Consider the following 57,671-nt stretch of genomic DNA (forward strand, 5'->3'; position numbering starts at 1 on the left):
CGGCGGCGGGCTCCCTCGTCGGCACGCACGGCGGGCTCCTGGACGCCGAGCTCGAGCGTGCGGACGTGGTCCTGCTGGGGCCGGGCCTCGACGAGCCCGACGGCACCCGGGCACTGCTGCGTGCGGTGGTCGCCGCGCTGCCGCCCACGACGCCCGTGGTCCTCGACGCCTTCGCCCTCGGCGTCCTGCCCAGCACCCCCGACGTGCGCGCCGCGCTCGCCGGGCGCCTCGCGCTGACGCCGAACGGCGCGGAGGCCGCACGCCTGCTGGGCAGCCGGGGCGAGGAGGACGACGCCACGGCGGCCGCCCGCGTGGCCGAGCGCTTCGGGGCGGTCGTCACGCTGCGCGGCCAGGTCGCCGCGCCCCCGGACGACGACGGCACGCACGAGGACGGCGACGGCCCGTCGGCGTCGGGCGCCTGGGCCTGCGCCAGCGGGTACTCCGGGCTGGGGACCTCGGGCAGCGGAGACGTGCTCGCCGGGGCGGTCGCCGGGCTCGTCGCGGGCGGCGCCACGTTGCCGCAGGCCACCGCCTGGGGCGTGTCCCTGCACGCGACGGCCGGTGACCGCCTCGCGGCGCGCGTCGGCCCGCTGGGCTACCTCGCCCGCGAGCTGCTCGACGAGCTGCCGCGCGTGCTCGTCGAGCTCACGGCTCGCTGAGGCCGGAGGGCGGCGCGACGACGGGGACACCCCCGCCCGGCGTCCGCAGCAGCGAGCCGGGTCCCCGCGCGGTGGGCACCGCGGCCACCCTCCGGCGGCGCGCCCGACGGCGGTCGAGCTCCTCCGCGACCTGGAGCAGCCGGACGGCGGCCGCCGCACGCTCGTCGTCGCACGCCGACTCGGTCCGGACGGTGACCGCCTGGGCGAACAGCACACGGAGACGGTCGTCGGTGACGAGCACGAGCTCGGTCATGGGGCTCTCCGGGCGGGGCCAGCCGGGCGGGTGCTTCACCCGGGCGGGCGACCAGGCTCCCACATCGACGCGGTCGTGTACACGGGCGCGTCGGCCGAGGACGTCGGCCGTGACGAGCCGGTCCGCCCGGCCGCGACCCGGGCCTCAGGCGGCCGGGCCGGCGGGACGGTGGGCGGCCGTCTGCTCGACGATGGACGCGGCGAGGTCGCGGACCTTCACGTTGCGCTGCTGGCTGAGCCGGGCCAGGAACGCGAAGGCCTCGTCCGGGGTGCCGCCACGCCGGGCCATGACGATGCCCTTGGCCTCGTCGATGACCGCGCGGGACCGCAGCGCCTCGTCGAGCTGCCCCGCCAGGTCCCGCAGGCGCTGCTTCTGCCGCACCTCGGCCAGCACGGCGCCCGCCGCCGCGGCGAGCAGCTCGGCGGTCTGCACCTCGGCCTCGCCGTACGCGGCCGTGCGCGTGGCGTAGCAGTTGATCGCCCCGGCCGGCTCGCCGTCGACCACCAGGGGCACGGCGACGACGGAGCGGGCGGCGGCGGCCCGCGCGCGAGCCGCCAGCCGCGGCCACCGGGGGTCGGCGCTGACATCCCCCGTGAGCACCGTCTCGTGCGACTCGGGGGCCGTCACGCACGGACCCTGTCCCGTCTGGACCTGGAGCCCGTCGAGCTCGTCCGCGACGGGGGACGTCGACGCCAGCGCCGTCGGAGCCGCGGCGGAGCCGAGCTCGACGCTCACCGCGTCCGTGCCCGGGAGGGCTCGCTCGACCACGGTCGCGACCCGCTGCAGCAGGGCACGCGGGTCCAGGTCCTGCGCCGGCAGCGCGCACATCTCGACGAAGCCCGCCGCCAGGAGCAGCGGCTCGGACCCCGCTCCACCGGCGCCGTCGACGGGCGACCCCGCCTCCGGGCCGGCGAGCAGCGTCCATGCGAGCTCGTCCTCGCCGCCGGCCCAGCCGTCCCCGGTCACGACCAGGTCGACCTCGACCGCGTCGGACCGCCGGGGCAGGAGGCGGACACGCCCGCGGGCCGTGCCCTCCCCTGCGCCCGGCAGCAGGCCGAGGACCGCACCCCGGTCGTCCTCGTGGACGAAGCCCACCAGCGGCTTGCGCAGGAGGTGCAGCAGGGCGATGCGCAGCAGGCGGGCGGCGGCGCTGTTCGCGGAGGTGACGACCCCGGCGCGGTCGGTGACCAGCATGGGCACGGGCAGGAGCCCGGCCAGCCACTGACGCTGGAGCCCGGACGCGCGACGCTCGGCGAGCAGCGCTGCGATCTGGTCCCGCTGGACCCGCGCCTCCTCGTCGGCGACCCGCAGCGCCGCGTGCGCGCTCTCCAGCTTCTCGAGCAGCGCGACGGGGTCGGCGTCGGCGGTCGTCAGACCCGTGAGGACCTCGTCCAGGGCGGTGGGCCCGCCCGGTGCCCAGGGGCGGCCCGCGCCCGGCCCGGGTCGTGGCGTCCGGCGACGGTCCGGGGTCGTGGTCACGGTGCCTCTTCTCGGCGTGGCCCCTCCGGACGAGGGGACCGGCCCCCAGCCTGGCACAGGCCGCCCGAGGGGCGGGGCGGGGTCCGGGCACGGCGACGCCCCCCGGCACCGGCGGTCCCGGGGGGCGTGCCGTGGCGTCAGCCCTTGTGCAGCACGTCCTTGATCGTGCTCGTCACCTTCTCCACGGCGTTCGGCACCGGCGAGGTGCCGTACAGGCGCGGGTCGGGGACGGTGGGCGGCGGCATGGGCACACCGGCCGGCGGCTCGGCGACGTACGTGAACTCGCCCTTGCCGTCCGGGGTGGGGCCGGACGCCCACGAGCCCTCGCCCGCCTGGGCGCCGTCGGAGAAGTTGATGTACTGGTAGGACACGTCGCGGTCCTCCTGCGCCAGGGGGAAGTTGCTCGGCACGGGCAGCAGCTCGTGGCCCTCCTCCTGCAGCTCGCGCGCCGCGGCCATCCACTGGTTCTGGTGCATGGTGTCGCGCGCGAGGAGGAACCCCAGCAGGTCCTTCACGCCGTGGTCGTCGGTCATGTGGTAGAGCCGGGCGACCTGGAGGCGGCCCTGCATCTCCGCGTTGGCGTTGGCCGTGAAGTCGGCCAGGAGGTTGCCGCTGGCGGTGATGTAGCTGCCCTGCCAGGGGTTGCCGTTGCTGTCCACGGGGCGCGCGCCGGCGCCCGCGACGATCGCGTGCTGCACGTCGGTGCCGCCGATGACCGCCGCGACGGTCGGGTCCTTCTGGATCGCGTCCTCCGTGAGCCCGACGGGCGCCTTCTCGAGCAGCTGGGCGATCATCGTCGCGAGGATCTCCACGTGCCCGAACTCCTCGGCACCGATGCCGTAGAGCAGGTCGCGGTACTTGCCCGGGATGTGGATGTTCCAGGCCTGGAACCCGTACTGCATGGCGACGGAGATCTCGCCGTACTGCCCGCCCAGGACCTCCTGGAGCTTGCGCGCGTAGACCGCGTCGGGCTTGTCGGGCTTGGCCTGGTGCTGGAGCTCCTGGCGGTGGAAGAACATGGCTCTCCTCTCCGGCGCGTCCGTCGGGCGCGTCGGTCAGCGGTGCGCAGGGGACGACGACCGGCCCGTGCGCGGCGGGTGCCGGCGGTCGACCGCGGCGGGACGGGCCCGTCCGGGTCGGGGGCACCCCGGCGCCGTCCGGCGGGCGGGTCGCGTCCGGCCGCAGGGCCGGAGGCACGGCCGCCCGTCCCGAGCGACGGGGGTGCGGTGCGTCGGGCGGCTCGCGCCCGGTTCGGGCCCGCCGGTCCCCGCTCGCTCGACGCCCGGCCGGGCTGACGTCTCGACGTTAGGTCGCCCTCACCGGCCCCGCCACCGGGACGCCGGCCCGGGGAGCGCGCTCCCACCCGGGCCCGCCGCGCGCCGCGCGGGCGCCTACCGCGACTGCTGCGGCCGCGCCCCCGTGGCGTACGCCATGTGGCCGCCGAGGTACGCCCCGCCGCCCGCCAGCCCCATGCCCGCGAGGCTGAGCGCCTTGCCCGTCCGCCGGTGGCCGCGCCGGCGCGCCCACCAGGAGGCGGTGAGGGCGACGAGCCCGACGCCGTTGAGAGTCGCGTGGACGGTGCCGACCCGGCGGAGGGCCAGGTCCCCCGCCGACCAGTCGGCCAGGCCCGTGATCATCGTCGGCACGGCCGCCGGCACCCCGAGGCCGAGGAGGCGGTCGGCCGCCGCCTCGGACCCCGGCCCCCCGGCGAGGTCGAGGACGAGGCTCGAGGACCACAGGCCGACGGGCGCGTCGGAGAGCACCGGGTGCAACGGGTGTCCCAGGGCGGCGCCGCGCAGCGTGCGCCACCGTCGGCGCCCTCCGACGAACGGCTGAGCCACGCGCTCGAGCACCGCGACCGCCGGGTCGAGGGCAGGCAGGTGCTCAAGGCCTTCGGTGAGGCGGCGGGCGGTCGAGCTGGCGTAGACGGAGCGCACGGTGGTCCCCCTGGGGTCGCGCCGGCGCCACTCGGCTCGACGCCCGGCCCCGTGCAGGATCGCAGCCCGGCACCACCCCGGCGACCGCAGCCGCGGGTGGGCCGGGCGCGCACCCGGGGCCGTCGACCCCGCGACCGCTGGCGGGGACACGCCGCCCGGCCGGGGTGCCGTCAGCCCGTCGCGCGCCGGTCCAGCCCGTCGCCGGCCGTCGCGTCGCCGGCGGCGTCCGCCGCCGCCAGGGCCTCGCGGACGGCGTCCGGCCCGCCGGCGACGACGAGGGAGCGGAGCACGCCCGCCGCGAGCGCCAGGTCCTGCCCCTCGGACTGCGCCCACGCCCGCAGCGCCGCCTCCGCCGCGTCCACGGGCAGGCCGGTCGCGGCGGCCACGACCCCCACGGCCTGGTCGACCGCCGCCGTCCCCGCGACCTCGTGCTCGATCGCCCGTCCTGCCGCGACCGACGCCACCCGCCGGGCGTGGTCGGTGAGGTCCACCAGGACGCCGACGAGCACCTCGTCGTCCTCCCCCTCGCGGTCGACGAGCAGCGCGACCACGCGGTCGCGGGCCCGCGCGTCCCGCAGGGTGTGCACCGACACGAAGGTCTCCAGCGGTGCGTCGAACGCGAGCAGCGTGGCCAGGCGCGAGCGGACGGCCGGCGCCGTGTGGTGCAGCAGCAGCTCCGTGGTCGGGACCACCTCGCCGGGGGCGAAGCCGTGCACGGCGAACATCCCGTCGGACCAGGTCCACCGGTCGTCGCGGCGCTGCAGCCGGAAGGTGCCCGCCCGGAGGGTGGGGACGGACGTCGTCGCAGGGTGGTCGAGCACGCGCGGCTCCCGGGTAGGCGGACGGGCGGAGCCGCGTCCTGACTCGACCGGGGAGGTTACCGCACCGGCGACGCGCCGTCGCGACCAGGCACGGGACGCTCGCGCCGCGCCCCCGCGGTCCTGCGCGCGGTCGGGCGCGGGTCGGGCGCGGGTCGGGCGCGGCCGGGCGGGCCCGCGCCCGATCCCCTACGGTGGTCGCGGGTCAAGCAGCGGCTCGAGGGATCGTGAAAGGCCCCCATTGACCGCGCAGCCCCTCCCGTCGTCGCCGACGTCGGCCCCCGTGCCGCACCCCGCGCCGTCCGAGGTCCCGGCCCCCACGCCGACGCCCGTCCCTGCCCCGCCGGCCGCCGGTGTGCCGGCGCCGGCCCCCTCGCCCGTCCCCGCGCCGGCCTCCCCGCCACCCGCCCCGGGCGACCACTGGCTGCAGCCCCTCGACGGTGCCGGCGGCGACCCCGCGACGGTCCACGCCGCGGCCGTGGCGCTCGCCGACCCCGACGAGCGGGAGGCGCTGCGGCGGTCGCTGCGCCGCAGCACCCGGGACGACGACGCGGTCGCGCACGTCGTGCGGTCGGCGGGCGCGGGCGGCCCGGACGCCACGGCCGGCTCGGGCGGCACGGGCGCGGACGGCGTCCACCTCCTCGTCGACCTGCCGGGCCGGTCCTGGCTCGTCGACCTCACGGGGGCGTACCAGGGGCTCGTCGCGCGCGAGGTCGAGGAGGCCGTGCGCGCGGCGGCGCTGCACCGCACGGACATCGAGCACGCGAAGGGGGTCGTCATGGCCGAGCTCGGCCTCGACGAGGGCGCCGCCTTCGCGCTCCTGCGCCGTATGTCCAACGAGAGCAACGTGAAGCTGCGCGACCTCGCCGTGCGCATCGCGGCGGCGGGCACGGCCGCACCGGGCCTGGAGCGGCTGCGGCGGACGGACGCGACCTAGGTCCCGGGGGCGGGGCGGCCGGCGGGCCGATCCTGGTGGTGGCACCGGGACCGGTGCCCGGGTCGGGCGGGAGCCGCGGCCCCGATCCCCCACAGGAGGCACCACCGTGAACGCCACCCCCACAGCCCGCCGTCCCCTCGTGCGCGTCGTCGCCGTCCTGGCGATGGTCGCCGGCCTCGTCCTCGTCGTCGGCGGGGCCGTCACCTGGGGCATGGTCTCGACGAAGCTCGCCGCGGAGAACATCACCGTCTCCGAGGACGCCGGGATGTTCGCGGGCCAGGCCGTCACCACGCCCTGGACCGCCTTCGCCGAGGCGGACATCATCAGCCACCACGCCCTCGAGGCCACCGGCGGCCTCACCTACGCCGAGCTCGACCGCGAGGACCCGCTGCGCGAGGTCGCCATGAACGGCTCGTTCCTGCGGGCGTCGCTCTTCACCTCGGTCGTCGCCTTCGGCGTCGCCGCCCTCGTCATGGGCCTGGGCGTCCTGTTCGGCCTCGTCGGTGCGGCGCTCCTCGTGCTCGACCGTCGCGACGGGCGCGTGACGCCGGCCGCCGCCCCCGCGGCGGGCGCCGTCCCCGCCCTGGCCTGAGACCGGGGGCCCCGCCCCCGCCCCGACGCCGGACCAGCACCACCCGCACCACCGGCCCCGGCCGGTCCCGCACCCCGCGTGCGAGGACCGGCCGGGGCCGTCGCGTCCGGGCGGGGCACCGGCGGGGTCACGGTCGCGGCGGGCCGTCCTCGTCGCGGCCGTCGTGCAGGTCCCCGCACTCGACGTCGGCGACGCCGTGCGACCCCAGCCAGGCGCGCCCGCCGGCGTCGCCCCGCACGGCGGCCGCCAGCGCCGCACGGTGGTCGCGGCCGACGACCACGGGGTGCCCCGGTCGCCCCCCGAACACCGCCCGGCGCAGGGTCGCCGGCCCCGGCCGCGGGTCGAGGAGCCGCCGCACCACGGCCACCGGCAGGTCCGGCACGTCGACGGGCACGACCACCGCGGCCAGGGCCCCGGACGGCACCGCCCTCAGCCCGCCGCGCAGCGACGCGGCGACCCCCTCGGACCATCCCGGCACGACGAGGGCCCGGACCCCGGCCAGGTCGGCGACGAGGTCCGCCGCCCCCGGGGCGGCGCCGAGCACGACGAGGACGGCGTCGCACCCGCCGTCCCGCAAGGTCGTCACCGCCCGGCGCAGCCACGACCCCCGCGCGTCGACCCGCAGGGCCTTGGGACCGCCGGCCCGCGCGCCGGCGCCCGCGGCCAGCACCACCCCGACGACGCGCGGGTCCGGCCCGGGGGCCGGCGTCGCCGAGGACGTCGGTGGCATCTGTGGCGTCGGTGGCGTCGGTGGCGTCAGTAGTGCACCCGGGCCGCGTGCTCGGCCCACGCGCGCATGGGGGCGTCCGCGTCGGCCAGCCGGTGCGCGACGACCGGCATGGGCCACGTGTCCCGCTCCCGGGCGAAGAGCTCGTAGAAGGCGCTGTCGTCGAAGCCGACGGCCGCGGCGTCGTGGCGGTCCGCCGCGTACACGACCCGGTCGACGCGGCTCCACAGGGTCGCCGCCAGGCACAGCGGGCACGGCTCGCACGAGGCGAAGACGGTGGCGCCGACGAGCGAGAAGGAGCCCAGGGCCCGGCAGGCGTCCCGGATGGCGACGACCTCCGCGTGGGCCGTCGGGTCGTGGTCCCGGGTGACCCGGTTCTGCCCCGTCCCGACCACGGCCCCGTCGAGGACCACCACGGCGCCGAACGGGCCGCCGCCGTCCGCGACGTTCTCCGTGGCCAGGCGCACCGCGTGGGCGAGGAAGGCCTCGTCGGACCCCGCTGGCGACCCCGTCACACGCGCCCCTCCCCGCTGCCCGGCACCCCGCGTGCCACGATGGGCGTCACCGTAACCGCCGGGTCCGCCCGGACGGGACCCGTCGTCGTCGACGCGTGCTGACGCGTGCGTCACACGCCGGAGGAGGACCGTGCTCGAGCTCGCCGACCGGCTGCTCGCCCGTCGTGCGGCCGGCCGGCGCCTGGCGGTGGCGACCGTGGTCGCCGTCGAGGGCAGCAGCCCGGGCGCGCTCGGCACCTCCCTCGCGCTCGACGACGCGGGCCAGGTCGTGGGCAGCATCGCGGGCGGCTGCGTCGAGGGCGCCGCGCTGGCGCTGTGCGAGGCGGTGCTGGCGGGCGGCGCCCCCGAGGGGCCCGAGGCGTTCGGCGTGGCCGACGAGGACGCCCTCGCCGCCGGGCTGCCCTGCGGCGGCACCCTGCTCGTGCACGCCCGGCCCCTCGTCGGGGCGGACCTCCCCGCGCTGCGGGCCGCGGCCGCCGGGGACCCGGCGTGGACGGTGTCGCGGCTCGGACCGGTCGACCCCGCCGACCGCGCCGCCCTCGACGCCGCCGTGGCCGCCCGCGCCGCCACGGGCGTCCCGGGGACCGTCCGGGTGACCTGCGACGGCCGCACGGCCGAGGCGTTCGTGGAGGTCCGCGCCCCGCGGCCGCGCCTCGTGCTCTACGGGGCGCTCGAGCTGTCCGCGGCGCTCGCGGCGCTCGCCGGGCCGCTCGGCTGGCACGTGACGGTGTGCGACCCCCGGCCCGTGCTGGCCACGGCGGAGCGGCTGCCCGGGGCGGACGCCGTCGTCGTCGACTGGCCGCCGCGCCACCTCGCCGCGCAGGCGCTCGGCCCCCGGGACGCCGTGTGCGTCCTCGCGCACGACGACCGGTTCGAGACGGAGCTGCTGCTGCGCGCCCTGCGCTCGGGGCCCGGCTTCGTCGGCGCCGTGGGCTCCCGCCGGACCCACGCGCGGCGGGTGGCGGCCCTGCGCGCGGCGGGCGCGACGGCCGAGGAGGTCGCCCGGCTGCACTCGCCCCTGGGCCTCGACCTCGGCGCGGCGACGCCCGCCGAGACCGCGCTGTCGGTCGCCGCGGGCCTGCTCGCGGCGCGCACGGGCGCGACCGGCCTGCCCCTGCGCGACCTCGACGGCCCCCTCCACCGGCGGCCGGCCGACGGGTCCCTCAGCTCGCCGGCGCCGGTGCCCCCTCCTGGACCAGCCGCCACAGCCGGTCGGCCGTGAGCGGCAGGGCGTGGGGGCGCACGCCGAGCGCGTCCCGCACGGCGTTGGCCACGGCGGGCGCCACGGGGTTGTAGGGCGCCTCCGACATCGACTTGGCGCCGAGCGGGCCGAGCTCGTCGTGGGTGTCGGCGAACAGCACCTGCGTGGGCGGCACGTCCGCGAGCTGCGGCACGTGGTAGTGCCGGAACGACCGGGTGAGCACCCGCCCCTCGTCGTCGAGCCGGACCTCCTCCCACAGCGCGCTGCCCAGGGCCTGGGCGACGCCGCCCTCGACCTGGCCCCGCAGCTGCTCGGGGTTGAGCACCGTGCCCGCGTCCACCGCCTGCACGCTGCGCAGCACCCGCAGCTCCCCCGTGCCGCGGTCCACCGCCACCCGGACCGCGTGCACGTTGAAGGCCACGGACCGCGGCGTGCCGTCGTGGCTCGCCTCGGCCTCCACGCGCGCGCCCGAGGCGGCGATGTCGACGAGCGGCACCACGCCGCCCGGCACGACGACGGCGTCCCGCGTCAGGTGCCCCGGGGTCGCCGCCGCCGTCGGGTCGTCCTGCGGGTGGCCGGTCAGCGTCGTCGCGGCGCTCAGCAGCCGGTCGCGCAGCGCGAGCGCCGCCCGGTGCACCGCGAGCCCCGCGACCACCGTCCCCGCGGAGCCGAACGCGCCGGTGTCGTAGCCGACGACGTCCGTGTCGGACTGCTCGACGACGACCCGCTCCGGCACCGTGCCGAGCGCCTGCGCGACGAGCTGCGTGTGCACGGTGGTGGTGCCGTTGCCGAACTCCGCCGTCCCCACCCGCACGCCGTAGCGGCCGTCGGGCAGGAGACGCACGTGCGCCTGGGCGTGGTGCCCCCGCGGGGCCACCGTGGCGATCATCGCCAGGGCCATGCCCTCGCCGACCGCCCACCCGGCCGGGGCCGGCGCGTCGGCCGTGCGGTCCGCCAGCGCCGCCTCCGCCAGGTCGAGGCACTGGTCCAGGCCGTAGCCGTGGATGTCGAGGTCCCCGGCCTCGTCGGGGTCGGTGAGGAGCAGGCGGTCGCCGGGTACGACGACGTTGCGGCGCCGCACCTCCCACGGCGACAGGCCCGCGACGCGGGCGAGCTCGTCGAGCGCGCCCTCCACGGCGAGCACGACCTGCCCCAGGCCGTAGCCGCGGAAGGCGCCCGCGGGCAGCGTGTTCGTGTAGACGGCCTCGGCGTCCACCCGCTTGCTCGGGCAGCGGTAGACGGTGAGGGACTCGTTGACGCCGTGGAACATGACGCCGGGCCCGTGGTTGCCGTAGGCGCCGGTGTCGGACAGGACGTCCACCCGCAGGGCGGTGAGCACGCCGTCCGCGTCGGCGCCCACCTCGACCTCGACCCGCATGGGGTGCCGGGTCGGCGCCACGGTGAGCTCGTCCTCGCGCGTCATCTCGTACTGCACGGCGCGTCCGGTCCGCAGCACCGCGAGCGCGACGAGGTCCTCCGTGAGCATCTCCTGCTTGCCGCCGAAGCCGCCGCCGACGCGGGCCGCGACGACCCGCACCCGGTCCCGCTCGAGCCCGAACACGTGCGCGACCTCGTCGCGGACGAGGAACGGCACCTGCGTGCTCGTGCGCAGGACGAGCCGGCCGGCCTCGTCGAGCCACCCGCGGGTGGCGTGGGTCTCGAGGGCGGCGTGGTGCACCCGGGCGGTGCGCCAGGTGCCCCGCACGCGGTGCGCCGCGGCGGCCAGTCCGGCGGCGACGTCCCCCATCTCGGCGTGCAGCTGCGCGACGACGTTGCGGCCCGGCTCGGCGATGCGGGAGGTCGCCGGCTTGTCGGCGTGCAGCAGCGGCGCCCCGGGCGCGCGGGCGGCGTCGGCGTCGACGACGTGCGGCAGGACCTCGTACTCCACGCGCAGCAGGGCCCGGGCCCGCTCCGCCGCGCGCAGGGTCTCGGCGACCACGGCCGCCACGCGCTGGCCCCGGAACCGCAGCACGGGGTCGAGCACGCGGGTGTCGTCGGGGTCGTCGAGGCGGCTCTCGTGGCGGGCGGTCGAGAAGAGCACGTCCGGCGCGTCCTCGTGCGTGAGCACGGCGAGCACGCCGGGCTCGGCGAGCGCCGCGGACGCGTCGACCCGCAGCACGCGCGCGTGGGCGTGCGGGCTGCCGAGCACCGCCACGTGGGCCAGGGGCGTCGTCGCCAGGTCCAGCGTGTACGGCTCCCGGCCCGTGACGACGCGCCGCGCGGCCGGGGCGCGCACGGAGCGGCCGACCGCCTCCCCCGCCGGCGCCTCCTGGACCCGGCACGTCCCGGCCAGGGCGTCGCGGATCGACCGGTAGCCCGTGCAGCGGCACAGGTTGCCCTTGAGCGCGCGGGTGACGTCCGTGGGACCGACGAGCGGGTCGTCCCCGACGCCGTCGCCCTCCGCCAGGCCCAGGCCCGCGACCGTCGTGACGAACCCGGCGGTGCAGAAGCCGCACTGGAAGGCGGCGGCGTCGACGAAGGCCTGCTGCACGGGGTGCAGGTGCTCCGGGTCGCCGAGGCCTGCCGCGGTCGTCACCGTGCGCCCCTCCGCGCGGTGGGCGGGCACGAGGCAGGAGTGCGTGGGCGCGCCGTCGAGGAGCACCGTGCAGGCGCCGCAGTCCCCCGTGTCGCAGCCCTTCTTCACGGCCGACACGCCGGCCTCGCGCAGCAGCGTCCGGAGCACCTGGCCCGGGGCCGGGCGGACCTCGACCTCCGTGCCGTCGACGGTGAGCCTCATGCCGCCTCCCCCGCCAGGACGTCGCGGACCTCGGCGGCCAGGCGCGCGGTCATGGCGCGGCGCCAGTCGGGGCCGCCGTGCACGTCGTCGAACCACTCCGGCACGCCGTCCAGGGCCGCCGCGAGGGCCGCCGGGCCGGGCACGCCGGCGAACGCGGCGCGCCACGGCCGCGGCACGCCCGCGGTCACGGTGACGACGACGGTCCCGTCGCCGTCCCGGCGCCCCACGACGATCGTCCCCGAGCGCCCCGTGACCGTGAGCGCCGCCCGGCGCAGGACCGCGCGGGACGCCAGCGCGGCGGCCCGCAGGCGCAGGGCGCGCAGCACCTCGCCGGGCGCGAGCGCGGTGACCTCCGGGCCCGTGACGAGGTCGAGGACCGGCAGGGTGCGGGTCCCCCCGTCGGGGGTCCACACCACGGCGGTCGCGTCGAGCGCGACGAGGAGCGTCGTCATCGCCCCCGCCGGCAGCGCTGCGCACACGTTCCCGCCGACCGTCGCGGCGCGCCAGACCTTCGTCGACGCGACGAGCGCCTCCGCGCACGTCCGCACGAGGTGCTGCGAGGCCCAGCCGGGCACGGGCGGCAGGTCGACGAGCTCGGCCACCGTGCACGTGGCGGCGATCTCCAGCCCGCCGTCGGGCAGCGCCGTGACCGGCGGCCAGCCCAGCGTCAGCAGGTCGACGAGCACGCGGGGGCTCGCGCCGGCGTACAGGCCCGTGCCGCCGGCCAGCGGGACGACGTCCCCGCCCAGGCCGGCGAGGTCCGCCCGGGTCCGCGCGAGGCGCACCTCGTCGACGCTCGTCAGGTCCACGCGCCCCTCCGTCCCCGCCGTGCGGCCGGGCGCTCCGCCCGCCGGCGCCATCGTGCGCCGCGCCGGCGCCCCGCACCAGGGACGACGCGCGAGAGCGGCGTCACACGCGGCCGGCGCCCGGCTCCCCCGGCCGGGTCCACCGCCCGACGAGGGCGTCGTCCGTCCGCGCCGGGCCGGCCGTCCCGCCGAGGGGCCGCCGCGGGTCAGCGCGGGACGGGGCCGGCCGCGACGAGCGCCTCGAGGTCCTCCGGCGGCATGGGCCGGCCGAGGAGGTAGCCCTGCCCGCGCCGGCACCCCAGCCGCACCAGCTCCGCGAGCTGCGCCTCGGTCTCGATGCCCTCGGCCACGAGCCCGAGGCGCAGGCTCCCCGCCAGGGACGCCACGGCGGTGACGATGGCGGTGTCGTCGGGGTGCGTGCCCAGGCCGGCGACGAACGACCGGTCGACCTTCACGGCCGTGACCGGGAAGCGCTTGAGGTGCGTGAGGGAGGAGTAGCCCGTCCCGAAGTCGTCGATGGCCAGGCCGCAGCCCGCCGCGGTGACCGCCGCGAGCTCCCCGGAGACGAGGTCGCCCGCCTCGAGGAGGGCGTGCTCCGTGATCTCCAGGACGAGGTCGCCGGGGTCGGCGCCGCTGCGGTCGAGCGCGTCGCGCACCTGGCGGGCCACGGCCAGCCGCTGCGCCTGCCGCGCCGAGACGTTGACGGACACGCTGAAGCCCGGCCACCGCTCCTGCCACCCCGCCAGCCGGGCGCAGGCCTCGTCGAGCACCCACCCGCCGATGGGGACGATGAGGTCGCTCTCCTCCGCCACCTCGATGAACGCCGCCGGGGGCAGCAGCCGGCCCGTGCCGGGCTCGACGAGCCGCAGGAGCGCCTCGGCGCCCACCACGCGGCGGGTCACGAGGTCGACGACGGGCTGGTAGAGCAGCCGCAGCCCGTCGCCGTCGAGCGCGGCGCGCAGGTCCTCCTCGACGGCGAGCCGCTGCAGCGTGCGCTCGTGCAGGCGCTCGTCGTAGACCTCCCACGCCCGGTGCCCGCGGCGCTTGGCGTGGTACATCGCCAGGTCGGCGTGGCGGAGGAGGTCCTCGGGCAGGGCGCCGGAGTCCTGCCGGGCCGTGGCGACCCCGATGCTCGCCGTCGGACGCAGCTCGCGGCCGAGGACGCGCAGGGGGGCGCTGACGGCGGCGTAGACGTCCTCCGCGAGGGCCTCGACCTCCGCCGGCCGCCGCAGCCGGGCCACCACGGCGAACTCGTCGCCGGCCAGGCGCGCCGGCGTGCCCCGGACGCCGACGACGTCCTCGAGCCGCCGCGCGACCTGGCGCAGCACCTCGTCGCCGGCCTCGTGCCCGAGGGTGTCGTTGATGTCCTTGAACCGGTCGAGGTCGACGAACAGGACCACGACGAGCGCGTCGGCGTGGCCGCCCCGCAGCTCGGCGCGCAGCCGGGCCATCATCTCCTCGCGGTTGGCGAGGTCCGTGAGCTGGTCGAAGGACGCGCGGTGCCGCAGCTCGGCCTCCGCGGCGCGGCGCAGCGTCACGTCCTCGAGGTGGGCGACCCCGTGCACGGGGCGGCCCGGCAGCGTCACGGCCGAGACCGTGCGCGACACCCAGATCCAGGTGCCGTCGGCGCGGCGCAGGCGCTCCTCCAGGTGCGCGCGGGTGGCGCGGCCGCTGACGATCTCGTCGTGCTGGGCGAGGTCGCGCGGGAGGTCGTCGGGGTGCACGAGGCTCGCCACGGGCATCCCCTCGAGCTCCTCGCGGGGGCGGCCGAGCATCTCCGCGAGGCGGGCGTTGACGGTGGCCCAGCGCCCGCCGGGGACGTCCCCGAAGCGGGTGACCGCCATCGCGCCCGGCGCCCCCTCGAACGCCACGCGGAAGCGCTCCTCGCTGTCGGCGAGGGCCCCGCGCACCTCGACGCGCGCGGTGACGTCGCGCCAGGTCACCACGAGCTCGCGGTCCTGGAGGCGGCTGATGCGCATGTCGAGGACGTGCACCTCGTCGGGGCGGTCCGGCACGTGCAGCTCGAGCTCGTCCAGCACCGCGACCTCGCCGGTGCGCAGGACGTGCCGCAGCACGTCGTCGAGGTCGATCCCGCGGCGCCGCTGGTCCTCGCGGACGCGCCCGCCGAGCGGCACCTCGCGCAGCGCGCGCTCGTTGCCGTACACGTAGGTGAAGTCCAGGACGCTGCCGTCCTCGGCCACCTCGGGGGCGACGACCGCGACGGGGTCCACGAGCTCGTCGAGCGCCCGCCGCAGCCGCTCGGCCTCCACCCGCCGCGCGTGCTCGGCCTCGTGCCGCTCCGTGACGTCGCGCCACGTGAGGACCACGTCGTCGCCCGCGGGCCAGCCGATGAGGTCCACGCGGTGCCGCGCCCAGCCGCCCCGCCCGGCGGGCAGGAGCACGTCCTCCACCCGCCACGGGCCCCGCTCGGCCTGCACGCGCATGCAGAAGGCCAGGACGACCGTGGCGAGGGCGTCCACGGGCGCCGACGGCCCCACGGCCAGCCCCCACGCGGCGGCGGGGCCGTTCACCTCGACGAGCTCCAGCTCCCCGGCGCGGCCGTCCCGGCGGGGGCGGGCGACGACCAGCGGGTCGGGCCAGGACGCGGCGGACGCCCGCGTGCCCACGGCGTCACCGACCCCTGCCACCATGCCGTCGCGTCCCCTCGTCCCCGCGGGCCCGTCCCCGTGCGGGGTGGCCGTCCGCGCAAGCGTGCCCGACGGCTCCCGGCCCCACAAAACCGGTCCCCGCGCCGCAGGGCCGGACGGGTGACGTGGAGGCGTCAGGCCGGCTCGTCCGCGGTGCCGGCGGCGTCGTAGTCGACGTCCTTCGTCTCCCCCGTGAGCAGCAGGGCGACGAGGGTGAGGACCGCGGCACCGGTGAGGTAGACCCCCACGAGCCAGGGGCTGCCGTCGGCCTGCGTCCACAGCGCGATCGCGACGAGGGGCGCGAGCGCCGCCCCGAGGATGGAGCTGACGTTGTAGGCGATCGCCGAGCCCGTGTAGCGCACGTTCGTCGGGAAGAGCTCGGGCAGCAGCGCGCCCATGGGCCCGAAGGTCGCGCCCATCAGCGTGAACCCGAGCACGAGGAACGCCTGCGCGAGCGCCCCGGTGAAGGCCTCGTCGGCGCGGGGGGCGAGGAACAGGGCGAAGGTCAGCCCGAAGACGCCGATGAGCGAGGTCACGACGAGGAGCAGCCGCCGCCGGCCCACCGCGTCCGCGACGGGCCCCGACAGCAGCGTGAAGACGCCGAAGAAGACCACGCCGAGGATCTGCATGAGCACGAGGTGCGTGTACCCGATCCCGAGGCCGCCGGGCGCGGCGTCGCGCGCGGTGGTGCCGTAGGTCAGCGTGAAGTTCGTCATGAGGTAGAACAGCACGTACGTCGCCAGCATGATGAACGTGCCGAGGACGAGCCGGCGCCAGTGGTCGCGCACCGCGGTGCCCAGCGGCATCTTGCGGATCGCGCCGCGGGCCTCGGCGGCGGTGAAGGCGCTGGACTCGACGAGGCGCAGCCGCACCCACAGGCCGACGACGACCATGACGGCGGAGAACAGGAACGGCACGCGCCAGCCCCAGGACAGGAACGCCTCGGAGCGCGCCAGGGGGTCGCTCGGGTGGGGCTGCAGCGCGGCGATGGTGAGGAACAGGCCGTTGGCGATGATGAAGCCCAGCGGCGCCCCGAGCTGGGGGAACGTGCCGTACCAGGCGCGCTTGCCGGCGGGGGCGTTCTCCGTGGCGACGAGCGCCGCGCCCGACCACTCGCCGCCGAGCGCGAAGCCCTGCGCCAGCCGCAGGACGAGCAGCAGCGCCGGTGCCAGGAGGCCGACCTGGTCGTACGTCGGCAGCACCCCGATGAGGAACGTCGCCACGCCCATGACGAGCAGCGACACCACGAGCGTGGCCTTGCGGCCGCGGCGGTCGCCCAGGTGCCCGAACACCACCGCGCCGACGGGGCGCGCCACCATCGCGGCGCCGAAGACCGCGAAGGACGCGAGCAGCGCCGTCGTGTCGTCGCCCGTCGGGAAGAACAGCGCCGGGAACACGAGGACCGCGGCGGTGGCGTAGACGTAGAAGTCGTAGAACTCGATCGTCGTGCCGACGAGGCTGGCCGTGATGACGCGGGCCGGGGAGTTCAGGGGCGGTGCGGTCGCGGGCCCGCCGGGGGTGCCGGCGTGCGTCGCGGGGGTGGCGGTCATCGAAGGGTGCGCTCCGGTGGTGCTCGGTCGCCGCGGGGCGGCGCTCTCGGCGGGACCGGGCGGGCGAGGGGGTGCGGCACGGGGCGACCGGGGGTCGCGACGCGGCCGGCGACGCCGCCCGGTCTCGGCGCACGGGTCCGCGCGCCGCCGTCGAGGGTAGACCTTCTCAGGTGGCGGACCGAGGCCGTCCAGGTCGTGGGACGAACCGGTCGGTCGCGAGGGGGCAGCCCCCGGGGCGGCTCAGAAGTCGCCGCCGCCGAAGTCCCCGCCCCCGAAGTCCCCGCCGCCGAAGCCGCCGTCGAAGCCGCCGCCGTCGTACGCGCCGCCGTCGGCGGTCACGTCGCCGCCCTCGTACCCGCCGGCGTCGGCACCGTCGGCGCCCCCGTCCGCGCCCCCGTCCGCGCCCCCGTCCGCGCCGGCCTCCTGCCCGTCGCCGTAGCCCTCGCCGTAGCCCTCCGCGTACCCCTCGCCCCCGTCGCCGAGGTCGAACATCGCGTCGGCGATCGCCGTGCCGACGAACGCGCCGGCGACGCTCGCGAGCAGCCCGCCCGCCACGACGGCGCCGAGACCCATCCCGCCGCCCATCCCGCCCATCCCGCCGCCGGACCCGCCGCCGCCGAACGAGCGCTCGAGCGTGCCGGGCCGGCGCACCTCCGCCCGCGTCGCCATGCGCGCCAGGGAGCGCGGGTCGTCGTCGCGGGCGCGCTCGCCGGCAGGGATCTCGTGGCTCAGTGCCGCGAGGACCTGGCGGCGCTGCTCGGGCGTGAGCTGCGCGAAGGCCTCGGCGTGGGCCTCCTCGATGCGCTCCGGCGGCGCCGTGCGCAGGAGGTACCGGTAGCGCTCCACCGCCGCCGCGTCGGTCGTCGGCGTGCCCGCGGCAGCGCCGGCACCCGTCGCCCCTCCCGTCGCGCCGCCCGCCGGGGCCCCGGGCGCCCGCCAGGGCTCGCCCTCCCACGTCGCGGCCGGGGCGCGGCCCTCCCCCGGGCCGGGCGTGCCGGTCGTCGTGCGGGTCCTGCCGAGGATCCGGTCGAGCAGCCCCACGGCCCCCACCCCCGTCGTCGCGCGGACGGTCGCCGCGCCTGCCCCCACCCTCGCGCCGGTCGGGCCGGGGCGCACGGCGGCGGGCCGTCGGAGGGCCCGGCGGGGCCTGGCGGAGCTCGGCGGGGTCAGACGAGCGAGCGCTCGTGCGCGAGGTGCAGCACGGCCGCGGCGAGGGCCCCCAGCCCGCGCTCGACGTCCGCGGCCGAGACGTCCTCGTCGGGGTGGTGGCTGATGCCGTCGGGGTTGCGCAGGAACAGCATCCCCACGTCCGTGAGGCGCCCCACCGCCATGGCGTCGTGCCCGGCCCGCGAGAAGAGGGCGGGGCTCTCTCCCTGCCCGCCGGCGGCGATGCCCGCGTGCAGCACGTCCTGGAAGAGCGGGCCGCAGCGGACCGCCGGGGCGTCGTGCACGGCGGTGGCGGACCACGTCAGCCCGCGCCGCCCCGTGAGGGCGTCGAGCTCGCCGCCGATGCGCGCCCACGTGGCGTCCCGCGTCTCGTCGAGCTCCCCGCGCAGGTCGAGGGTGAGGCGGACCTCGCCGGGCACCACGTTGACCGCGCCGGGGAAGGCCTCCAGGCGACCCACGGTGCCGACCACGTGGTGCTCCTCGCGGCAGATGCGCTCCACGGCGAGCACGGCCTCGCTCGCGCCGACGAGCGCGTCCCGCCGGCGGTCGTAGGGCGTGCCGCCGGCGTGCCGGGCCTCGCCCACCACGGCGATCTCCCACCGGCGGGCGGCGGCGATGGAGGTGACGACGCCGAGCGCCTCGCCGGCCCCGTCGAGCTCGGGGCCCTGCTCGATGTGCGCCTCGAGGTACCCGACGAGGTCCGCGGGCCGGCGGGCCGCCTCCCCCACCCGGGCCGGGTCGAGGCCGAAGGCGGTGAAGGCCTCGCGCAGGCTCACCCCGTCGGCGTCGCGCAGGTCCCACCACGCGGGGTCCCACACGCCCGCGAGCGCCGAGGACCCGAGCAGGGCCTTGCCGAACCGCGCGCCCTCCTCGTCCCAGAAGGCGACGACGTCGAGCCCGAAGGGCCACGTGCGCACGCGGGGCCCGAGCAGGCGCACCACCTCCACGGCCATGAGGACGCCGACGATGCCGTCGTAGCGGCCCGCGTCCCGCACGGTGTCGAGGTGGGAGCCGAGCAGGAGGACCGGCGCGTCCGGGTCGCGCCCCGGCAGGTGGCCGACGAGGTTGCCCGCCGCGTCCTGCGCCGTGGCCATCCCCGCCTCGCGCAGCCACCGCTCCGCCAGCCGGTTGGCGCGCGCGTGCTCCGGCGAGAGGTAGACGCGCTCGATGCCGCCGCTCATCGACGACAGGCGCGCGAGCTCGTCGCAGCGGGCCATGACGCGCGCCGTCGCTGCGGCGAGCGCGCCCGGGGGCAGGCCGAGGCCGTCGGTGCGGCTGCCGGCGCGGGGGCCGGTGGGGGTGCCGGTGCTCACGCCGCGTACGCCTCCAGGGCCGCGTCGACCCCGCCGCCGGCCGGCACCCGGACGCCGCCGCGGCGCAGGGTCTGCTCCAGGGCGGCGAGGGTGAGCAGCACCGCGTCGCGCCGGGCGTTGTAGCCCATGGTGCCGATGCGCCACACGCGTCCGTGCAGGGGCCCGAAGGAGGTGCCGATCTCGATGCCGTAGTCCGCCAGCATCGCGGCGCGGCCCGCGTCGCCGTCCACGCCCGCGGGGATGTGCACGGCCACGACGTTGTGCATCTTGTGCGCGACGTCCCCGAACACCTCCAGGCCCAGGCCGCGCACGCCGGCGAGCATCGCGCGCCCGTGCAGGGCGTGCCGGTCGATGACCGCCTGGCGCCCCTCCTCGAGCAGGATGCGGGCGCACTCGCGGGCGGCGTAGAGCATGCTCGTCGCCTCCGTGTGGTGGTTGAGCCGCCGCGGGCCCCAGTAGTCGAGGATCATCCCGAGGTCGAAGTAGTTCGACCGGACCGGGTCGTCGGTGTCGGGGTCGCCCTCGACGCGGAGGCCCTCCTCGACCCGGCTGCGGGCGCGCACGACCGCCACGGCGCGCTCGGACAGGGTGATCGGCGCGCTCCCCGACGGGCCCGCCAGGCACTTCTGCAGCCCGGCGGTCGCGGCGTCGATCCCCCAGGCGTCCGCCTCGAAGGGGTTGCCGCCGAGGGAGGCGGTCGCGTCCGTGTAGAGCAGCGCCCCGTGCCGGGCGCAGATCGCCCCGAGCTCCTCCAGGGGCTGGTTCATCGTCGTGGAGGTGTCCCCCTGCACCACGGCGACGAGGTGCGGGCGCACCCGCCGCACCGCCTCCTCGACGACCGACGCGGGGAACACCTCGCCCCAGGGGACCTCGATCGTGTGCACCTCGGCCTGGGCGCGCCGGGCGATCTCGACGAGGAGGTGGCCGAACCGCCCGAAGACGGGGACCAGCACCCGCTGCCCGGGGCGGACGAGGGAGACCAGCGCCGCCTCGATGCCGGCGCGGGACGTGCCGTCGACGAGGACCGTGGCCTCGTTCCGGGTCGCCCACACGCCCCGGTACAGCTCCATGGTGTCGTTCATGTACCCCGTCATGACGGGGTCGTACTGCCCGACCAGCGGGGTGGACAGCGCGCGGAGCACCCGGGGGTCCGCGTCGATGGGACCCGGCCCCATGAGGAGGCGGGCGGGCGGGTCGACCGGTGCGGTCACGGGTGTCCTCCGGGGGGAGCGGGCCTGTCGGTGGTGGGGGGTGCGTCAGGGGCGGGCTCGGGGACCACCGGGGGCAGCGGCCCGGCGGTGGCCGCGCCGGCGACGAGGAGCCGGGCGCGCCGCACGAGCGCGAGGTCGGTCCCGGCGGCGCCGACGAGGCACACGCCCACGGGTGCGGGGCCGAGCGGCGACGGCACGACGAGCGCGGGGACCGACAGCGCGGGCAGCCCGGCGACGCCGGCCAGGGCGGTGGTGCGCAGGGTCGCCGCCCGGACGGCCTCCGTCGTCGCGGCGTCCGCGGAGCGGGACGGCGCCGGGCCGGGGGTGGTGGGCAGCACGAGCAGCACGTCCTCGCCGAGCAGCGCCCGCAGCCGGGACCGCCGCTCCGCGAGCGCGGCGCGGGCCGCCGTCTCCTCCTCGGCGCCGACCTGCGACCCGGCCGCGAGCCGCGCCGACACCGCGGCGCCGAGCGCACCGGGGTGCGCGGTCGCCCAGGCCCCGTGCACGCGCCAGGCCTCGGCGCCCTGCACCGCCCGGAACGCCTCGAGCCAGGCGCCGAGGTCGCCGACGGACACGCCGTCGACGCCCACCTCCGGGTGCCGGTCCGCGACGTCGGAGAGCCAGTCCTCGAAGGCGCTGCGCACGTCGGGCTCGGCGAGCGCGAGCGCCTCGAGCGGCACGAGGAGCCGGCGCGGGAGGCCGACGGCCGGCCCCTCGTCGTCCCCCGCATCCCCGTCGTCCCCGTCCCCCGCGGCGCCACCAGGCCCGCCGGCCCCGTCCTCCACCGCGCCGTCGAGGCACCAGCGCACGACCGCCTCGAGGGTCGCGCCGTCCCGGGTGAGCCAGCCGACGGTGTCGAAGGAGGGCGCGAGCGGGACCAGGCCCTGCCGCGGCACGAGGCCGTGCGTCGTCCGCAGCCCCCACAGGCCCTGGTAGGAGGCGGGCACGCGGATGGAGCCGGCGGTGTCGGTCGCCAGCCCGACGTCGGCCTGCCCGGTCGCGACCGCCGTCGCGGGTCCCGACGAGGAGCCGCCGGGCAGCGCCCCCGGGAGCGCTCCGTTCGCCGGGGTGCCGTGGTGCGGGTTCGCGCCGGCGATGCTGAACGCGAGCTCGTCGGTGCGCGCGAGGCCGCGCAGGGACGCGCCGCCCCGCAGGAGGTCGAGCACGGCGGGGGCGTGGTCCCGCTCGCGCCGGGCCTCGCGCAGCCACGTGGGGTTCCCGGCGCCGACGCGGTAGCCCTTCACGGCGAAGAGGTCCTTGACCGCCACCCGGAGCCCGACGAGGGGCCCCTCCCACGCGCCCTGGTAGAGCGGGTCGCCGACCGTGCGCCACACGGAGCTGTCGAGGGCGCGCGTCCGGCCGGTGACGTGCGCGGCGGTGACGCGCCACGCGCCGTCCTCGCCACGGGCCCACACCTGGGTCTGCAGGCCGCTGCCGCCGCCGGCGAAGCGGGAGACCGAGACGAGCAGCCAGACGTCCTGCGTCAGCCGGCGGGCCTCGACGCGCGCCAGCCGCCGGGGGGCGACCCCGCCGCGGCCGCCGCGGAACGTGGAGATCGCGCGGTGCCCGACGAGGAGCCCGTCGCCGTCCCCGCGCAGCGTCGCCGGGCCCGGGGCGAAGGCGTCGTCGAGCGCGGCCAGGTCGTCGGCGGCGAGCGCCCGCTCGTACGCGGCCAGGGCCGCGAGCAGGTCGGCCGGCGCGGCCTCGCCCGTGACGGGGTCGACGACCTCGTCGGGCACGCCGCCCGGGGTCCCGTCGCTCATGCGGCACCCCCGACGGTGGCCGAGCCGCCCGGCGCGCCCGAGCCGTCCGGCGCGCCCGAGCCGTGCAGGGCGCCCGGGGCGCCGACGGTGCCGTCGGGCCGCAGCACGGGGGGCGGCTCCTCCCCCGGGCCGACGCCCGCGAAGTCGGCGAGGCGGATCCGGGCGTGCACGCCCGTGACGACGTCGACGACCTGCGAGACGTCGAAGTCGGTGGCCGCGCTGAGGTAGGCGTAGGCCAGGTGCTCCGCCATGCCGTAGCGCGCGCCCAGCAGCCGCAGGGCGGCCCGGACGCACCGGCGCAGCGCCTCGTCGAGGTCGACGTCGAGCCCCGTCGGGACGAGGTGCTCCGGCGTGCGCAGCACGGGCCCGTCGAGCTCCCCCAGCGCCGTCAGGGCCTGCGCCCGCGGGACGACGTCGACGCGCAGCCGCACGCGCAGGGACGCCTCGAGGGCCGTGAGCGCGACCTCGCCGTCGCCCTGCGCGAAGTGCGGGTCGCCGACGTAGAGCCCCGCGCCCTCCACCTGCACCGGCAGGTAGACCGCCGTGCCGGCCACGAGGAGGTTGACGTCGATGTTGCCGCCGTGCGGGCCCGGGGGCACGGAGTGCGGCCGCTCGTCGTCGGCGACCGCGACCCCGACGATCCCGAGGAAGGGGGCCAGCGGGAACGCCACGACGCGCTCGCCCCCGTCGACGAGCGGCAGCGCCCCGACGAGGGCGCCGTCCGCGCGCCGCAGCACGGGCGTGAAGACGCTGACGGAGCGCTCGCCGCGGGGGAGCTCGTCGGGCAGCGCGCCACGCCGGTGCCGGTTCGAGACGACGCCGTAGGGCACGCGCGGGACCGTCTCGAGCACCGTGACGGCGAGGAGGTCGCCCGGGTGGGCGCCGGCGACGTGGACCGGGCCCGTGACGACGTGCGGGCCGTCGTGGTCCGGGTCGCGGGACAGGCCCGCCGCGACCGCCACCGCGTCGTCGAGCACGTTGTCGGCGGGCACCCCCTGGGCGCCGAACCACGCGCGCGGGTCGCCGCCCTGGTCCTCGAGCAGCCCCTCGTGGCTCAGGGTGTCGACGACGAGCTCGTCGCCGGCCCGCAGGTGGGCCACGGGCGCGTCGACCGCGCAGGGCAGGCGCCCCCACAGCACCGTCCGGGGGCCGGAGGCGAGGTAGGCGACCCCCTCGGGGACGCCGGCACCCGGCTGCAGGACGGGTAGGCCCGGGTCGACGAGCGCCGGCCGCGCCGCGGCGCTCACGCGGCCACCTGGCCCGCGGCCGTGCCCGTGCCCGCCACCGTGCCCGCCACCGTGCCCGCCGCCGTGACGGACGCCGCTTTGCCCGCCACGCGGGGGCGCCGCGATGATGCGCCCGTGACGACCCGCCGCGACCCCGCCCGCCTGCACCTCGTGCTCATGCTCACGCTCACCTTCACCACGGGCGTCGTCGACGCGGTCGGGTACCTGGGCCTGGACCGGGTGTTCACGGCGAACATGACCGGCAACGTGGTCATCCTCGGCATGGCGCTCGCCGGCGCCGACGACCTGCCCGTGCTCGGGCCGGCGCTCGCGCTCGGGGGCTTCCTGCTCGGCGCCGCCCTCGGCGGGCGGGTGCTCGCGCGGACGGCGCCCGGCTGGGGCACGCGCTCGACGAGCACCTTCGCCGCCACGGGCGTGCTGGCCCTCGGGCTCGGCGCCGGGGCGCTCGCGGCGCCGCCCGAGGAGGGCACGGGCTGGGCCTTCGCGCTCACCACGGTGCTGGCCACCGCGATGGGGCTCCAGGCGGCGGCCGCCCGCAAGCTCGCCGTCAAGGACGTCACCACCGTCGTCGTCACCTCCACGCTCACGGGGCTCGCGGCCGACTCCCGGCTCGCGGGCGGCAGCGGCGAGGGCTGGGCCCGCCGCGGGCTCGCCGTCGTGCTCATCCTGCTCGGTGCCGGGGTCGGCGCGCTGGCGCTCCGCCTGCTCGGCGACGGGACCGGCATCGGTGCGGGGCTCGTGCTCGCCGGGGTCGTCACGCTCGTCGCCGCGCTCGTCGGGCACCGGTGGGCGCACGCGCGGCGCGTCGCCGCCTGAGCGCGCCCCTCACGCACCGGGCGGCACCGGCAGGAGCGGCGGGAGCGGCACCGGCAGGAGGGTGCGGCCCGCGGGCGTGCCGACGACCCGGCCGTCCTCGACCACGGGCACGCCGCGCAGCCACACGGCCCGGACCCGCCCGTGCAGGGCCCGCCCGTGGTACGGCGTGACGGGGTTGCGGTGCTCGAGCCGCGCGGCGTCGACGACCTGCGTCTCGTCGGGCGCGAACGCGACGAGGTGCGCCGGCGCGCCCGGCGCGATCTCCCCGAGCCCCGCCAGCCCGGCCACGGCCGCGGGTCCCGTGGTGAACGCCGGCACGAGGGCCTCGAGCGGGACGCCGCGGCGACGGGCCTCGTCGGCGACGACCGTCCACCCGAGCTGGAGCCCGGCGATCCCGCCCCACGAGGCGCCGAAGTCGCCCCCCGCCACGTGCTTGAGGTCGGCCGTCGCCGGCGAGTGGTCGGAGACGACCGCGTCGATCGTGCCGTCGAGCAGGCCCTCCCACAGCGCGTCGGCGTTCGCCGTCCCACGGATGGGCGGGCAGCACTTGTACTCCGTGGCGGCGTCGGGCACGTCCTCCGCGTGCAGGACGAGGTAGTGCGGGCACGTCTCGACGGTGATCGGCAGGCCCTCGGCGCGGGCGGCGCGCAGCAGGGGCAGCGTGCCGGCGTCCGAGAGGTGGAGCACGTGCGCCCGGGCCCCCGTGCGGCGCACGCCCTCGACCACGCCCTCCACCGCCGAGCGCTCCGAGGCCGGCGGGCGCGAGGCGAGGAAGTCCGCGTACCGGGTCCCCAGGCGCCCGTCCGCCGGGGCCGCGGCCAGGGCCTCGGGGTCCTCCGCGTGCACGACGAGCACCGACCCCAGCGCCGCCACCTCCGCGAGCGCGGCCCGCAGGCCGGCGGCGTCGAGGTGGCCGAACTCGTCCACCCCGCTGGGGGCGAGGAACGCCTTGAAGCCCCGCACGCCCGCCCGGTGCAGGGGCGCGAGCGCCCCGAGGTTCTCCGGCACGGCGCCGCCCCAGAAGGCGACGTCGACGGCGAGCCGGCCCGCCGTCGCCGCGAGCTTCGCGGCGAGGGCGTCCGGCGTCGTCGTCGGGGGGATGCTGTTGAGCGGCATGTCGACGAGCGTGGTGACGCCGCCGGCCGCGGCGGCCCGCGTCGCCGACGCGAAGCCCTCCCAGTGCGTCCGGCCCGGCTCGTTGACGTGGACGTGGCTGTCCACGAGGCCGGGCAGGAGCACCGCGTCGTCGGGGAGGTCGACGAGGGAGGCGGCGGCGCCGTCCGCGAGGGGCGCGTCCCACGGCGCGAGGGCGAGGACGCGGCCCTCGGCGACGTGCACCTGGGCGGGCCGGAACGCCCCGTCGACCCAGGCGCGGCGCGCCCGGACGACGAGGCCCTCCGGGTGCGGTCCCCCGCCCGCGTCGTCGGGCCTCGTCGGGCCCTGCACCGCCGAGCTCTCCGTCGTCGTCATCGCGCCACCCTCCGTCGTGACCCGCCCTGGCCTGCGGGCCGGCGGGCCCACCGTCGCACCTCGCCCCCGGTCGGCGCACCGACCGGGGGCAGGGGTCCTGCGATCCTCCCTGCGGGGTGCGTCACACCCGCGCGTGCTGCCGCTGCGCGGGCCGCTCCCCCGCAGGGACCGGCGCCGGCGCCCGCACCTCGAAGCCGGCGAGCAGCCCGGCCATCGCCTTCGGCGGGGGCGGGGCGTACTCCCCGCGCGTGCTCGACCGCGCCCCGAGGGTCACGAGCCCCTGGACGAGGACCGTCGCCGCGGCCACCCCGTCGAGGACGGGCACGCCGACCCGGTCGCTGAGGTCCGCGCACAGGTCCGCCATGCCGGCGCACCCGAGCACGACCGCGTCCGCGCCGTCCTCGTCCACGGCCCGCCGGCAGTGCTCCGCGACGCGGTCGCGCGCCCCGGACGCCGGGTCCTCCAGGGCGAGCACGGGGATCTCGCACGCGCGCACCCCGGTGCAGGCGGCGGCGAAGCCGTAGCGGTCCACGAGCTCGCGGGCGCGGCCCGTCGTGCGGCCGAGCGTCGTGACGATGCCGAAGCGGCGCGCGACCATCGTCGCCGCGTGCATGGCGGCCTGCGCGATGCCGAGCACGGGACCGCGGGCGAGCTCGCGCGCGGCGTCCAGGCCCGGGTCGCCGAAGCACGCCACCACGTACCCGTCGACGCCCTCGGCCTCGCCGAGCGCGACCTGCTCGAGCAGGCCCGGCACCGCCAGCGCCTCCTCGTAGTGGCTCTCGATCGACGCCGGCCCCATGGTCGGCTGCACCGCGTCGACGAGCGTCCCGGGCCCCGCCACCCCCCGGGCGGCCCGACCCACGAGGTCGGTCATCGCCCGGGTGGTGTTCGGGTTGATCACGCGCAGGTGCACGTCAGACCGACTTCCCGTCCACCGACGCGGCGGTCGGCGCCGCCGTGGCCGCGACCGTGACGGCGTCCGGCGCGGCGCCGTCCGACACGTGAGGGTCGTCCGCGTCGAGCACCGGGATCTGCGGGTTGAGGCGCTCGAGGAGCACCATGACCGCGAAGCCCAGGCCGCAGCCGATGAACCAGCTGTAGCTGGCGACCCACGTCACGTCCGGCCCGCCCAGGTCGGCGAACGTCTTCGGCAGCACCGCGGAGGCGATGGACACCGCGCCCGCCACCAGCGTGGTCGCCACCGCGTTGCGGTTGTAGCCGCGGGTGAACCAGTAGCGGCCCGTCGGCGCCATCGTGAACATGTCGTCCACGTGCACCCGCTGGCGCCCGATGACGTAGTACCCGGCGATGAGGATGCCGAAGAGCGGGCCGATGAGGGCGCCGAGCACGCCCAGCGTGTAGTGGATGGCGTCGTCGTTCGCGTACCAGTTCCACGGCGTCAGCACCACGGAGCCGACCGCCGCGATCATGCCGCCCATGCGCCACGAGATGCGCTGGGGGCTGACGTTCGAGAAGTCGAACGCGGGCGAGATGAAGTTGGCGACGATGTTGATGCCGACGGTGGCCGTGACGAACGTCAGGCCGCCGAGCAGGATCGCGAAGGGCGTGTCGATCGCCTGCACGGTGTGGATCGGGTCGGTGATGAGCTCGCCGAACACGGGCACGGTCGCCGAGGCGCAGACGACCGTGAGCAGCGAGAAGAAGAGGAAGTTCACCGGCAGGCCGAGGAGGTTGCCGCGCTTGACCGCGTCGAAGGAGCGGCCGTAGCGGGCGAAGTCGCCGAAGTTCAGCATGGGCCCGGAGAAGTACGAGACCACGAGGGCGATCGCCGACAGCATCACCGGGATGGACGCGCCGAAGGACATCGCGGGGCCGGTCGAGAGGTTGAGGGAGATGTTCGACCACCCGGCCTCGGAGACGAGGTAGACCGCCATGAGGATCATGACGACGTACACCGCCGGCCCCGCCCAGTCGATGAACTTCCGGATGGTCTCCATGCCCGTCCAGAACAGCGCGGCCTGGGCGACCCAGAGGATGGCGTAGGAGATCCAGCCCAGCGTCGACAGCCCGAGGAACGAGGTCTCCAGGAGCGCCGCCGAGCCCGGCAGGAACTTGAGGAAGACGATGTTCAGCGCCTCGGCGGCGAGGAAGGTCTGCACGCCGTACCAGGCCACCGCGATGAGGCCGCGGATGACCGCCGGGATGTTCGCGCCGAGCACCCCGAAGATCGCGCGGTTGATGACGGGGTACGGCACGCCGGTGCGCTGGCTGGGCTTGGCGACGAGGTTGCAGAACACCTGGACGATGCAGATGCCCACCACGAGCGCGACGAGGACCTGCCAGGACGCGATGCCGAGGGCGAAGAGGCTGCCCGCCGTGACGTAGCCGCCGACGCTGTGCACGTCGGACATCCAGAACGCGAAGATGTTGTACGACGACCAGCGCTGGTGGCGCAGGGGCGCCAGGTCCTCGTTCGTCAGGCGCGGGTCGTAGGTCGCCTTGATCTCGCCGGCGCCGACGGGCATGCCGGCGGCCTCGACGAGGTCGCCGCCCGACGCGCCGGTCGCGGCGGTGCCGACCGTGCCGGTCGACCAGGTGGTGGACGTGCCGCCGACGGCGGCGGGGCCTTGCGTGGGAGCGGTCATGCCGGACCTCGCACTCGGGGGTGGGGTGGGCGGAGCGGGACGCGGGGGGACGCGCGGGCGGGTGCCGGCGGTCCCGGGCGGGGTGCCGCGGGTCACCCTGGTGCCCCCGGCCGAGGGCACCTACGGTGGCCGCGACGGGGCCGCGGGGGACGGGGCGGTTGGCGTCCGCCCGTCGGGCGTGAATCTATGACTTCACAACACTGCGCCGGTTTCGGTCGTGTGAACTCTGGGGGTCGGTCGTGGGTCGCGGTCCCGGCGCACGCCCCGGGCCACCCCGCGGCGGCGAGGATCGCGGTCGAGGACGCACGCGCGGAGGGACGGTGACGAGGGTGTCGGGCACGGGCACGGGGACGGGCACGGGCACGGGCACGGCGGCGGGCGGGACGTCCGGGCCGGCCCCCGACGCCCTCGTGGTCGCGGAGCAGGGCCTCGACGGGTTCGACGCCGAGCTGCTCGGGGCGCGGCTCCGGGAGCTGCGCGAGGCCGCCGGGCTCACCGTCCGCGCGCTGGGCGGGCGGCTCGGCATCTCGGCCAGCGCGGTGTCGCAGATCGAGCGGGGGGTGCTCCGGCCCTCGGTGAACCGGCTGTTCGCGCTCGTCACGGCCCTCGACGCGTCGCTCGTCGACGTGCTCGGCCCCGCGACGGGCGCGCTCGTCCTCCCCGCCGACGTCCCCGCCGGCGGGGCGTCCGCCGCCGCGGGCGACGCGGGCCTGCTCGACGCGGGCCACGCCGTCGTCCGCCGGGCCGTCGAGCAGCCCGCCGTCACCCTCTCGGGCGGCGTCACCTTCCGCCGCCTGTCCCCCGGCGCCGTCCGGGACGTCGACTTCTTCGAGTCCACCTACCCCCCGGGCGCCACGGGCGGCGGCGCCGACGAGCTCACCGCCCACCACGGGTACGAGATCGGCACGGTCACCGCGGGCGAGCTCACGGTCGACCTGCCGGAGGAGCGCGTCGTGCTGCGCGCGGGCGACTCCATCTCCTACGCCTGCACGACGCCGCACCGCCTGAGCAACCGCGGCGCCCGGACCGCCGTGGCGACGTGGCTCATCGTCCACCCGGGACGCGGCCGCACCGGCGCAGAGGCCGGCACCCCCACCCGCCCTGGGCCCGGCCCTGGGTCCGGCCCTGGGTCCGGCCCTGGGTCCGGCACCGAGAGCAGCACCGAGAGCAGCACCGAGAGGAGCCCCGGATGAGGGTGACCGCGTTCGACGCCCTGCCCGAGCCCGAGGCCCGCGCGGTCGTCGACGTCTGGGCGCACGTGCCGCGCTGGGTGGACGCGGTCGTCGCCGGGCGGCCCTACGGGGACCTCGCGGCGGTGCGCGCGGCCGCGGACGCGCTCGCCCGGGGGTGGGACGGCGACGACCTGGCCGCCGCGCTCGAGCGGCACCCGCGGATCGGGCAGCGCGCTCAGGGCGAGGGGGACGAGGCCCGCGCCTCCCGCCGCGAGCAGGCCGCCGTCGCCGGCGCCGATCCGGCCGTGACGGACGCGATCGCCGAGGGCAACGCCGCCTACGAGCAGCGCTTCGGCCGGGTCTTCCTCGTGCGCGCCGCCGGCCGCACGCCGCAGGAGATCCTGTCCCTCCTCGAGCGGCGGCTCGTCGCCGACCCGGACGACGAGGTCCGCGAGGCGCTGGACCAGCTGCGCGAGATCGCGCTCCTGCGCCTGGAGGGTGCCCTCGACGACGGGGCCGCCGCGCCCCCGGCCGGGTCGCCGGCGCCCCCGCCCGCCCCGGCCGTGAGCCACGTGACGACGCACGTCCTCGACACCGCGCGCGGGCGCCCGGCCGTGGGCGTGCCGGTCCGCCTCCTGGGGCCGGACGGCACCGTGCTCGGCAGCGGCGCCACCGACGCCGACGGCCGGGTGCGCTCCCTCGGGCCCGCCGCGCTCGGCCCCGGCACGCACACCCTCGTCTTCGGCACCGGGGCCTGGTACGCCGCCCTCGACGTCGACACGTTCTACCCCGAGGTGACCGTCGCGTTCGCCGTCGTCGCCCCCGCGGACGGCGGCCCCGCGCACCTGCACGTCCCGCTGCTGCTCAGCCCCTACGCCTTCTCCACCTACCGCGGCAGCTGAGCCGGTCGCGGTCGCTGGGGCCGACGGTCGGGGACGCCCGGCCCCGGCCCGTCGCCAGGTGGGTGCGCAGGCCCGTCTCCGGGTGCGGGCGCGCCCCGCCGGTGCCACGCTCGAGGGCATGAGCACGCAGCCCGAGGACCCGACGCCCACCACCACGAACGACGACCCGGACGGCGACCCGGGGATGCTGAACCCGCGCACGGGCGGGGCGGCGTCCGGCGAGGTCTCCGACGCGTCCGGCGACCCCGACGCCGACCCGGACCAGCTGAACCCGCGCGGCGCCTGAGACGCCGCGACCGTGCCGGTCCGACCACGGGCCCGGCACGCGGCAGGACGACGACGAGGGCCCCGGGGCAGCTGCCCCGGGGCCCTCGTCGTGCGTGTGCCGACCGTCGGCCCCCCGGTGGGGGTCAGGCGATGCGGCCCCGCTCGTTCTCGTCGCCGATCTTGTGGACGAGGATCGTGTTGGTGGAGCCGACGACGCCCACGGGGGTGCCGGCGACGACGACCACGTAGTCGCCCGGCTGGGCGAGCCCGGAGCGCTGCAGCGTCTCGTCGACGTGCTGGACCATGGCGTCCGTGTTCTCGACGTGGGGCACCTGGTACGTCTGCACGCCCCACGAGAGCGAGAGCGTGTTGCGCACCGACGTCTGGGGCGTGAAGGCCAGCAGCGGGATGGCCGAGCGCAGGCGCGACATGCGGCGTGCGGAGTCGCCCGACTGCGTGAAGGTCACGAGGTACTTGACCCCGAGGTTGTCGCCGATCTCCGCCGCCGCGCGCGTGATGGCGCCACCGCGGGTGTGGGGGGTGGAGCCGAGCGGCGCGATGCGCTCCCGGCCCAGCTCCTCCGTGTTCTCGACGATCCGCGCCATCGTGCGGACGGCCTCGATGGCGTAGTCCCCGACGGACGTCTCGCCGGAGAGCATGACCGCGTCGGCGCCGTCGAGGATGGCGTTGGCGCAGTCGGACACCTCGGCGCGCGTCGGGCGCGGGTTGGTGATCATCGACTCGAGCACCTGCGTGGCGACGATGACCGGCTTCGCGTTGCGTCGGGCCAGCTCCACCGCGCGCTTCTGCACGAGCGGCACCTGCTCCAGCGGGAGCTCGACGCCCAGGTCGCCGCGGGCGACCATGATGCCGTCGAAGGCCGCGACGATCTCCTGGAGGTTGTCGACGGCCTGCGGCTTCTCGATCTTGGCGATGACCGGGACGACCCGGTTCTCCTCCTCCATGATCCGGCGCACGTCGTCGTAGTCCGCGGCGGTCCGGACGAAGGACAGCGCGATGAAGTCCGCGCCGGTCCGGAGCGCCCAGCGCAGGTCCTCCTCGTCCTTGTCGCTCATCGCGGGGACGGACACCGCGACGCCGGGGAGGTTGAGGCCCTTGTTGTTCGAGACGGGCCCGGCCACCTCGACGCGGGTGACGACGCGGGGGCCCTCGACCGCCGTGACGCGGACCATGACCTTGCCGTCGTCGATGAGGATCGGGTCGCCGACGCGCGCGTCGCCCGGCAGGCCCTTGTGCGTCGTGGAGACGAGCTCCTTCGTGCCCGGCACGTCCTCGGTCGTGATGGTGAAGACGTCGCCGACCTGGAGGTCGTGCTTGCCCTCGGTGAACCGGCCGAGGCGGATCTTCGGGCCCTGGAGGTCGACGAGGACCGCGACCGAGCGGCCCGACGCCTGCGCCGCGGCGCGGACGTTGTCGTACACGCGCTTGTGGACCTCGGTGTCCCCGTGGCTGCGGTTGAGGCGGGCGACGTCCATGCCGGCGTCGACGAGCGCCTGGATCTGCTCGGGGGACTCGGTCGCCGGACCGATGGTGCAGACGATCTTGGCTCTACGCATGGGGCCGAGCCTAAGCCACCGCGGCCCTGCGACCGGGCCGGACGTCCCGGGGCGAGACGCCCGCGCCGCCGGTACCGTGCCCGGCCCCGGGGAGGGGCGGGCAGGGCGCCGGCGGCGCGGAGGGGTCGGGTACCCCCGGGGTCAGGGGCGCAGGGCCGTCGTGCTGGCCCGCACGGGGGCCGGCAGCTCCGTGGTGCCCGAGAGGAACTCGTCGACGGCGGCGGCGGCGGCCCGGCCCTCGGCGATCGCCCACACGATGAGCGACTGCCCGCGCCCGGCGTCGCCGGCGACGAAGACGCCCGGGCGCGAGGACGCGAAGTCGTCGCGGCGGGCGAACGAGCCCCGCGGCGTGAGCTCGAGGCCGAGCTGCGCGACCGCGTGCTCCGTCTCCGGCCCCGTGAAGCCCATCGCGATGAGCACGAGGTCGGCGGGGACGTCGGTCTCCGTGCCCGACCGCGGCGCGCGGGTGCCGTCCGGGCGGTACTCCGTCTCCGCGAGCCGCAGGTACCGCACGTGGCCCGCGTCGTCGCCCTCGCCCCCGACGAATCCCACGGTCGAGGCCAGGTACTGGCGCTCGCCGCCCTCCTCGTACGAGGACGACACCTCGTAGACGACCGGGTCGACCGGCCACGGCTGGTCCGCGGGGCGCTCCTCCGGCGGCCGCTTGCCGATGGCGAGCGTCGTCACCGACGCCGCGCCCTGGCGCAGGGCCGTGCCGACGCAGTCCGAGCCCGTGTCGCCGCCGCCGATGACGACGACGTGGAGGCCCTCGGCCGAGATGGGGGTGCGCTCCAGCCGCCCGGCGACGACGGCGTTGGCCGGCTGGAGGAACTCCATGGCCGGGTGGATGCCCACGAGCTCGCGCCCGGGCAGCCGCAGCTCGCGCGGCACCGTCGCCCCTGTGGCGACGACGATCGCGTCGTAGCGCGCGTGCAGCGCCTCCCACGAGATGTCGACGCCCACGTGCACCCCGGGCCGGAAGCGCGTGCCCTCGGCCTCCATCTGCGCCAGCCGGCGGTCGATGTGGTGCTTCTCGAGCTTGAAGTCCGGCACCCCGTAGCGCAGGAGGCCGCCGATGGCGTCGTCGCGCTCGTAGACGGCGACGGTGTGGCCGGCGCGGGTGAGCTGCTGCGCCGCCGCCAGGCCCGCGGGCCCGGAGCCGACGACCGCCACGGTGTGCCCCGTGAGGCGCTGCGGCACCTGGGGCGTCACGCGGCCGGCCGCGAAGGCCTCGTCGATGATCGAGACCTCGACCTGCTTGATGGTCACCGCGGGCTGGTTGATGCCCAGCACGCACGACGACTCGCACGGCGCCGGGCAGATGCGCCCCGTGAACTCCGGGAAGTTGTTCGTCGCGTGCAGGCGCTCGATGGCGTCCGTCCACTGCCCGCGCCACACGAGGTCGTTCCACTCGGGGATGAGGTTCCCCAGCGGGCACCCGTTGTGGCAGAAGGGCACGCCGCAGTCCATGCAGCGGCCGGCCTGGCGGCCGATCGTCGGGTCCTGCGACGGCCGGACGGCCAGGTGGTCGTGCACCTCCGACCAGTCCATGAGCCGCACCGGCACGGGCCGGGTCGGCGGGAGCTCGCGCTCCCGGACCTTGAGGAAGCCTCGGGGGTCAGCCATGCGCCAGCTCCAGGATCTCGTTCCACACGCCCGGCGCCATGGGGTCCATGCCGCGCTCCGCGGCGGTCGCCAGGGCACGGCGGATCCGGGCGTACTCCTCCGGCAGCAGCCGCGTGAAGCGGTGCCGCCAGCCGGCCGCGTCGGACAGCAGCGCCTCGGCGACGAGCGAGCCCGTCTCCTCCGCGTGCAGCCGCAGCAGCCGCTCGACGGTCGCGGCGTCCTCGTCGTCCAGGGGGTCGAGGCCGACCTCGCCGGCGGCGGACTGCAGGTTGAGCTGCCCGCGGTCCAGGTCGAGCACGTACGCCACGCCGCCGGACATGCCCGCGGCGAGGTTGCGGCCCGTGGGCCCCAGGACGAGGACGGTGCCGCCCGTCATGTACTCCAGCGCGTGGTCGCCCACGCCCTCGACGACGAACGTCGCGCCCGAGTTGCGGACGGCGAAGCGCTCCCCGACGAGGCCGGACAGCAGGAGCTCGCCCGCCGTCGCCCCGTAGCCGAGGACGTTGCCCGCCACGACGTGCCGGTGCGGCGCGAGCTGTGCGCTGCGGTCCGGCCGGACGACGACGCGCCCGCCGGACAGCCCCTTGCCGACGTAGTCGTTCGCGTCGCCCTCGAGGCGCAGCGTGATGCCGCGCGGCAGGAAGGCGCCGAAGGACTGGCCCGCCGAGCCGGTCAGCGTGACGTCGATGGTCCCGGGCGGCAGGCCGTCGCCGCCGTGGCGGCGGGTGACCTCGTGCCCGAGCATCGTGCCGACCGTGCGGTTGACGTTGCGCACGGGCAGGGAGATGCGCACGGGCTCGCCGCGCTCGAGGGCGTCGGCGCTCAGCGCGATGAGCCGCTGGTCCAGGGCCCGGTCCAGGCCGTGGTCCTGCGACCGCGAACGGTGCAGCGTCGAGCCCGGCGCGGGCTCCGGCGCGGCGAGGACGGGGGCGAGGTCGAGCCCGGCCGCCTTCCAGTGGTCCACGGCGCGCCGCGCGTCGAGCAGGTCGACGCGGCCGACGGCCTCCTCGAGGCTGCGCAGGCCGAGCGCGGCCAGCCCCTCGCGCACCTGCTGGGCGAGGAACTCGAAGAACGTCACGACGAACTCGGGCCTGCCCGTGAAGCGCGCGCGCAGCTCGGGGTTCTGGGTGGCGACGCCGACGGGGCAGGTGTCGAGGTGGCAGACGCGCATCATGATGCAGCCCGACACGACGAGCGGCGCCGTGGCGAAGCCGAACTCCTCCGCGCCGAGCAGCGCCCCGACGAGCACGTCGCGGCCCGTCTTCAGCTGCCCGTCGACCTGCACCGACACGCGGTCGCGCAGGTCGTTGAGCACGAGGGTCTGCTGCGTCTCCGCCAGGCCGATCTCCCACGGCGTGCCGGCGTGCTTGAGCGACGTCAGCGGGCTCGCGCCCGTGCCGCCGTCGTGGCCGGCGATGAGCACGACGTCCGCGTGCGCCTTCGCGACCCCCGCCGCCACCGTGCCGACGCCGAACTCGCTCACGAGCTTGACGTGCACGCGCGCCCGGGGGTTCGCGTTCTTCACGTCGTGGATGAGCTGCTTGAGGTCCTCGATGGAGTAGATGTCGTGGTGCGGGGGCGGCGAGATGAGACCCACGCCGGGCGTCGAGTGCCGCGTCCGCGCGATCCACGGGTACACCTTGTGGCCGGGCAGCTGGCCGCCCTCGCCGGGCTTGGCGCCCTGGGCGAGCTTGATCTGGATGTCGTCGGCGAACGTGAGGTACTCGCTCGTCACGCCGAAGCGGCCGGACGCCACCTGCTTGATGGCGGAGCGGCGCTCGGGGTCGTGCAGGCGCTCGGCGTCCTCGCCGCCCTCGCCCGTGTTCGAGCGCGCGCCGAGGCGGTTCATCGCGATCGCCAGGGTCTCGTGCGCCTCGGCGGAGATGGAGCCGTAGGACATCGCCCCGGTGTTGAAACGCTTGACGATCTCGGAGACCGGCTCGACCTCCTCGATCGGCACGGGCGGCAGGACGCCCTCCTTGAGCTGCAGCAGCCCGCGCAGCGTCATGAGGCGCTCGGCCTGCTGGTCGACGCGGTCCGTGTACTCGCGGAACACGTCGTACTGGCGCGAGCGCGTCGCGTGCTGGAGGCGGAAGACCGTCTCGGGGTCGAAGAGGTGGTCCTCGCCGTCGCGGCGCCACTGGTACTCCCCGCCGGAGGCGAGCCGCTGGTGGGCCAGCCGGTTGCCGGAGGCCGGGTAGGCGTCGGCGTGGCGCGCGGCCACCTCGGCGGCGACGACGTCCAGGCCGATGCCGCCCAGCCGGCTCGTCGTGCCCGTGAAGTACCGGTCGACCAGGGCCTGCGACAGGCCGATGGCCTCGAACACCTGCGCGCCGCGGTAGGAGGCGATGGTGGAGATGCCCATCTTCGACATCACCTTGAGGACGCCCTTGCCGAGCGCCTTGATGAGGTTGGCCACCGCCTTCTCGGGGGCGATGTCGATGTAGCCCGAGCGGGCCATGTCCTCGACGGTCTCCATCGCGAGGTACGGGTTGACCGCCGCCGCGCCGTAGCCGATGAGCAGCGCGACGTGGTGGACCTCGCGCACGTCGCCCGCCTCGACCACCAGCGAGATCTGCGTGCGGGTGTGCCGGCGCAGCGTGTGGTGGTGCACGGCCGACAGCAGCAGCAGCGACGGGATGGGCGCGAGCTCGGCGTCGGAGTTGCGGTCGGACAGCACGAGGAAGCTCACGCCGTCGGCGATGGCCGCGTCGACCTCGTCGAAGATCTCCTCGAGCCGCTGCTCGAGGGCCTCGCCGCCGCCGGAGGCCCGGTACAGGCCGCGGATCGTCGTCGCGCGGAAGCCGTGCCGCGGCTCGCGCTGGACGTGGACGATCTTGGCGAGCTGGTCGTTGTCGAGGACAGGGAAGGGCAGCACGAGCTTGCGCGCGTGCTCCGGCCCGTCGGCCAGCAGGTTCGGCTCGGGGCCGATGGCACCGCCGATGGAGGTGACGAGCTCCTCGCGGATCGCGTCCAGCGGGGGGTTCGTCACCTGCGCGAACATCTGCGTGAAGTAGTCGAACAGCAGGCGCGGACGCTGCGAGAGCACCGCGACCGGGGTGTCGGACCCCATGGCGCCCAGCGGCTCGGCCCCCGTGGCCCCCATGGGGCCGAGAATGATCTTGCGCTCCTCCTCCGTGTACCCGAAGGCGCGCTGGCGGCGGCGCACGGACGCGGCGGAGTGGGCGACGTGGTCGCGCTCGGGCAGGTCCTCGAGGTAGACCGAGCTCTCCCGCATCCACTCCGCGTAGGGCCGCTGCTGCGCGAGCTGCCCCTTGACCTCCTCGTCGGGGACGATCCGGCCCGTGCCCGTGTCGACGAGCAGCATCCGGCCCGGCTCGAGGCGGCCCTTCGTGACGATGGTGGCCGGGTCGAGGTCGAGCACGCCGGCCTCCGACGCGCACACGACGAGGCCGTCCTCCGTCACCCAGTAGCGCCCGGGGCGCAGGCCGTTGCGGTCCTGGAGGGACCCGATGAGCGTGCCGTCCGTGAACGTGAGCGCCGCCGGCCCGTCCCAGGGCTCGATGAGGGTGGAGTGGTACTCGTAGAACGCGCGGCGCTCGGGCGACATCGTCGCGTGGTTCTCCCACGCCTCGGGCACCATCATCATGATCGCGTGCGGCAGGCTCCGCCCGGCCAGGTGCAGCAGCTCGAGCACCTCGTCGAAGGAGCCCGAGTCCGAGCCGCCCGGCGTGCAGAACGGGCGCAGCGGGGCCAGGTCCCCCAGCGCCTCCGACGCCATCATCCCCTCGCGCGCGGCGACCCAGTTGCGGTTGCCGCGGACGGTGTTGATCTCGCCGTTGTGCGCGATGAGGCGCATGGGCTGGGCCAGCGGCCACGAGGGGAAGGTGTTCGTCGAGAAGCGCGAGTGCACGAGCGCGAGCTCGCTGGCGTAGCGCGGGTCCGACAGGTCGGCGAAGAACGGCTCGAGCTGCGCGGTCGTGAGCATGCCCTTGTACGTGAGCGTGCGCGAGGACAGCGAGGCGAAGTAGACGCCGAGCTCGTGCTCCGCGCGCCGCCGCAGCCGGTACGTGCGCCGGTCGAGGTCGAGGCCCGAGAGCTCGCGGGCCGGGTCGGCGACGACGAGCTGGCGGAAGAACGGCATGGACGCGCGGGCCGTGGGGCCGACGAGGTCGGCCGTCACCTGCACGTCGCGCCAGGCCAGGACGTCGAGCTTCTCCTCGGCCGCCAGCGCCTCGAGGCGGGCGCACGCGGTGGCGCGCTCGTCCTCGTCGCGCGGCAGGAACGCCATGCCGATGGCGTAGCGGCCCACCGCCGGCAGGTCCGCGTGCACGACGTCGCGCAGGAACGCGTCGGGGATCTGCGTGAGGATCCCCGCGCCGTCGCCCGAGTCGATCTCGGCGCCGACCGCGCCGCGGTGGTCGAGGTTGAGCAGCGCCGTCAGACCGGCGTCCACGATGTCCCGGCCGGGCGTGCCGCGCAGCGTGGCCACGAAGGCGAAGCCGCAGGCGTCGTGCTCCGCCGCGGGGTCGTAGAGACCCTGGGCGTGCGGGGCACGACCCATCGCGGGGCCGTCGGGGGCCGCAGACGTCGTCGACATAGCACCGTCCTCACAGGGGCCCTCACGGACCCGTCGAGCAGGGGAACGCGGGGACGTCGTCGGCCCACATGTGGGGGCGACGATACAGCCACCGCGAGGGGCCCTCGTCGGCGTCCCACGCATCGGGTCAGCAGGGTCACAGCGCCCCACCGGCACGGGTCCGGCACGGGTCCGGCACGGGTCCGGCACGGGTCCGGCACGGGTCCGGCACGGGTCCGGCACCGGTCCGGCACCGGTCCGGCACGGGGGACGCAGGGGTGCGAGCCGCGGAGGAACCGGCGCGCCGCGCCCCGGGCGGGGGCGGTCGGCGTCCGGAGCCGGCGCCGCGTCAGGCGCGGGGTCGTCCCGCCGCCGTGCCGTCGGGGCCCTCGGTCCCGGCGTCCGACGCCGAGAGGGCGGTGGCCCCGGCGCGGCCGTCGGGGTCGGCGGCAGGGTCGACACCAGGCCCGGCGGCGGCGTCGGCGTCCGGGGCGGCGTCGGTGTCGGTGTCCGTGGCGTCGAGCGGCCGACCGTCGAGGCGCACCGTCGTGTCCCGGCCGGGGTGCCGTCGCCCGACGAGCACGAAGGCCACGAGCGCGCCGACGCACACGACCAGCGAGACCCATACGTTGACGCGCAGGCCCGCGATCTCGTGCGCCTCGTCGATCCGCAGCGCCTCGATCCACAGCCGGCCCGCGGTGTAGAGGACGACGTAGAGCCAGAAGACGCGGCCGTGCCCCCAGCTCCGGCGACGGTCCAGCCACACGATGAGCGCCGCGGCCGCGAGGTTCCACACCAGCTCGTACAGGAAGGTCGGGTGGAACAGCGTTCCGGAGGCGTAGCCGGCGGGCAGGTGCGCGTCGTCGATGCGCAGCCCCCACGGCAGGTCCGTCGGGCCGCCGAAGAGCTCCTGGTTGAACCAGTTGCCGAGCCGCCCGACCGCCTGGGCGACGAGCAGCCCCGGCGCCAGCGCGTCGGCGAACGGCGCCAGGCGCAGGCCCTGGCGCCGGCACCCGATCAGGGCGCCGACGGCGCCGAGCGCCACCGCGCCCCAGATGCCGAGGCCGCCCTCCCAGATGGCGAACGCGCGCAGGGGCTCGCCGCCCTCGCCGAAGTACGCGTCCGGCGAGGTGATGAGGTGGTAGATGCGCCCGCCGACGATGCCGAACGGCACCGCCCAGAAGACGATGTCGAGGATCTGGTCGCGGTGACCCCCGCGTGCCTCCCAGCGCCGCTGCGTGATGAGCGTCGCCAGGACGATGCCGGCGAGGATGAAGAGGGCGTAGGCCCGCAGGGGCAGGGGCCCCAGGTGCCAGACGCCCTGCGACGGGCTGGGGATCGCGGCGACGACCGGGGCGAGGGCCGCGGCGACGCTCATGCGGCGCCGCCCGCGGGCCGGTGCGCGCCGCGGACGCCCGCGGCGAGGCCGGCCACGACGCCCTGGAGCGCGGTGATCCCTGCCGCCGGCGTGGCGGCGTCCGTCAGCGCACGGACGAGCGCCGACCCGACGATGACCCCGTCGGCGAAGGCCGCGACCTGCGCCGCCTGCTCCCCCGTCGAGACGCCCAGACCGACGCAGACCCGGGCGGCGCCCGCCGCGCGCGTCTGCGCCACCAGCCCCTCCGCCCCGGTGCCCACGCTCGCGCGCTCGCCCGTCACGCCCATCGTCGAGGCGGCGTACACGAACCCGCGCGACGCGGCCGCGGTGCTCGCGAGCCGCTGCGGCGAGGAGCTGGGGGCGACGAGGAACACGCGGTCCAGCCCGTGCGCGTCGGACGCGGCCAGCCACTCCCCCGCCTCGTCGGGAACGAGGTCCGGGGTGATGAGGCCGGCGCCGCCCGCCGCAGCGAGGTCGCGGGCGAAGGCGTCGACGCCGTAGCGCAGGACGAGGTTCCAGTAGGTCATGACGAGCACGGGGGCACCCGCGTCGGCCGTGGCCTCCACGGCGGCCAGCGTGTCGCGCACCTTCGTGCCCCCCGCCAGCGCCGCCTCGACCGCCCGCTGGATGAGCGGCCCGTCCATGACGGGGTCGGAGTACGGCATGCCGAGCTCGACCACGTCCACACCGGCGTCGACCATCGCCCGCACCGCGTCCACGGACCCCGGCACGGTCGGGAAGCCGACGGGCAGGTAGCCGACGAGGGCCGCCCGCCCGGCGCGATCGGGCCCGCCCGCGCGCAGGGCGTCGAGGTGCTCGCCCGTGCGGGACCGGACGGTGGCGCCGGCGGCCGGCACCACCGACGGTGCCGGCGCGGCGGGGGCGTCCCCGGTGACGGCGGTGCTCACAGCTGCTCCCCCTCGCCCGCGTGCAGGCGCTCCTCGTCGTCGATGAGGTCGAACCAGGCCGCCGCGGTGGCGACGTCCTTGTCCCCCCGGCCCGAGAGGTTGATGACGAGCACGGGCTCGCCGCCGTCCGGCCGGCCGGCCGCGAGCAGCTCCGGGCCGACCGCGAGGGCGCCGGCCAGGGCGTGCGCCGACTCGATCGCCGGGATGATCCCCTCCGTCCGGCACAGGAGGCGGAAGGCCTGCATGGCCTCGGCGTCCGTCACGGGCCGGTAGTCCACACGCCCGATCTCGTGCAGCCAGGCGTGCTCGGGCCCGACGCTGGGATAGTCCAGCCCGGCGGACACGGAGTGGCTGGCGCGGGTCTGGCCGTCCTCGTCCTGCAGGACGTAGGAGCGGGTGCCCTGGAGCACGCCGGGGCTCCCGCCGGAGAAGCGCGCCGCGTGCAGCCCCGAGGAGATGCCGTGCCCACCGGCCTCGAAGCCGAAGAGGCGCACCCCGGGCTCGTCGAGGAACGCGTTGAAGATGCCCATGGCGTTCGAGCCGCCGCCGACGCAGGCGAGGACGGCGTCCGGCAGGCCGCCGGTGATGTCGAGCACCTGCGCGCGCGCCTCCTCGCCGATGACGGAGTGGAAGTCGCGCACCATCTCGGGGAACGGGTGCGGCCCCGTGACGGTGCCGAGGAGGTAGTGCGTGCGGTCGACGCTGGCCACCCAGTCGCGCAGCGCCTCGTTGATGGCGTCCTTGAGCGTGCGCGAGCCGGTGGTGACGGGCACCACCGTCGCGCCGAGGAGCTGCATGCGGGCGACGTTGAGCGCCTGCCGCTGCGTGTCCTCCTCGCCCATGTAGACGACGCACTCCAGGTCGAGGAGCGCCGCGGCCGTCGCGGTGGCCACCCCGTGCTGGCCCGCGCCGGTCTCGGCGATGACGCGCGTCTTGCCCATGCGCTTCACCAGGAGCGCCTGCCCCAGCACGTTGTTGATCTTGTGCGAACCCGTGTGGTTGAGGTCCTCGCGCTTGAGGAACACGCGCACCCCGGGCGAGACGTGCGCGGCGAAGCGCGGCACCTCCGTCAGCGGGTTGGGCCGGCCCGTGTAGGTGGCGTGCAGCCGGGCGAGCTCCGCCTGGAAGGACGGGTCGTCCCGGGCCTCGTGGTAGGCGGCGTCGAGCTCGTCGAGCGCCGCGATGAGGGCCTCGGGCACGTAGCGGCCGCCGAAGTCGCCGAAGTACGGGCCCGTCTGCGTGGCCAGCGGGCCCGTGGCGCGCACGGGCGTGCTCGCGGCGCTCGGGGGCGTCGTCGGGACGTCGGCGCCGGCGCCCGCCGGGCTGCCCTCGGGCGTGGGCCGGCCGTCGCGCACGGGGGTCGCCGTGCCGTGGGGGGTCACTGCCGCACCGCCCGCAGGGAGGGGTGGGCGCCGGCGGCGACGAGGTCGGCCACGGACTGGCGCGGCGCGTCGTCCGTCACGAGGGCCTCGCCGACGAGGACGACGTCCGCGCCGGCGCGGGCGTACTCCATGACGTCGCGCGGGCCGCGGACGCCGGACTCCGCCACCTTGACGACGTCGGAGGGGATGGCCGGGGCGACCCGGTGGAAGGTCGTGCGGTCCACCTCCAGGGTGCGCAGGTCGCGGGCGTTCACCCCCACGACGCGGGCCCCGGCGTCGACCGCGCGGGCCGCCTCGTCCTCGTCGTGGACCTCGACCAGCGCCGTCATCCCCAGGGAGTGGACCCGGTCGACGAGCGACTCGAGCACCGTCTGCTCCAGGGCCGCGACGATGAGGAGCACGAGGTCGGCCCCGTGGGCGCGCGCCTCCCACACCTGGTAGGGCGTCACGACGAAGTCCTTGCGCAGGACGGGCACGTCGACGGCGTGGCGGACCGCGTCGAGGTCGTCGAGGGACCCGTTGAAGCGGCGGCGCTCCGTCAGCACGGAGATGGCGGCGGCGCCCCCGCGCTCGTACTCCCGCGCCAGGGCGGCCGGGTCCTGGATGGTGGCGAGGGCGCCCTTGCTCGGGCTCGACCGCTTCACCTCGGCGATGACGGTGACGGCGTCCGTGCGCTTGAGGACGTCCACGCAGGCGCCGGCGGACTCCCGGCGCGCGGCGAGCTCCTTGAGCCGCTCGAGGGGCGTGACCGCCTCGCGTTCCGCCAGGTCCTGCCGGACGCCGGCGACGATCTCGTCCAGAACGGTCATGGGACCCCCCTCTCCGCGCGGCGCGCTCACCGCGTCGTGCCCTCCCCTGGCGGCACCCGCCCGCCGGGCCGGCGGGTCGTCTCCCCGCCGTCCGACGGCGTGCGCGCCGATCCGGTCATCGTAGGGGCAGGCCCCGACACGCCGGTCACGCGTCCACCGGCGCCCGTCCGCCCCCTCTCAGCCTGCGGCCGCCGGCCCCAGCAGCGGGACGAGCGCGGGGACGTTGCGCAGGACACCGAGGACGACCAGAGCGACGACCAGCGCGAGCGCCGTGCGCGGCCCGACGACGGGCACGGCCCGGGGGCGGCGCAGCCACCGCAGCCCCAGGACGACCGCGACGGGCGCGAGCAGGACCACGGCGGGGTTCATGCCCCAGGCGGCCGCGAGGTCGAGGTGCGCGAGGTCGTGGACGGCGCGCAGCCCCCCGCACAGCGGGCAGGACAGCCCCGTCAGCGCACGCAGGGGGCAGGGCGGGTAGAGCCCCGTGGTGCGGGGGTCCGCCGCGGCGAGCACCACGGTGCCGACCGTGGCGAGGCCGGCCAGGAGGAGCGGCTCGCGCCGCGCACGCACGGCCGCGCGGGCCCGGGACGTCCGTCCGGGCACCGCTGCCGGGGACGCCGTCACCGGGGGCGCCGCGGGGGGCCGGGGGTCAGTGGGAGCGGCCCGCGCGGCGGGCCGCCTCCTCCTTCGCCTTCGTGCGCTCGCCGCCCTGGCCGAAGCCGGCGCTCTTGAGCACCCGGCCGAGCACGAGACCGACGGCGATGACGCCCATGCCGACCCAGAAGAGCCAGACCAGGGCGAAGATCGTCGCGACGCTCGCGACCACGGCACCGCCGAGCACGAACCAGACCGTCGTCCACGCCGCCGTCGTGTGCCCGTGGTTCGTCGGGGGCACGGCCTTCGGCAGGTGCACGGCCTCCGTGCGCGTGACGTTCTGGGCGCGGTGCGCCAGCGAGTTGTCCACCATGACCGTCGTGCTCCTCCGTGCTCGAGTGGGCACACCCTAACCGACCGCCGGGCGTCGCCGCCGGTCAGCCCCGTGGCCCGCCGCGGCCGGGCGGGCCCGTCAGCTCGGGTCCTCGCCCCGGCTCAGGCGGTCCCACGCAGCCCGTTCGTCGACCGTCGCAGCCGGGGCCGCGCCCGCGCCGGGGCCTCCCGCGCCGGGGCCTCCCGTGCCGGCGCCTCCCGTGCGGGCGCGCCGCCCGTCGGCGACCGGTCCCGTCGCGCCGGCGCCCGTGGTGCCCGTCCCCGCCGCGGCGGGGCGCGCCCGCTCGTGGCGCGCGGACGGCACCGACCAGCTCCGTCCCGCCCGCACGAGGGCCGGGCCGGCCAGCGCCGCGAGCACGCCGACGGCGACCGCGGCCCAGACGACCGGCGAGACCGTCACACCTCCGGCGAGCGTGCCCACGCCGGTGCGCGCGGCGGCGGCGTCCTCCGCCAGGCGCCGGGCGGCGCCGGGGACCCCCGCCGCCACGGCGACGGCGGCGACGCCGGCGGCCGTGACGACGAGGCCCACGAGCCAGCGCCCGGCCCGCCCGACGAGCGCCACCGCGAGCGCGCACGCCGCCAGCACGAGGGCGAGCGCCGGCAGCGCCGGGGCCGCGGCCGTCCCCCCGACGCCCACGGCGACCCGCTCGCCGAGCGCGGTGGTCGTCGAGGACGTCACCCAGTCCGGCGCGCCGAGCACGCCGAGGGCCGCGGCCAGCGCGAGGAGCGCCACGGCCACCTGCCGCCGCCCGCCGCGCCCGGGCCGCGGCTCCCGCGGCCCCGCCACCCCTGCCCCGCTCACCCCGCGGCGCCCCGCAGGCGCGCGGCGATCTGCACCGCGCGCACCGCGGCGGCGGCCTTCGAGCGCGACTCCTCGTACTCCGTCACCGGGACGGAGTCGGCGACGATCCCGGCACCGGCCTGCACGCTCGCGCGGCCCTCGCGCACGAGCGCCGTGCGGATGGCGATGGCCATGTCCATGTCGCCCGCGAAGTCGAAGTAGCCCACGGTGCCGCCGTACAGGCCGCGGCGGGTGGGCTCCAGCTCGTCGATGAGGGCGATCGCGCGCGGCTTCGGCGCCCCCGACAGCGTGCCGGCGGGGAAGGTCGCGGTGAACGCCTCCAGGGCGGTGGCACCGGGCCGCAGCCGGCCGACGACGGTCGAGCAGATGTGCATGATGTGGCTGTAGCGCCGCACCGCCATGAACTCCACGACCTCCACGGAGCGCGGGTCGCAGACCTTGACGAGGTCGTTGCGCGAGAGGTCGACGAGCATGATGTGCTCGGCCCGCTCCTTGGGGTCGGCGAGCACCTCGTCGCCCAGCCGGCGGTCCTCCTCCGGCGTCGCGCCGCGGGGCCGCGACCCGGCGATGGGGAACGTCGTGACGTGCCCGTCCGCGACCTTGACGAGCGTCTCCGGGCTCGAGCCCACGACGGCGAGGTCCCGGCCGTCGGCGTCCTGGAGGTGGACGCAGAACATGTAGGGGCTGGGGTTGAGCGTGCGCAGCACGCGGTAGACGTCGATGGGGTCGGCGGGGCAGTCGAGGTCGAGGCGCTGGGAGAGCACCACCTGGAACACGTCGCCGTCCCGGATGGCGCGCTGGCCGGCGAGCACCGCCCTCTCGAAGTCCGCCCGGCTCGTGCGGAACTCGAGCGCGGGCTCCGGCACGTCCGCCAGGCCGGCGAGCGCCGCGGGAGCGGGCGTCGCGAGCGCGCGGTGCATCGCCTCGACGCGGCCGAGGGCGTCGGCGTACGCCTCGTCCACCCGGTCGTCCGTGCCGTCCGTGTTCACCGCGTTCGCGACGAGCCACACGGACCCGTCGTGGTGGTCGACGACCGCGAGGTCCGTCGCGAGCAGGAGGCAGACCTCGGGCACGTCGAGGTCGTCCACCGCGTCGGCGGGCAGCGTCGGCTCCCAGTGCCGCACGACGTCCCAGCCCAGGGCCCCGACGAGGCCGCCGGTGAGGGTCGGCAGCCCCGGGATGCGCGGGGTGGCGAGGACCTCCAGCGTGCGCGCGAGCACCTCCAGCACGTCCCCGGACGTCGGCACCCCGGCGGGCACCTCCCCGGTCCACACCGCGGACCCGTCGCGCACGGTCAGCGTCGCGCTCGAGCGCACCCCGACGAAGGAGTACCGGCCCCAGGTGCCGTCGGACTCGGCGGACTCCAGCACGAAGGTGCCGGGGCGGCCGGCCGCGAGCGTGCGGAAGAGCCCGACGGGGGTGACGTCGTCCGCGAGGAGGCGCCGCACGACCGGCACGACCCGGCGGTCCCGCGCCAGCGTGCGGAAGCCCTCGAGGTCCGGCCACGTCCCGCCCCAGGGCAGCACGGCCGCCCCGGCCTCGACCCGGGCCCGCTCGTCCTCCGCCGTCGCCGCGCTCACCGCGCCACCTCCTCGCCGGGACCCGCCACCGCGCCGACCAGGGCGGGCAGCACCCCGCCCGCCTCGAAGCAGGTGCGGGTGCCCGTGTGGCAGGCCGCGCCGACCTGGTCCACCTCGACGAGGAGCGCGTCGCCGTCGCAGTCCAGGCTCACGCGCACCACGTGCTGCACGTGCCCGGAGGTGTCGCCCTTGCGCCAGTACTCCTGCCGCGAGCGGCTCCAGAACGTCACGCGCCCGGAGGTGAGGGTGCGGCCCAGCGCCTCGTCGTCCATCCACCCGAGCATGAGCACCTCGCGCGTGTCGTGCTGCTGCACCACCGCCGCCACGAGGCCGTCGGCGTCGCGCTTGAGGCGCGCGGCGACGGCAGGGTCGAGCGCCGGCGCCGCGGGCGGCGTGCCCGGGGGGTCGGCGAGGGGGGCGGCTGGGGCCTCGGCGGGGTCGTGCGTCACCACGCGGGCATCCTCGCACGCGGCGCCGACGCGCCCCGCCGGGCGTCCGCCGCCCCCGCGGTCACCGCCGTCAGCGCGTCTGCGCGACCCACGCCGCGTGCAGCGCCGCGTAGGTGCCGCCGGCCGCCACGAGGTCCGCGTGCGGCCCCTGCTCGACGACCCGCCCGCCGTCGACGACGACCACCGCGTCCGCCGCCTCCGCCGTGGACAGCCGGTGGGCGATGGTGACGACCGTGCGCCCCGCGGTCAGCCGCGCCAGCGCCTGCGCGATCCGCACCTCCGTGGCCGGGTCCACCGCCGAGGTGGCCTCGTCGAGCACGAGGAGGTCCCCGTCGGCCGCGTGCGCCCGCGCCAGCGCGACGAGCTGGCGCTCCCCGGCGGACATGGACTCCCCGCGCTGCCCGACGGGCGTGGCGGTGCCCGCGGGCAGCTCGTCGACCCACGGCCGCAGGCCGAGCTCGTCGACGACCCGCTCCACCCGGGCCCGCACCTCGTCGGGCGTCAGGCCCTCCTCGCGGAGGCCGTCCGCGACGTTGTCGGCCAGCGTGCCGTCGAAGAGGTAGCCCTCCTGCGGCACGAGCACGACCCGCCGGCGCAGGTCGGGGTCCGGGATGCGCCGCAGGTCGATCCCGTCGAGCAGCACGCGGCCCTCGCGCGGGTCGACGAACCGGGCGACGAGGCGCGCGATCGTCGTCTTGCCCGAGCCCGTGGCGCCGACGACGGCCACGGACGCGCCCGGCGGCACGTCGAGGTCGACGCCGTGCAGCACCGGCGGGCCGTCGGGGTAGCCGTACGTGACGCCCCGCAGCTCGACGCGGGCCGGGCCGCGGGGGGTCACCACCGCCTGGTCCGGCGACGGCTCCGGCACGTCGACCTCCGTCTCGAGCACGCCGAGCACCCGGCGCCACCCCGCGACCGCGTTCTGCATCTCCGAGAGGATCTCCGTCGCCATCTGCACCGGGGTGGTGAAGAGCTGCACGAGGAAGAGGAACGCCAGGAGCCTCCCGACGCTCAGCCGGCCGTCCACGGCCAGCATCGTGCCGACCACGACCACCACGGCCAGCACCCCGGTGGCCACGAGCGTCCCCGAGGAGAAGACGGTCGCGACGAGGTTCTGGGCCCGCACCTGCGCCGCCCGGGTGTCCTCGATCCGGGCGTCGAGGGTGCGCTGCGCGCGGTCCTGGACGCCGTAGGCACGGATCGTCTCCGCGCCGACGACGGACTCCGAGACGGCGGCGAGCATCGCCCCGTAGCGCTCGCGCACCCGGGTGTACCGGCGGTTCACGCGCGGCTGCACCCGGTGCAGCACGAGCGCGAGCGGCACGAACGTCGCCAGCACCACGAGCGTGAGCACCCAGGAGTAGACGCCCATGAGCACCGTCGCCACGGTGACCTGCAGCGTCGAGACCAGGAGCATGAGCCCGCCCCACTGGACGAACAGGGAGATGGTGTCGACGTCGGAGGTCACGCGCGAGACGAGCGCCCCGCGCCGCTCGGTGCCCTGGGTGAGCAGCGAGAGCCGGTGCACGTGGTCGAAGGCCTGGACGCGCAGGGACCGCAGGCCCGCCTCGCTGCGGCGGATGAGCCGGCCGTTGACGACCGTGGTGCACACGCCCGAGACGACGAGGGCCACGGCCGCGGCGGCGACGAGGAGCGCGACGCGGCGGACGTCGGGACCGCCCTCGGCCAGCAGCCCCGTGTCGACCGTCTGCTGGACGGCGAGCGGCACGACGACCCGCCCGGCCGCCGCGAGGACCGCGAGCAGGAGCGTCCAGCCGATGCCCTGGACGAGCACGGGCGAGACCTCGACCGCCCGCCGCAGCGTCGCGCCCACGCCCAGGGTGCTGGCCGGCGCCATGCGCCCGTCGCGCACGCGGGCACCGAGGTCGGCGACGCGGTCGTGCATCCGGTCGTGGGGACGGCCGGGGGCCCGGTCCGGGGTGCCTCTCGAGGCCCTCTCCTGCGTGCCCGCGCTCACCGCGCCTCCTCCGTCGCGTCGTCGGTGGCCGTCGCGGGGCGGCCGCGGCCCTCGTCGTCCCCGTCGTCCCCGTCGTGCCCGCCCGCAACGCCCGGCGGGTCCGCCGCCTGCGCCGCGTCGAGCTCGTCCCGGGCGGCCGAGCGGCGCAGCGACTCCACCTCGTAGGCGGTGGCCAGCTCGCGGTAGCCCGGGTCGGAGGCCAGGAGCTCCGCGTGGGTGCCCCGGCCGGCCACGCGGCCGTCGCGCAGGTGCACGACCTCGTCGGCGAGCAGCACCGACGACATCCGGTAGGCGACGAGGAGCACGGTCGGCCCGGGCCCGTCGCCCTCGCGCAGGCCCGTGAGCACGTCGCGCTCCACGCGCGGGTCCACGGCCGACGTCGCGTCGTCGAGCACGAGCACGGCCGGGCGGCGCACGAGGGCCCGCGCCAGGGCGAGGCGCTGGCGCTGGCCCCCCGAGAGGTTCGCGCCGCGCTCGCCCAGCGGCGTGCCCAGGCCCTGGGGCAGGCGGCGCACCACGTCGTCGACCCGGGCCAGCCGCAGCGCCCGCCACACCTCGTCGTCGCCGGGGGCGCGCGGGTCGTCGGGGTCGGCGAGCGTGACGTTGCCGCGGACGGTGTCCTCGAAGACGAAGGTCGACTGCGAGACGTAGGCGACGTGCCGGGTGAGGTCGTCGGGGTCGATGTCGCGCAGGTCCACCCCGTCGAGCGCGACCGCGCCGTCCGTCGGGTGCGCCAGGCCCGCGACGAGGCCGACCGCCGTCGTCTTGCCGGCCCCCGTGGGCCCGACGAGCGCCACGACGCGGCCCGCGCGGACGTCGAGGTCGAGGCCGTGGAGGATCTCGACGTGCCCCTCGGGCGCGTCGACGCCGGCGTGCACGTCGGCGAGCCGGACGTGCGCGGCCCCGCCCTCGGGGACCCACCGCTGCCGGCCCGCGGGCCGGTCCGGGCGGGCGTCGAGGACCTCCGCGATGCGGCCGTACCCGACGAGCCCGCGCGGCAGGTCGCCGAGGACCCAGCCGAAGCTGCGCACGCCGTTGCCCAGCAGCGTCAGCAGGTAGGCCGCGCCCACGACGTCGCCCGTGCCGATCGCGCCGTCCGCCACCCGCCAGGCGCCCACGGCGAGCACGAGCAGCGTGCCCAGGCCCGGCAGGAGCTCGACGACGGGGTCGAACCAGGCGCGCACGAGCCCGGCCCGCGTGTTCGCGTCCTGGAGGCGGGCGGTGCGCTCGTCGAAGCGGGCGACCTCCCGCTCGCGGAGGCCGAGCGCCTTGACGAGCGTCGCGCCGTCGATGCTCTCGTGCGCGACGTCGGCGACCTGGGCGCGCAGCCGCTGGGCGCGCTCCACGTGCGGGGACATGCGGCGCTGGAAGACGACGTTCGCGGCGACGGCGGCGGGCAGCACGACGAGCGCGGCCAGGGCCAGCCACGGGTCCGTCAGCACGAGCCCCACGGCCGCGACGACGATCATGACGACGACGCCGAGGGCGAACGGCAGCGGGTTGAACACCGCCGTCGCCGCCTCCACGTCCGAGCTCGTGTGCGACAGCAGCTGGCCGGCGGGGCGCCCGCGGTGCCAGGTCATCGGCAGGCGCAGGATCTGGCGCGTGACGCCGCTGCGGTGGTCGGCCTGGATGGCCGCGAAGCCCATGCCGGCGTAGATGCGCCGCCCGGCGACCGTGGCGGCGAGCGTCACCGCGACCCCGGCGAGGGCCAGCCCCGCCAGGCCCAGGTCGGCCCGCGCGGACGCGGAGCCGGCGGCCGCGGGCACGACGACCCGGTCCGTGACCTCGCCGAGCACCCGGCCGACCGCGACGGTCGCCACGCCGAAGAGCGCGGAGAGGCCGATCGCGAGCACGTAGGTCCGGGGGTGGGACCGCATGCCGCGCCACAGGACGGTGGCGGCCCGGCGGGGGGTGGAGCCGGTGAGGGACTGCGGACGCCGGTCGGGCGTGGGGGGCACGGGGGTTCCTCCGGGGGCGGCCGGCCGGCCGCGACGAGCAGGGTCACCGCGACGGGCGCGGGTCCCGGGGCGCGGACGCCCCGGGCGGGGATCGGTGGCGGCCCCTCGCACGGGGAGGGCACGGGGAGGGCGGGGCGGACGCCCGGCGCCGTCCCCGATCCTCGCACGCGCCACCGACGGCCACGCGCCGGGCGACCGGCGGCCGGCCGGCGCGCGGGCCGCCCCGCCGCGCCACCGGGACAGCCGCCCCCCGGCCTGCGAGAGTCGGGGCCGTGAGCCCCGCCCCCGGACCCGACCCCCGCCCCTGGCACCGCGTCACCCGGAGGGCGCTGGCGGCCGCGCTCGCCGCGGCGGAGCCGGACGCCCCGACGCTCTGCGAGGGCTGGCAGGCGCGCCACCTCGCCGCGCACCTCGTGCTGCGCGAGCACGCCCCGCTGACGGCCGCCGGGGTCGTCGTGCCGGCGCTGGCGGGGCGCACCGCGGCGCGCGTCGAGCGGCTCGCGGCCACGGCGCAGGACCGGGCGGGCTACCGGGCGCTCGTCGACCGGGTGGCGCAGCCCCCGGCGGCGCTGAGCCCGTTCGCCTGGCTGGGCACGCTCGTCGACGTCACAGAGCACGTCGTCCACACGGAGGACGTGCGCCGGGGCGCGGGCCCCGTCCCCCCGCGCGTGCTCGAGCCGGGGCTCACGGAGCTCCTGTGGGGCCTCCTGCGCGGGCCGGCCGCCCTCGCGCTGCGCGGCGCGCGCACCGGCGTCGTCCTCGTGCGCCCCGACGGCGTCCGCTCCGCCGTCCGGCGCCCCCGCGAGGGTCACGGGACCGTCGTCGTCCACGGCGAGGTCGTGGAGCTGCTGCTGTGGCTCTCGGGGCGCGGACGTGCCGCGGACGTGCGCCAGGAGGGCACGGCGGCCGACCGGGCCGCGCTGGCGTCGGCGATGTCCCCGGCCTGAGGCCGACCCGCGGCCCGCGCCTGCCGCGCGCCCGTCGGTCCCTCAGCGGACGGTGACGCCCGCCGCCGCGAGGGCCGCCTTCACGTCGCCGACCGTGAGCTCGCCGAAGTGGAACACGCTCGCGGCGAGCACCGCGTCCGCGCCGGCCCGCGCCGCGGCGACGAAGTGCTCGGGCGTCCCGGCCCCGCCGCTCGCGATGAGCGGCACGGACACCTCCGAGCGCACGGCGCGGAGCATCTCGAGGTCGAAGCCGTCCTTCGTGCCGTCGGCGTCCATGGAGTTCAGCAGGATCTCCCCCGCCCCGAGCGCCGCGGCGCGGGCGGCCCACGCCACCGCGTCGATGCCGGTCCCGCGGCGCCCGCCGTGCGTCGTCACCTCGTAGCCCGACTCCGTGGCGGTGCCCTCGCGGACGCGGCGGGCGTCGACCGAGAGGACGAGCACCTGCGAGCCGAAGCGCTCGGCGATCTCGGCGACGAGCTCGGGGCGCGCGATCGCGGCGGTGTTGACCCCGACCTTGTCGGCACCGGCCCGCAGCAGGCGGTCCACGTCCTGGGTGGAGCGCACCCCGCCGCCGACGGTCAGGGGCACGAAGACCTCCTCCGCCGTGCGCCGCACCACCTCGTACGTCGTCTGGCGGTCCCCCGACGAGGCCGACACGTCGAGGAACGTCAGCTCGTCCGCGCCCTCGAGGTCGTAGCGGCGGGCGAGCTCGACGGGGTCGCCCGCGTCCCGCAGGTCCACGAAGTTGACGCCCTTGACGACCCGGCCGGCGTCCACGTCGAGGCAGGGGATGACGCGCAGCGCCAGGCTCACGGCGTCACCGCCGCCGTCGGCCCGGCGGTGGTCCCCGCGGACGGGGTGGGCACGGGCAGGCCGGTCGCCGGGCGTGCGGCGAGCACGTCCACGACGAACACGACGGTCCGGCCCGCGAGCTGGGCCCCTTCGGTGGTCACGCCGAGAGGATACGAGGGCGGCACGACGAGCAGGACCTGGCTGCCCACGGGGAGCTCCGTGAGCGCCGTCTGCCACGACGGCACCTCCGGCAGCGGGAAGGACGCCGGCACGCGCGCGTCCCAGGTGGAGTCGAACTCCTCGCCGGTGTCCCACGCGAACCCCGAGTACTGCACGGTCACCACGTCCGTCTCGGCGACCTGCGGCCCCGTCCCCCGCACGAGCGCCTGCGCGACGAGCTCCGTCGGCGCCGGCGTGCCCGTGGCGGCGAGGGCGGGCCGGCCGTCCTCGGCGAGCGTGACGGCGGGCAGGCCCTCCCGCGGCGCCTGCGTCTCGCCGACGGCCCGCAGGGGCACGACGTCGAGCACCGTGACCGTCTCGGGCACGTCCTCGCCGACGCCCGTGGCGGCGCCGACCTGGAGGAGCCGCGCCCCGGGCCGGGCCCCGACGAGCGTGTCGGCCAGGTCCGCACCGAGCTCGGCGGGGTCGAGCGTGCGCACCTGCGGCGTGCTCGTCGCGTAGGTGTCCACGAGCACGGACCCGTCGGAGGCGTCCTCGAGCAGGTAGTCCAGGAGCACGAGGTCGCCCTCGGCGAGCGGGTCGCCGGCGCCCTCCCACACGGTCTCGCGCAGGGTCCGCGTGATCGTCAGCGGCGGGTCGTACTCGAGGTCGGGGTGCGTCCCGGGGAGGCCGGAGACCTGCACCTTCGGGTCCGCGGGGGGCGGCGGGGCCTCGGGCGTGCACCCGGCGGCGAGCGCCAGGGCGGCGAGCAGCGCGGCGGCGCGCCCCGGACCGCGGGCCCCCCGGCCGGCGGCGGGCCGCCCGCGCCGGACGGGCCCGCTCACATCGACTCGATCAGCCGGTCCACGCGGTCGTCGACGCTGCGGAACGGGTCCTTGCAGAGCACGGTGCGCTGGGCCTGGTCGTTGAGCTTGAGGTGCACCCAGTCGACCGTGTAGTCGCGACGCGCCTCCTGCGCCGCGCGCACGAACTCGCCGCGCAGGCGCGCGCGGGTGGTCTGCGGAGGCACGGAGGACGCCTCGAACACCTCGAGGTCCGTGGTGACGCGCTCCACGAGCCCCTTGGCGGCGAGGAGGTTGTACAGCCCCTCCGTGCGGGAGATGTCGTGGTAGGCCAGGTCGAGCCGCTGCACCCGCACGTCGCCGAGGTCCAGCCCGTGCTTGGCGCGGTACCGGTCGATGAGCTTGAGCTTGATGACCCAGTCCAGCTCCCGCTCGACGAGCGACAGGTCGCCCTCCTGCAGGGCGCGCAGCCCGCGCTCCCAGAGGTCCAGCACGGCCTTGATCGTCGGCGTCACGTCGATCTCGGTGGCCGCGAACTCCGTCACCCGGTGCAGGTACTCCTGCTGCAGGTCGATCGCCGTGAGGACGTGGCCGTTGGCCAGGGTCACCGGCGCCTTGCCGGACGGGTCGTGGCTGATCTCCCGGATGGCCCGGATGGGGTTCTCCAGGGACAGGTCGCGCATGGGCACCCCGGCCTCGACGAGGCGCAGCACGAGGTCGGTGGCGCCGACCTTGAGCATCGTCGTCGGCTCGGCCATGGAGGAGTCGCCGACGATGACGTGCAGGCGGCGGTACTGCTCGGCGTCGGCGTGCGGCTCGTCGCGCGTGTTGATGATGGGGCGCGAGCGGGTCGTCGCGGAGGAGACGGCCTCCCAGATGTGGTCGGCCCGCTGCGACAGGCAGTAGCTCGCCCCCCGGGGGGTCACGACGACCTTGCCGGCCCCCGTGAGCACCTGCCGGGTGATGAGGAAGGGCACGAGGACGTCGGACAGCCGCGCGAAGTCGCCCTGCCGTCGAACGAGGTAGTTCTCGTGGCAGCCGTAGGAGTTGCCGGCGGAGTCCGTGTTGTTCTTGAACAGGTGGATCCGGCCGGGCAGGCCCTCGTGCTCCAGGCGCTGCTGGGCGTCGGCCACGAGGCCCTCGAGGATGCGCTCGCCCGCCCGGTCGTGGGTGACGAGCTGGCGCACGTCGTCGCACTCGGCGGTCGCGTACTCCGGGTGGGAGCCCACGTCGAGGTACAGCCGGGAGCCGTTGCGCAGGAAGACGTTCGACGAGCGCCCCCAGGCGACGACCTTGCGGAACAGGTAGCGCGCCACCTCGTCGGCGGACAGGCCGCGCCCGTCCTGCGCGGCGCAGGTGACGCCGTACTCCGTCTCCAGGCCGAAGATCCGCCGGTCCATCGCCTACTCCCCCGCCCCCGGCTCGCCCACGAGCCCCTCGAGCAGCGCCCCGCCCAGCCGGCGGAACGTCCGCCGCGGCCGGGTGCGGTCCAGCACGGCGACCTCGAGCTGCGCCGCGGCGAGCGTGCGGGCCTCGCCGCCGTCCTCCGCCGGGGAGCCGAGCACGCGCACCGCCAGCCCGAGCACCTCGGACAGCGTCATGCCCGGGCGCCAGCCCGCCCCGAGCAGGCCGGCGAGCCGCTCGGCCTGGCCGCCCATGACGACCCAGCCGTGCTCGTCGGCCACGGACCCGTCGTAGGAGAGGCGGTAGACCTGGTCCTCCGCCGGCGTGGGGCCGACCTCGGCGACGACGATCTCGACCTCGAGCGGCTTGCTCTCCGTCGTGAAGACGGTGCCCAGGGTCTGCGCGTACGCGTTGGCCAGCCCGCGCGCGGTGACGTCCTCCCGGGCGTAGGAGAAGCCGCGCAGGTCGGCGTACCGCACCCCGGCGACCCGCAGGTTCTCGAACTCGTTGTACTTGCCGACCGCCGCGAACGCGATCCGGTCGTAGATCTCGGAGACCTTGTGCAGCGCCCGGGACGGGTTCTCCGTGGCGAAGGCGATCCCCTCGTCGTACTGCAGGACCACGACGGACCGGCCGCGCGCGATGCCCTTGCGCGCGTAGTCCGCCCGGTCCTTCATGAGCTGCTCGGGCGAGACGTAGAACGGCATGCTCATCGGGACACCTCCGCCTGGCCCGGGCCGGGCTCGCTCTCGGCGGGCCCGGTGCCGCCCGAGGAGCCCGTCGCCGTGCGCGGCGCCGCGTCGTGCGCGGCCCGCCGGGCGACCTCGAGCGCCTCGGCCTCCTCGCCGAGCTGCACGTCGGGCACCCGCAGGTACCCGGCGGCGGTGACGGTGGCGACCACGGGGTAGATGCGCCGGGCGCTGTCGGGCCCGCCCGTCGCGGAGTCGTCGTCGGCCGCGTCGACGAGGGCCTCGAGGGCCACGCGCACCGCGCCGGCCGCGTCCAGGCCCGGGCGCCACCGCTTCTTCAGCGACCCGCGGGCGAACACGGAGCCCGACCCGACGCTGTGGAAGTCGTGCTCCTCGTAGCGCCCGCCCGTGACGTCGTAGGAGAACACCCGGCCGATGCCGCGCTCGAGGTCGTAGCCCGCGAACAGCGGCACCACCGCCAGGCCCTGCATCGCGAGGCCGAGGTTCTGCCGGATCATCGTCGACAGCCGGTTCGCCTTGCCGTCGAGCGAGAGCAGGCTGCCCTCGATCTTCTCGTAGTGCTCGAGCTCGAGCTGGAAGAGCCGGACGAGCTCGACGGCCAGCCCGGCCGTGCCGGCGATGCCGACGGCGGAGTACTCGTCGGCCGGGAAGACCTTCTCGATCTCGCGGCTGGCGATGACGTTGCCCATCGTCGCGCGCCGATCGCCGGCGAGGACGACGCCGCCGTCGAACACGACGGACACGATCGTCGTCCCGTGGGGGGCGGCGACGGCCGACCCGTCGGACGCGCCGCCGGGCAGCACGCGACGGCCCGGCAGGAGCTCCGGCGCGTGGCCGGAGAGGAACTCCAGGAAGGACGAGGTGCCGGCCACCCGGAAGGCGTCCGGCAGACGACCGGAGGTCACTCGCCGCCCTTCTGGACGAAGCCGCGCACGAACTGCTCGGCGTTCGTCTCGAGCACGTCGTCGATCTCCTCGAGCAGCGCGTCGACCTCGGCGTCCCGGTCCTGGGTGGACGGCGCGGCCGCGACCGGCGCCTCCGGGGCGTCGTCGGGCTCCTCGTCGTCGCGTCGGGTCTGGGCGTACTCCTGACCTGCCATGCTGACCTCCCCCAGGGGTGACGACCTCGGTTCCGCCACCACCCTAGGCCCTCGTCCGCGCGTGGCACGGCGACCGGACGGGCGACGTGGGACGGGCCGGCGCGGGGACGCCCGTCCTGCTCAGGGCGCGCTCAGGCGTCCGGCGCCGCGGCGCTCAGGCGCCCAGCGCCGCCAGCAGGGCGCGCGCGTCGGGGCTGCGGTCCAGCAGCTCCCCCACGTGCGCGCGGGTGCCGCGCAGGGGGTCCCGCATGGGGACCCGCTGGAGCGTGGCGGCGCCCGGCACGTCGAACACGACCGAGTCCCAGCTGGCCGCGCTGATGTGCGGCCCGTAGCGGGCGACCGCCTCCCCGCGGAAGTAGGCGCGGGTGTCGTGCGGCGGGTGCAGGACGGCCTCGGCGACGTCCTCGGGCGCGACGAGGGTCTCCACGGCGCCCGCCGCGACGAGCCGGTGGTAGAGCCCGCGCTCGGGGCGCACGTCCGACCACTGCAGGTCGACCGCCGCCAGCCGCGGGTGGTCCCACGCGAGGCCGTCGCGCCGCCGCAGGCCCTCCAGCAGCCGCAGCTTCGCCAGCCACTCCACCTCGCGCGCGCAGCTCGCCGGGTCGGCGGCGAGGCGCTCGAGGAGCGAGGCCCACCGGTGCAGCACGTCGGCCGTGGCGTCGTCGACGTCCGTGCCCAGCGCGTCGAGCGCACCCCGCACGGCCGCGAGGTACTCCCCCTGCACCTGCAGCGCGGTGAGGGAGCGGCCGTCGGCGAGCCCGAGCGGCACCGTGAGGGTGAGGTCGTGCGAGACGGTGCGGAAGGCCGCCACGGGGTCGCGCAGCGCGAGGCCGTCCAGCGCCGCCGCGAAGGGCGCCGCCGGCCCGGACCGGCCGACCTCCAGGAGCCAGAGCACGAGCGAGGTCGTGCCCAGCCGCACGAGGGTCGCCGGCTCGAGCATCGTCGCGTCGCCGACGATGACGTGCAGCCGCCGCCAGCGCTCGGGGT

Annotated in this window: 49 protein-coding genes and 1 pseudogene (2 of these 50 cut by a window edge); 10 read left to right on the forward strand and 40 right to left on the reverse strand. The window is 77.2% G+C overall.

Annotation, left to right across the window (positions count from 1 at the left end; all coding sequences use genetic code 11):
• Positions 1-659, forward strand: the 3' portion of a protein-coding gene (locus EJA20_RS00235) for an NAD(P)H-hydrate dehydratase (RefSeq protein WP_129336170.1). The gene continues 265 nt to the left of window position 1, outside the view; 659 of the gene's 924 nt are visible here — the last part of the coding sequence; the start codon falls outside the window, past its left edge; it ends in the stop codon at positions 657-659.
• Here EJA20_RS00235 and EJA20_RS00240 read toward each other — a convergent pair.
• The 5 genes from EJA20_RS00240 to EJA20_RS00260 form a co-directional block, all read right to left on the reverse strand.
• The gene (locus tag EJA20_RS00240; protein WP_129336171.1) at positions 646-912 is read right to left on the reverse strand and encodes a hypothetical protein; all 267 of its coding nucleotides are present in this window, start codon (positions 910-912) and stop codon (positions 646-648) included. The genes EJA20_RS00235 and EJA20_RS00240 overlap by 14 nt on opposite strands.
• A 144-nt stretch (positions 913-1,056) precedes the next feature.
• Positions 1,057-2,391: an ANTAR domain-containing protein gene (locus tag EJA20_RS00245; RefSeq protein WP_129336172.1), complete on the reverse strand. Its 1,335-nt coding sequence runs from the start codon at positions 2,389-2,391 to the stop codon at positions 1,057-1,059.
• A 137-nt stretch (positions 2,392-2,528) separates the two neighbouring features.
• Positions 2,529-3,410 (reverse strand): manganese catalase, encoded by an 882-nt coding sequence (locus EJA20_RS00250; protein WP_129336173.1) that lies wholly within the window; start codon positions 3,408-3,410, stop codon positions 2,529-2,531.
• 372 nt (positions 3,411-3,782) lie between these two features.
• A complete protein-coding gene (locus tag EJA20_RS00255) occupies positions 3,783-4,328 on the reverse strand; it encodes a DUF2231 domain-containing protein (protein ID WP_129336174.1) in 546 nt (181 codons plus the stop codon).
• Between the two features lie 170 nt (positions 4,329-4,498).
• Positions 4,499-5,149 (reverse strand): hypothetical protein, encoded by a 651-nt coding sequence (locus EJA20_RS00260; RefSeq protein ID WP_129336175.1) that lies wholly within the window; start codon positions 5,147-5,149, stop codon positions 4,499-4,501.
• A 280-nt stretch (positions 5,150-5,429) separates the two neighbouring features.
• On the opposite strand from EJA20_RS00260, the gene EJA20_RS00265 reads away from it, so the two are divergent.
• Both EJA20_RS00265 and EJA20_RS00270 read left to right on the forward strand, forming a co-directional pair.
• On the forward strand, positions 5,430-6,083 hold the full coding sequence (locus EJA20_RS00265) for an ANTAR domain-containing protein (RefSeq protein WP_129336176.1): 654 nt from the start codon (positions 5,430-5,432) through the stop codon (positions 6,081-6,083).
• Positions 6,084-6,189: 106 nt separating this feature from the next.
• Positions 6,190-6,675, forward strand: coding sequence for an aromatic ring-opening dioxygenase LigA (locus EJA20_RS00270; protein ID WP_129336177.1), 486 nt, complete (start codon positions 6,190-6,192; stop codon positions 6,673-6,675).
• A gap of 127 nt (positions 6,676-6,802) precedes the next feature.
• On the opposite strand, the gene EJA20_RS00275 is transcribed toward EJA20_RS00270, so the two are convergent.
• Entirely contained in the window at positions 6,803-7,405 is a 603-nt protein-coding gene (locus EJA20_RS00275) for a nucleotidyltransferase family protein (protein WP_129336178.1), read from the reverse strand.
• 26 nt (positions 7,406-7,431) lie between these two features.
• Positions 7,432-7,917 carry a nucleoside deaminase gene (locus tag EJA20_RS00280; RefSeq protein WP_129336179.1) on the reverse strand — a complete coding sequence of 162 codons (486 nt, stop codon included), beginning with the start codon at positions 7,915-7,917 and terminating at the stop codon, positions 7,432-7,434.
• Positions 7,918-8,047: 130 nt separating this feature from the next.
• On the opposite strand from EJA20_RS00280, the gene EJA20_RS00285 reads away from it, so the two are divergent.
• On the forward strand, positions 8,048-9,139 hold the full coding sequence (locus EJA20_RS00285; RefSeq protein ID WP_129336180.1) for an XdhC family protein: 1,092 nt from the start codon (positions 8,048-8,050) through the stop codon (positions 9,137-9,139).
• Here EJA20_RS00285 and EJA20_RS00290 read toward each other — a convergent pair.
• The 9 genes from EJA20_RS00290 to EJA20_RS00330 all read right to left on the reverse strand — a co-directional run bounded on the left by EJA20_RS00290 (position 9,081) and on the right by EJA20_RS00330 (position 23,560).
• Positions 9,081-11,855, reverse strand: coding sequence for a molybdopterin-dependent oxidoreductase (locus EJA20_RS00290; protein WP_129336181.1), 2,775 nt, complete (start codon positions 11,853-11,855; stop codon positions 9,081-9,083). The genes EJA20_RS00285 and EJA20_RS00290 overlap by 59 nt on opposite strands.
• On the reverse strand, positions 11,852-12,664 hold the full coding sequence (locus tag EJA20_RS00295; RefSeq protein ID WP_129336182.1) for an FAD binding domain-containing protein: 813 nt from the start codon (positions 12,662-12,664) through the stop codon (positions 11,852-11,854). Before EJA20_RS00295 ends, EJA20_RS00290 begins: the two co-directional genes overlap by 4 nt.
• Positions 12,665-12,867: 203 nt before the next feature.
• A complete protein-coding gene (locus EJA20_RS00300) occupies positions 12,868-15,312 on the reverse strand; it encodes a putative bifunctional diguanylate cyclase/phosphodiesterase (protein ID WP_129336183.1) in 2,445 nt (814 codons plus the stop codon).
• Positions 15,313-15,443: 131 nt separating this feature from the next.
• Positions 15,444-16,859, reverse strand: coding sequence for an MFS transporter (locus EJA20_RS00305; protein ID WP_129336184.1), 1,416 nt, complete (start codon positions 16,857-16,859; stop codon positions 15,444-15,446).
• 240 nt (positions 16,860-17,099) lie between these two features.
• Positions 17,100-17,900 (reverse strand): hypothetical protein, encoded by an 801-nt coding sequence (locus tag EJA20_RS00310; RefSeq protein WP_129336185.1) that lies wholly within the window; start codon positions 17,898-17,900, stop codon positions 17,100-17,102.
• A 125-nt stretch (positions 17,901-18,025) separates the two neighbouring features.
• Entirely contained in the window at positions 18,026-19,339 is a 1,314-nt protein-coding gene (locus EJA20_RS00315; RefSeq protein WP_240674819.1) for an allantoate amidohydrolase, read from the reverse strand.
• Positions 19,336-20,514, reverse strand: a complete 1,179-nt coding sequence (locus EJA20_RS00320; protein WP_129336250.1) for a pyridoxal-phosphate-dependent aminotransferase family protein — start codon at positions 20,512-20,514, stop codon at positions 19,336-19,338. The genes EJA20_RS00315 and EJA20_RS00320 overlap by 4 nt, the downstream gene beginning before the upstream one ends.
• A 32-nt stretch (positions 20,515-20,546) precedes the next feature.
• Positions 20,547-22,313: an AtzH-like domain-containing protein gene (locus EJA20_RS00325; protein WP_129336186.1), complete on the reverse strand. Its 1,767-nt coding sequence runs from the start codon at positions 22,311-22,313 to the stop codon at positions 20,547-20,549.
• The gene (locus tag EJA20_RS00330) at positions 22,310-23,560 is read right to left on the reverse strand and encodes an acetamidase/formamidase family protein (RefSeq protein ID WP_129336187.1); all 1,251 of its coding nucleotides are present in this window, start codon (positions 23,558-23,560) and stop codon (positions 22,310-22,312) included. Before EJA20_RS00330 ends, EJA20_RS00325 begins: the two co-directional genes overlap by 4 nt.
• Before the next feature lie 156 nt (positions 23,561-23,716).
• Here EJA20_RS00330 and EJA20_RS00335 point away from each other — a divergent pair, with 156 nt between their 5' ends.
• On the forward strand, positions 23,717-24,376 hold the full coding sequence (locus EJA20_RS00335) for a YoaK family protein (RefSeq protein WP_129336251.1): 660 nt from the start codon (positions 23,717-23,719) through the stop codon (positions 24,374-24,376).
• Positions 24,377-24,385: 9 nt separating this feature from the next.
• On the opposite strand, the gene allB is transcribed toward EJA20_RS00335, so the two are convergent.
• The 3 genes from allB to EJA20_RS00350 all read right to left on the reverse strand — a co-directional run bounded on the left by allB (position 24,386) and on the right by EJA20_RS00350 (position 28,452).
• The gene (gene allB / locus EJA20_RS00340) at positions 24,386-25,846 is read right to left on the reverse strand and encodes an allantoinase AllB (RefSeq protein WP_129336188.1); all 1,461 of its coding nucleotides are present in this window, start codon (positions 25,844-25,846) and stop codon (positions 24,386-24,388) included.
• Between the two features lie 121 nt (positions 25,847-25,967).
• Complete coding sequence (locus EJA20_RS00345; RefSeq protein ID WP_129336189.1) at positions 25,968-26,759, reverse strand: aspartate/glutamate racemase family protein; 792 nt, start codon at positions 26,757-26,759, stop codon at positions 25,968-25,970.
• A 1-nt stretch (position 26,760) separates the two neighbouring features.
• Positions 26,761-28,452: an NCS1 family nucleobase:cation symporter-1 gene (locus EJA20_RS00350; RefSeq protein WP_129336190.1), complete on the reverse strand. Its 1,692-nt coding sequence runs from the start codon at positions 28,450-28,452 to the stop codon at positions 26,761-26,763.
• Between the two features lie 329 nt (positions 28,453-28,781).
• Between EJA20_RS00350 and EJA20_RS00355 the strand changes: the two genes are divergently transcribed.
• From EJA20_RS00355 to EJA20_RS18525, 4 genes and pseudogenes are all read left to right on the forward strand, one after another.
• Positions 28,782-29,645: a helix-turn-helix domain-containing protein gene (locus EJA20_RS00355; RefSeq protein WP_205687282.1), complete on the forward strand. Its 864-nt coding sequence runs from the start codon at positions 28,782-28,784 to the stop codon at positions 29,643-29,645.
• Positions 29,642-30,115 (forward strand): annotated as a pseudogene (gene uraD / locus EJA20_RS18955) (2-oxo-4-hydroxy-4-carboxy-5-ureidoimidazoline decarboxylase); the annotation flags it as partial. The gene EJA20_RS00355 and the pseudogene uraD, both read left to right, overlap by 4 nt.
• A gap of 72 nt (positions 30,116-30,187) precedes the next feature.
• Complete coding sequence (gene uraH / locus EJA20_RS18960) at positions 30,188-30,526, forward strand: hydroxyisourate hydrolase (RefSeq protein ID WP_205687287.1); 339 nt, start codon at positions 30,188-30,190, stop codon at positions 30,524-30,526.
• A 118-nt stretch (positions 30,527-30,644) separates the two neighbouring features.
• A complete protein-coding gene (locus tag EJA20_RS18525; protein WP_164983776.1) occupies positions 30,645-30,812 on the forward strand; it encodes a hypothetical protein in 168 nt (55 codons plus the stop codon).
• Between the two features lie 124 nt (positions 30,813-30,936).
• On the opposite strand, the gene pyk is transcribed toward EJA20_RS18525, so the two are convergent.
• The 14 genes from pyk to EJA20_RS00430 form a co-directional block, all read right to left on the reverse strand.
• Positions 30,937-32,370 carry a pyruvate kinase gene (gene pyk / locus EJA20_RS00365; protein WP_129336191.1) on the reverse strand — a complete coding sequence of 478 codons (1,434 nt, stop codon included), beginning with the start codon at positions 32,368-32,370 and terminating at the stop codon, positions 30,937-30,939.
• A 141-nt stretch (positions 32,371-32,511) separates the two neighbouring features.
• The gene (locus tag EJA20_RS00370) at positions 32,512-33,996 is read right to left on the reverse strand and encodes a glutamate synthase subunit beta (RefSeq protein ID WP_129336192.1); all 1,485 of its coding nucleotides are present in this window, start codon (positions 33,994-33,996) and stop codon (positions 32,512-32,514) included.
• Positions 33,989-38,557, reverse strand: coding sequence for a glutamate synthase large subunit (gene gltB / locus EJA20_RS00375; RefSeq protein WP_129336193.1), 4,569 nt, complete (start codon positions 38,555-38,557; stop codon positions 33,989-33,991). Before gltB ends, EJA20_RS00370 begins: the two co-directional genes overlap by 8 nt.
• 328 nt (positions 38,558-38,885) lie before the next feature.
• On the reverse strand, positions 38,886-39,914 hold the full coding sequence (gene lgt, locus EJA20_RS00380) for a prolipoprotein diacylglyceryl transferase (protein WP_129336194.1): 1,029 nt from the start codon (positions 39,912-39,914) through the stop codon (positions 38,886-38,888).
• Positions 39,911-40,717 carry a tryptophan synthase subunit alpha gene (gene trpA, locus EJA20_RS00385; protein WP_240674840.1) on the reverse strand — a complete coding sequence of 269 codons (807 nt, stop codon included), beginning with the start codon at positions 40,715-40,717 and terminating at the stop codon, positions 39,911-39,913. The genes lgt and trpA overlap by 4 nt, the downstream gene beginning before the upstream one ends.
• 101 nt (positions 40,718-40,818) lie before the next feature.
• Positions 40,819-42,087 carry a tryptophan synthase subunit beta gene (trpB, locus tag EJA20_RS00390; RefSeq protein ID WP_129336254.1) on the reverse strand — a complete coding sequence of 423 codons (1,269 nt, stop codon included), beginning with the start codon at positions 42,085-42,087 and terminating at the stop codon, positions 40,819-40,821.
• Positions 42,088-42,200: 113 nt separating this feature from the next.
• On the reverse strand, positions 42,201-43,013 hold the full coding sequence (trpC, locus tag EJA20_RS00395) for an indole-3-glycerol phosphate synthase TrpC (RefSeq protein ID WP_129336195.1): 813 nt from the start codon (positions 43,011-43,013) through the stop codon (positions 42,201-42,203).
• Positions 43,014-43,190: 177 nt separating this feature from the next.
• Entirely contained in the window at positions 43,191-43,616 is a 426-nt protein-coding gene (locus EJA20_RS00400) for a DUF2752 domain-containing protein (RefSeq protein ID WP_129336196.1), read from the reverse strand.
• A gap of 46 nt (positions 43,617-43,662) precedes the next feature.
• Positions 43,663-43,980, reverse strand: coding sequence for an HGxxPAAW family protein (locus EJA20_RS00405; RefSeq protein ID WP_129336197.1), 318 nt, complete (start codon positions 43,978-43,980; stop codon positions 43,663-43,665).
• Between the two features lie 99 nt (positions 43,981-44,079).
• Positions 44,080-44,802, reverse strand: a complete 723-nt coding sequence (locus EJA20_RS00410; RefSeq protein WP_129336198.1) for a Trp biosynthesis-associated membrane protein — start codon at positions 44,800-44,802, stop codon at positions 44,080-44,082.
• Complete coding sequence (locus EJA20_RS00415; RefSeq protein ID WP_420836391.1) at positions 44,799-46,382, reverse strand: anthranilate synthase component I; 1,584 nt, start codon at positions 46,380-46,382, stop codon at positions 44,799-44,801. Before EJA20_RS00415 ends, EJA20_RS00410 begins: the two co-directional genes overlap by 4 nt.
• Complete coding sequence (gene hisI / locus EJA20_RS00420; protein ID WP_129336256.1) at positions 46,379-46,831, reverse strand: phosphoribosyl-AMP cyclohydrolase; 453 nt, start codon at positions 46,829-46,831, stop codon at positions 46,379-46,381. The genes EJA20_RS00415 and hisI overlap by 4 nt, the downstream gene beginning before the upstream one ends.
• A gap of 70 nt (positions 46,832-46,901) precedes the next feature.
• A complete protein-coding gene (locus EJA20_RS00425) occupies positions 46,902-48,737 on the reverse strand; it encodes an ABC transporter ATP-binding protein (protein ID WP_129336257.1) in 1,836 nt (611 codons plus the stop codon).
• A gap of 68 nt (positions 48,738-48,805) precedes the next feature.
• Complete coding sequence (locus EJA20_RS00430; protein ID WP_129336258.1) at positions 48,806-50,689, reverse strand: ABC transporter ATP-binding protein; 1,884 nt, start codon at positions 50,687-50,689, stop codon at positions 48,806-48,808.
• A 353-nt stretch (positions 50,690-51,042) separates the two neighbouring features.
• Here EJA20_RS00430 and EJA20_RS00435 point away from each other — a divergent pair, with 353 nt between their 5' ends.
• Positions 51,043-51,717 (forward strand): TIGR03085 family metal-binding protein, encoded by a 675-nt coding sequence (locus EJA20_RS00435; RefSeq protein WP_129336199.1) that lies wholly within the window; start codon positions 51,043-51,045, stop codon positions 51,715-51,717.
• A gap of 42 nt (positions 51,718-51,759) precedes the next feature.
• Here EJA20_RS00435 and hisF read toward each other — a convergent pair whose 3' ends face one another.
• From hisF to dop, 7 genes are all read right to left on the reverse strand, one after another.
• On the reverse strand, positions 51,760-52,530 hold the full coding sequence (gene hisF / locus EJA20_RS00440; RefSeq protein ID WP_129336200.1) for an imidazole glycerol phosphate synthase subunit HisF: 771 nt from the start codon (positions 52,528-52,530) through the stop codon (positions 51,760-51,762).
• Positions 52,527-53,513, reverse strand: a complete 987-nt coding sequence (locus EJA20_RS00445) for an FKBP-type peptidyl-prolyl cis-trans isomerase (RefSeq protein WP_240674823.1) — start codon at positions 53,511-53,513, stop codon at positions 52,527-52,529. Before EJA20_RS00445 ends, hisF begins: the two co-directional genes overlap by 4 nt.
• Positions 53,510-54,871 (reverse strand): Pup--protein ligase, encoded by a 1,362-nt coding sequence (pafA, locus tag EJA20_RS00450; RefSeq protein WP_129336201.1) that lies wholly within the window; start codon positions 54,869-54,871, stop codon positions 53,510-53,512. The genes EJA20_RS00445 and pafA overlap by 4 nt, the downstream gene beginning before the upstream one ends.
• A 3-nt stretch (positions 54,872-54,874) precedes the next feature.
• Entirely contained in the window at positions 54,875-55,588 is a 714-nt protein-coding gene (prcA, locus tag EJA20_RS00455; protein WP_129336202.1) for a proteasome subunit alpha, read from the reverse strand.
• A complete protein-coding gene (gene prcB, locus EJA20_RS00460; protein WP_129336203.1) occupies positions 55,585-56,490 on the reverse strand; it encodes a proteasome subunit beta in 906 nt (301 codons plus the stop codon). Before prcB ends, prcA begins: the two co-directional genes overlap by 4 nt.
• Positions 56,487-56,684 (reverse strand): ubiquitin-like protein Pup, encoded by a 198-nt coding sequence (locus EJA20_RS00465; protein WP_129336204.1) that lies wholly within the window; start codon positions 56,682-56,684, stop codon positions 56,487-56,489. Before EJA20_RS00465 ends, prcB begins: the two co-directional genes overlap by 4 nt.
• Before the next feature lie 154 nt (positions 56,685-56,838).
• Positions 56,839-57,671, reverse strand: the 3' portion of a protein-coding gene (dop, locus tag EJA20_RS00470) for a depupylase/deamidase Dop (protein WP_129336205.1). 772 nt of this gene lie beyond the right edge of the window; only the last 833 of its 1,605 coding nucleotides appear in the window; the start codon falls outside the window, past its right edge — the gene reads right to left on this strand; the stop codon is at positions 56,839-56,841.

Source organism: Cellulomonas endophytica (assembly GCF_004123805.1).
Classification (GTDB): domain Bacteria; phylum Actinomycetota; class Actinomycetes; order Actinomycetales; family Cellulomonadaceae; genus Cellulomonas; species Cellulomonas endophytica.

Bases quoted from the DNA above. Each gene is read 5' to 3' on its own strand.
- pyk (WP_129336191.1), bottom strand. From the start codon at position 32,370: ATGCGTAGAGCCAAGATCGTCTGCACCATCGGTCCGGCGACCGAGTCC.
- EJA20_RS00430 (WP_129336258.1), bottom strand. From the start codon at position 50,689: ATGCGGTCCCACCCCCGGACCTACGTGCTCGCGATCGGCCTCTCCGCG.
- EJA20_RS00425 (WP_129336257.1), bottom strand. From the start codon at position 48,737: ATGCACGACCGCGTCGCCGACCTCGGTGCCCGCGTGCGCGACGGGCGC.
- trpC (WP_129336195.1), bottom strand. From the start codon at position 43,013: ATGACCGTTCTGGACGAGATCGTCGCCGGCGTCCGGCAGGACCTGGCG.
- EJA20_RS00305 (WP_129336184.1), bottom strand. From the start codon at position 16,859: ATGACCGCCACCCCCGCGACGCACGCCGGCACCCCCGGCGGGCCCGCG.
- EJA20_RS18525 (WP_164983776.1), top strand. From the start codon at position 30,645: ATGAGCACGCAGCCCGAGGACCCGACGCCCACCACCACGAACGACGAC.
- EJA20_RS00275 (WP_129336178.1), bottom strand. From the start codon at position 7,405: ATGCCACCGACGTCCTCGGCGACGCCGGCCCCCGGGCCGGACCCGCGC.
- EJA20_RS00350 (WP_129336190.1), bottom strand. From the start codon at position 28,452: ATGACCGCTCCCACGCAAGGCCCCGCCGCCGTCGGCGGCACGTCCACC.
- EJA20_RS00300 (WP_129336183.1), bottom strand. From the start codon at position 15,312: ATGGTGGCAGGGGTCGGTGACGCCGTGGGCACGCGGGCGTCCGCCGCG.
- EJA20_RS00290 (WP_129336181.1), bottom strand. From the start codon at position 11,855: ATGAGGCTCACCGTCGACGGCACGGAGGTCGAGGTCCGCCCGGCCCCG.
- prcA (WP_129336202.1), bottom strand. From the start codon at position 55,588: ATGAGCATGCCGTTCTACGTCTCGCCCGAGCAGCTCATGAAGGACCGG.
- gltB (WP_129336193.1), bottom strand. From the start codon at position 38,557: ATGTCGACGACGTCTGCGGCCCCCGACGGCCCCGCGATGGGTCGTGCC.
- EJA20_RS00370 (WP_129336192.1), bottom strand. From the start codon at position 33,996: ATGGCTGACCCCCGAGGCTTCCTCAAGGTCCGGGAGCGCGAGCTCCCG.
- EJA20_RS00335 (WP_129336251.1), top strand. From the start codon at position 23,717: ATGCTCACGCTCACCTTCACCACGGGCGTCGTCGACGCGGTCGGGTAC.
- EJA20_RS00240 (WP_129336171.1), bottom strand. From the start codon at position 912: ATGACCGAGCTCGTGCTCGTCACCGACGACCGTCTCCGTGTGCTGTTC.
- pafA (WP_129336201.1), bottom strand. From the start codon at position 54,871: ATGGACCGGCGGATCTTCGGCCTGGAGACGGAGTACGGCGTCACCTGC.
- EJA20_RS00320 (WP_129336250.1), bottom strand. From the start codon at position 20,514: ATGGGGCCGGGTCCCATCGACGCGGACCCCCGGGTGCTCCGCGCGCTG.
- lgt (WP_129336194.1), bottom strand. From the start codon at position 39,914: ATGAGCGTCGCCGCGGCCCTCGCCCCGGTCGTCGCCGCGATCCCCAGC.
- EJA20_RS00325 (WP_129336186.1), bottom strand. From the start codon at position 22,313: ATGAGCGACGGGACCCCGGGCGGCGTGCCCGACGAGGTCGTCGACCCC.
- EJA20_RS00250 (WP_129336173.1), bottom strand. From the start codon at position 3,410: ATGTTCTTCCACCGCCAGGAGCTCCAGCACCAGGCCAAGCCCGACAAG.
- EJA20_RS00465 (WP_129336204.1), bottom strand. From the start codon at position 56,684: ATGGCAGGTCAGGAGTACGCCCAGACCCGACGCGACGACGAGGAGCCC.
- allB (WP_129336188.1), bottom strand. From the start codon at position 25,846: ATGACGACGACGGAGAGCTCGGCGGTGCAGGGCCCGACGAGGCCCGAC.
- EJA20_RS00405 (WP_129336197.1), bottom strand. From the start codon at position 43,980: ATGGTGGACAACTCGCTGGCGCACCGCGCCCAGAACGTCACGCGCACG.